General features: G+C 60.5%; 56 protein-coding genes and 3 tRNA genes (2 of these 59 only partly in view). 47 read left to right on the plus strand and 12 right to left on the minus strand.

Features of this window, described 5'->3' with window-relative positions; all coding sequences use genetic code 11:
• A protein-coding gene (locus tag H9L06_RS08345) for an NAD(P)-dependent alcohol dehydrogenase (RefSeq protein WP_187554758.1) crosses the window boundary here: on the plus strand, positions 1-961 show its 3' portion. The gene continues 83 nt to the left of window position 1, outside the view; the window shows 961 of its 1,044 coding nt (coding positions 84-1,044); the start codon falls outside the window, past its left edge; the stop codon is at positions 959-961.
• Between the two features lie 121 nt (positions 962-1,082).
• Here H9L06_RS08345 and H9L06_RS08350 read toward each other — a convergent pair whose 3' ends face one another.
• The 3 genes from H9L06_RS08350 to H9L06_RS08360 all read right to left on the minus strand — a co-directional run bounded on the left by H9L06_RS08350 (position 1,083) and on the right by H9L06_RS08360 (position 3,856).
• Complete coding sequence (locus H9L06_RS08350) at positions 1,083-2,204, minus strand: LPXTG cell wall anchor domain-containing protein (protein ID WP_187554759.1); 1,122 nt, start codon at positions 2,202-2,204, stop codon at positions 1,083-1,085.
• A gap of 84 nt (positions 2,205-2,288) precedes the next feature.
• Positions 2,289-3,275: a hypothetical protein gene (locus H9L06_RS08355; RefSeq protein WP_187554760.1), complete on the minus strand. Its 987-nt coding sequence runs from the start codon at positions 3,273-3,275 to the stop codon at positions 2,289-2,291.
• Positions 3,276-3,364: 89 nt separating this feature from the next.
• Positions 3,365-3,856: a hypothetical protein gene (locus tag H9L06_RS08360; protein ID WP_246454327.1), complete on the minus strand. Its 492-nt coding sequence runs from the start codon at positions 3,854-3,856 to the stop codon at positions 3,365-3,367.
• A gap of 201 nt (positions 3,857-4,057) precedes the next feature.
• On the opposite strand from H9L06_RS08360, the gene H9L06_RS08365 reads away from it, so the two are divergent.
• Together H9L06_RS08365 and H9L06_RS08370 are read left to right on the plus strand one after the other, a co-directional pair.
• Positions 4,058-4,129, plus strand: a tRNA-Thr gene (locus H9L06_RS08365).
• Between the two features lie 34 nt (positions 4,130-4,163).
• Positions 4,164-4,237, plus strand: a tRNA-Met gene (locus tag H9L06_RS08370).
• Positions 4,238-4,296: 59 nt separating this feature from the next.
• Here H9L06_RS08370 and H9L06_RS08375 read toward each other — a convergent pair.
• The gene (locus tag H9L06_RS08375) at positions 4,297-5,691 is read right to left on the minus strand and encodes an MFS transporter (protein ID WP_246454329.1); all 1,395 of its coding nucleotides are present in this window, start codon (positions 5,689-5,691) and stop codon (positions 4,297-4,299) included.
• A 343-nt stretch (positions 5,692-6,034) separates the two neighbouring features.
• Between H9L06_RS08375 and H9L06_RS08380 the strand changes: the two genes are divergently transcribed.
• The 8 genes from H9L06_RS08380 (at position 6,035) to H9L06_RS08415 (ending at position 13,161) form a co-directional block, all read left to right on the plus strand.
• Complete coding sequence (locus H9L06_RS08380) at positions 6,035-6,643, plus strand: cupin domain-containing protein (RefSeq protein WP_246454330.1); 609 nt, start codon at positions 6,035-6,037, stop codon at positions 6,641-6,643.
• Positions 6,644-6,694: 51 nt separating this feature from the next.
• Positions 6,695-7,813: an ABC transporter substrate-binding protein gene (locus H9L06_RS08385; protein WP_187554761.1), complete on the plus strand. Its 1,119-nt coding sequence runs from the start codon at positions 6,695-6,697 to the stop codon at positions 7,811-7,813.
• Positions 7,814-7,819: 6 nt separating this feature from the next.
• Positions 7,820-8,701 carry an ABC transporter permease gene (locus H9L06_RS08390; RefSeq protein WP_187554762.1) on the plus strand — a complete coding sequence of 294 codons (882 nt, stop codon included), beginning with the start codon at positions 7,820-7,822 and terminating at the stop codon, positions 8,699-8,701.
• Entirely contained in the window at positions 8,701-9,498 is a 798-nt protein-coding gene (locus H9L06_RS08395) for an ABC transporter permease (RefSeq protein WP_187554763.1), read from the plus strand. Before H9L06_RS08390 ends, H9L06_RS08395 begins: the two co-directional genes overlap by 1 nt.
• Positions 9,491-10,501 (plus strand): ABC transporter ATP-binding protein, encoded by a 1,011-nt coding sequence (locus H9L06_RS08400; protein WP_187554764.1) that lies wholly within the window; start codon positions 9,491-9,493, stop codon positions 10,499-10,501. The genes H9L06_RS08395 and H9L06_RS08400 overlap by 8 nt, the downstream gene beginning before the upstream one ends.
• Positions 10,502-10,549: 48 nt before the next feature.
• The gene (locus tag H9L06_RS08405; RefSeq protein WP_187554765.1) at positions 10,550-11,920 is read left to right on the plus strand and encodes an NAD(P)/FAD-dependent oxidoreductase; all 1,371 of its coding nucleotides are present in this window, start codon (positions 10,550-10,552) and stop codon (positions 11,918-11,920) included.
• 45 nt (positions 11,921-11,965) lie between these two features.
• Entirely contained in the window at positions 11,966-12,319 is a 354-nt protein-coding gene (locus tag H9L06_RS08410) for a cupin domain-containing protein (RefSeq protein ID WP_187554766.1), read from the plus strand.
• 77 nt (positions 12,320-12,396) lie between these two features.
• Positions 12,397-13,161, plus strand: a complete 765-nt coding sequence (locus H9L06_RS08415) for an SDR family NAD(P)-dependent oxidoreductase (RefSeq protein WP_187554767.1) — start codon at positions 12,397-12,399, stop codon at positions 13,159-13,161.
• Between the two features lie 104 nt (positions 13,162-13,265).
• Here H9L06_RS08415 and H9L06_RS08420 read toward each other — a convergent pair whose 3' ends face one another.
• Positions 13,266-14,705 carry a dicarboxylate/amino acid:cation symporter gene (locus tag H9L06_RS08420; protein WP_187554768.1) on the minus strand — a complete coding sequence of 480 codons (1,440 nt, stop codon included), beginning with the start codon at positions 14,703-14,705 and terminating at the stop codon, positions 13,266-13,268.
• Positions 14,706-14,945: 240 nt separating this feature from the next.
• Here H9L06_RS08420 and H9L06_RS08425 point away from each other — a divergent pair, with 240 nt between their 5' ends.
• The 8 genes from H9L06_RS08425 (at position 14,946) to H9L06_RS08460 (ending at position 20,499) form a co-directional block, all read left to right on the plus strand.
• Positions 14,946-16,457, plus strand: a complete 1,512-nt coding sequence (locus H9L06_RS08425) for a hypothetical protein (protein WP_187554769.1) — start codon at positions 14,946-14,948, stop codon at positions 16,455-16,457.
• Positions 16,458-16,462: 5 nt separating this feature from the next.
• The gene (locus H9L06_RS08430; RefSeq protein WP_187554770.1) at positions 16,463-16,720 is read left to right on the plus strand and encodes a hypothetical protein; all 258 of its coding nucleotides are present in this window, start codon (positions 16,463-16,465) and stop codon (positions 16,718-16,720) included.
• A 134-nt stretch (positions 16,721-16,854) separates the two neighbouring features.
• Positions 16,855-17,343 carry a YajQ family cyclic di-GMP-binding protein gene (locus tag H9L06_RS08435; RefSeq protein WP_187554771.1) on the plus strand — a complete coding sequence of 163 codons (489 nt, stop codon included), beginning with the start codon at positions 16,855-16,857 and terminating at the stop codon, positions 17,341-17,343.
• Positions 17,343-17,759, plus strand: coding sequence for a DUF3151 domain-containing protein (locus tag H9L06_RS08440; RefSeq protein WP_187554772.1), 417 nt, complete (start codon positions 17,343-17,345; stop codon positions 17,757-17,759). Before H9L06_RS08435 ends, H9L06_RS08440 begins: the two co-directional genes overlap by 1 nt.
• A 52-nt stretch (positions 17,760-17,811) precedes the next feature.
• Complete coding sequence (locus H9L06_RS08445; protein ID WP_187554773.1) at positions 17,812-19,098, plus strand: adenylosuccinate synthase; 1,287 nt, start codon at positions 17,812-17,814, stop codon at positions 19,096-19,098.
• 17 nt (positions 19,099-19,115) lie between these two features.
• Entirely contained in the window at positions 19,116-19,415 is a 300-nt protein-coding gene (locus H9L06_RS08450) for a chorismate mutase (protein WP_187554774.1), read from the plus strand.
• A gap of 50 nt (positions 19,416-19,465) precedes the next feature.
• A complete protein-coding gene (locus H9L06_RS08455; protein ID WP_187554775.1) occupies positions 19,466-20,026 on the plus strand; it encodes an amino acid synthesis family protein in 561 nt (186 codons plus the stop codon).
• A 74-nt stretch (positions 20,027-20,100) separates the two neighbouring features.
• A complete protein-coding gene (locus tag H9L06_RS08460; protein WP_187554776.1) occupies positions 20,101-20,499 on the plus strand; it encodes a hypothetical protein in 399 nt (132 codons plus the stop codon).
• A gap of 10 nt (positions 20,500-20,509) precedes the next feature.
• Here the strand turns inward: H9L06_RS08460 and H9L06_RS08465 are convergent, their stop codons facing one another.
• Positions 20,510-21,541: an alcohol dehydrogenase catalytic domain-containing protein gene (locus H9L06_RS08465; protein WP_187554777.1), complete on the minus strand. Its 1,032-nt coding sequence runs from the start codon at positions 21,539-21,541 to the stop codon at positions 20,510-20,512.
• Complete coding sequence (locus tag H9L06_RS08470; RefSeq protein WP_187554778.1) at positions 21,538-21,939, minus strand: VOC family protein; 402 nt, start codon at positions 21,937-21,939, stop codon at positions 21,538-21,540. The genes H9L06_RS08465 and H9L06_RS08470 overlap by 4 nt, the downstream gene beginning before the upstream one ends.
• Before the next feature lie 146 nt (positions 21,940-22,085).
• Here H9L06_RS08470 and pldA point away from each other — a divergent pair, with 146 nt between their 5' ends.
• The 15 genes from pldA (at position 22,086) to H9L06_RS08540 (ending at position 35,973) form a co-directional block, all read left to right on the plus strand.
• Positions 22,086-22,907: a 4-pyridoxolactonase gene (pldA, locus tag H9L06_RS08475; protein WP_246454332.1), complete on the plus strand. Its 822-nt coding sequence runs from the start codon at positions 22,086-22,088 to the stop codon at positions 22,905-22,907.
• 66 nt (positions 22,908-22,973) lie between these two features.
• Positions 22,974-23,708: a pyridoxal 4-dehydrogenase, SDR-type gene (gene pldH, locus H9L06_RS08480; RefSeq protein ID WP_187554779.1), complete on the plus strand. Its 735-nt coding sequence runs from the start codon at positions 22,974-22,976 to the stop codon at positions 23,706-23,708.
• Positions 23,709-23,847: 139 nt separating this feature from the next.
• A complete protein-coding gene (locus H9L06_RS08485) occupies positions 23,848-24,975 on the plus strand; it encodes an FAD-dependent oxidoreductase (RefSeq protein WP_187554780.1) in 1,128 nt (375 codons plus the stop codon).
• Positions 24,968-25,567 carry an amino acid synthesis family protein gene (locus H9L06_RS08490; RefSeq protein ID WP_187554781.1) on the plus strand — a complete coding sequence of 200 codons (600 nt, stop codon included), beginning with the start codon at positions 24,968-24,970 and terminating at the stop codon, positions 25,565-25,567. The genes H9L06_RS08485 and H9L06_RS08490 overlap by 8 nt, the downstream gene beginning before the upstream one ends.
• Positions 25,568-25,613: 46 nt before the next feature.
• On the plus strand, positions 25,614-26,357 hold the full coding sequence (locus H9L06_RS08495; RefSeq protein WP_187554782.1) for a class II aldolase/adducin family protein: 744 nt from the start codon (positions 25,614-25,616) through the stop codon (positions 26,355-26,357).
• A gap of 36 nt (positions 26,358-26,393) precedes the next feature.
• On the plus strand, positions 26,394-27,071 hold the full coding sequence (locus H9L06_RS08500) for a 3-hydroxyacyl-CoA dehydrogenase family protein (RefSeq protein WP_223165181.1): 678 nt from the start codon (positions 26,394-26,396) through the stop codon (positions 27,069-27,071).
• Positions 26,975-27,337, plus strand: coding sequence for a 3-hydroxyacyl-CoA dehydrogenase family protein (locus tag H9L06_RS11615; protein WP_223165182.1), 363 nt, complete (start codon positions 26,975-26,977; stop codon positions 27,335-27,337). Before H9L06_RS08500 ends, H9L06_RS11615 begins: the two co-directional genes overlap by 97 nt.
• A 9-nt stretch (positions 27,338-27,346) precedes the next feature.
• The gene (locus H9L06_RS08505; RefSeq protein WP_187554783.1) at positions 27,347-28,216 is read left to right on the plus strand and encodes an alpha/beta fold hydrolase; all 870 of its coding nucleotides are present in this window, start codon (positions 27,347-27,349) and stop codon (positions 28,214-28,216) included.
• A 2-nt stretch (positions 28,217-28,218) separates the two neighbouring features.
• Complete coding sequence (locus H9L06_RS08510; RefSeq protein ID WP_187554784.1) at positions 28,219-28,662, plus strand: YbhB/YbcL family Raf kinase inhibitor-like protein; 444 nt, start codon at positions 28,219-28,221, stop codon at positions 28,660-28,662.
• 149 nt (positions 28,663-28,811) lie between these two features.
• Positions 28,812-29,492, plus strand: a complete 681-nt coding sequence (locus H9L06_RS08515; RefSeq protein ID WP_246454334.1) for an IclR family transcriptional regulator — start codon at positions 28,812-28,814, stop codon at positions 29,490-29,492.
• A gap of 272 nt (positions 29,493-29,764) precedes the next feature.
• Positions 29,765-30,865 carry a putative B6 ABC transporter substrate-binding protein gene (locus tag H9L06_RS08520; RefSeq protein ID WP_187554786.1) on the plus strand — a complete coding sequence of 367 codons (1,101 nt, stop codon included), beginning with the start codon at positions 29,765-29,767 and terminating at the stop codon, positions 30,863-30,865.
• Positions 30,866-30,949: 84 nt separating this feature from the next.
• Positions 30,950-32,608 carry a putative B6 ABC transporter ATP-binding protein gene (locus tag H9L06_RS08525; RefSeq protein ID WP_187554787.1) on the plus strand — a complete coding sequence of 553 codons (1,659 nt, stop codon included), beginning with the start codon at positions 30,950-30,952 and terminating at the stop codon, positions 32,606-32,608.
• 13 nt (positions 32,609-32,621) lie between these two features.
• On the plus strand, positions 32,622-33,770 hold the full coding sequence (locus H9L06_RS08530; RefSeq protein ID WP_187554788.1) for a putative B6 ABC transporter permease subunit 2: 1,149 nt from the start codon (positions 32,622-32,624) through the stop codon (positions 33,768-33,770).
• A gap of 11 nt (positions 33,771-33,781) precedes the next feature.
• Positions 33,782-34,717 (plus strand): ABC transporter permease, encoded by a 936-nt coding sequence (locus H9L06_RS08535; protein WP_187554789.1) that lies wholly within the window; start codon positions 33,782-33,784, stop codon positions 34,715-34,717.
• 92 nt (positions 34,718-34,809) lie between these two features.
• Complete coding sequence (locus tag H9L06_RS08540; RefSeq protein ID WP_187554790.1) at positions 34,810-35,973, plus strand: pyridoxal-phosphate-dependent aminotransferase family protein; 1,164 nt, start codon at positions 34,810-34,812, stop codon at positions 35,971-35,973.
• Between the two features lie 227 nt (positions 35,974-36,200).
• Here the strand turns inward: H9L06_RS08540 and H9L06_RS08545 are convergent, their stop codons facing one another.
• The 3 genes from H9L06_RS08545 to H9L06_RS08555 are packed head-to-tail and all read right to left on the minus strand — an operon-like array spanning position 36,201 to position 38,913.
• A complete protein-coding gene (locus H9L06_RS08545) occupies positions 36,201-37,241 on the minus strand; it encodes an ABC transporter substrate-binding protein (RefSeq protein ID WP_187554791.1) in 1,041 nt (346 codons plus the stop codon).
• Positions 37,242-37,282: 41 nt separating this feature from the next.
• Positions 37,283-38,119: an ABC transporter permease gene (locus H9L06_RS08550; protein WP_187554792.1), complete on the minus strand. Its 837-nt coding sequence runs from the start codon at positions 38,117-38,119 to the stop codon at positions 37,283-37,285.
• Positions 38,116-38,913: an ABC transporter ATP-binding protein gene (locus tag H9L06_RS08555; RefSeq protein ID WP_223165183.1), complete on the minus strand. Its 798-nt coding sequence runs from the start codon at positions 38,911-38,913 to the stop codon at positions 38,116-38,118. The genes H9L06_RS08550 and H9L06_RS08555 overlap by 4 nt, the downstream gene beginning before the upstream one ends.
• A gap of 184 nt (positions 38,914-39,097) precedes the next feature.
• Between H9L06_RS08555 and H9L06_RS08560 the strand changes: the two genes are divergently transcribed.
• Positions 39,098-40,231, plus strand: coding sequence for an Rv2578c family radical SAM protein (locus H9L06_RS08560; protein ID WP_187554793.1), 1,134 nt, complete (start codon positions 39,098-39,100; stop codon positions 40,229-40,231).
• 49 nt (positions 40,232-40,280) lie between these two features.
• Here the strand turns inward: H9L06_RS08560 and H9L06_RS08565 are convergent, their stop codons facing one another.
• Together H9L06_RS08565 and H9L06_RS08570 are read right to left on the minus strand one after the other, a co-directional pair.
• Complete coding sequence (locus H9L06_RS08565) at positions 40,281-41,225, minus strand: 3-methyladenine DNA glycosylase (RefSeq protein WP_246454336.1); 945 nt, start codon at positions 41,223-41,225, stop codon at positions 40,281-40,283.
• Between the two features lie 8 nt (positions 41,226-41,233).
• Positions 41,234-41,605 (minus strand): RNA-binding S4 domain-containing protein, encoded by a 372-nt coding sequence (locus tag H9L06_RS08570; RefSeq protein WP_187554794.1) that lies wholly within the window; start codon positions 41,603-41,605, stop codon positions 41,234-41,236.
• A 55-nt stretch (positions 41,606-41,660) separates the two neighbouring features.
• On the opposite strand from H9L06_RS08570, the gene H9L06_RS08575 reads away from it, so the two are divergent.
• From H9L06_RS08575 to H9L06_RS08625, 12 genes are all read left to right on the plus strand, one after another.
• On the plus strand, positions 41,661-42,290 hold the full coding sequence (locus H9L06_RS08575) for a YigZ family protein (protein ID WP_187554795.1): 630 nt from the start codon (positions 41,661-41,663) through the stop codon (positions 42,288-42,290).
• Positions 42,291-42,355: 65 nt separating this feature from the next.
• A complete protein-coding gene (locus H9L06_RS08580; RefSeq protein ID WP_187554796.1) occupies positions 42,356-43,543 on the plus strand; it encodes a DNA polymerase III subunit delta' in 1,188 nt (395 codons plus the stop codon).
• 11 nt (positions 43,544-43,554) lie between these two features.
• Positions 43,555-43,863: a hypothetical protein gene (locus H9L06_RS11795; RefSeq protein WP_246454338.1), complete on the plus strand. Its 309-nt coding sequence runs from the start codon at positions 43,555-43,557 to the stop codon at positions 43,861-43,863.
• Positions 43,860-45,188 (plus strand): alpha/beta hydrolase, encoded by a 1,329-nt coding sequence (locus H9L06_RS08585; RefSeq protein ID WP_246454339.1) that lies wholly within the window; start codon positions 43,860-43,862, stop codon positions 45,186-45,188. The genes H9L06_RS11795 and H9L06_RS08585 overlap by 4 nt, the downstream gene beginning before the upstream one ends.
• Before the next feature lie 67 nt (positions 45,189-45,255).
• Positions 45,256-45,327: transfer RNA gene (locus tag H9L06_RS08590), tRNA-Thr, on the plus strand.
• Positions 45,328-45,449: 122 nt separating this feature from the next.
• The gene (gene rplK / locus H9L06_RS08595) at positions 45,450-45,878 is read left to right on the plus strand and encodes a 50S ribosomal protein L11 (RefSeq protein WP_187554797.1); all 429 of its coding nucleotides are present in this window, start codon (positions 45,450-45,452) and stop codon (positions 45,876-45,878) included.
• Between the two features lie 12 nt (positions 45,879-45,890).
• Entirely contained in the window at positions 45,891-46,580 is a 690-nt protein-coding gene (rplA, locus tag H9L06_RS08600; RefSeq protein ID WP_187554798.1) for a 50S ribosomal protein L1, read from the plus strand.
• 160 nt (positions 46,581-46,740) lie between these two features.
• Positions 46,741-47,895 carry a serine/threonine-protein kinase gene (locus H9L06_RS08605; protein WP_343069237.1) on the plus strand — a complete coding sequence of 385 codons (1,155 nt, stop codon included), beginning with the start codon at positions 46,741-46,743 and terminating at the stop codon, positions 47,893-47,895.
• A complete protein-coding gene (locus H9L06_RS08610; protein WP_246454341.1) occupies positions 47,892-53,960 on the plus strand; it encodes an Ig-like domain-containing protein in 6,069 nt (2,022 codons plus the stop codon). The genes H9L06_RS08605 and H9L06_RS08610 overlap by 4 nt, the downstream gene beginning before the upstream one ends.
• A 57-nt stretch (positions 53,961-54,017) precedes the next feature.
• Positions 54,018-55,019, plus strand: a complete 1,002-nt coding sequence (locus tag H9L06_RS08615) for an AAA family ATPase (RefSeq protein WP_187554799.1) — start codon at positions 54,018-54,020, stop codon at positions 55,017-55,019.
• Complete coding sequence (locus H9L06_RS08620) at positions 55,016-56,380, plus strand: DUF58 domain-containing protein (RefSeq protein WP_187554800.1); 1,365 nt, start codon at positions 55,016-55,018, stop codon at positions 56,378-56,380. The genes H9L06_RS08615 and H9L06_RS08620 overlap by 4 nt, the downstream gene beginning before the upstream one ends.
• Positions 56,377-57,671: the 5' portion of a transglutaminase domain-containing protein gene (locus H9L06_RS08625; RefSeq protein ID WP_187554801.1), read on the plus strand. The gene runs 1,237 nt beyond the window's last position; only the first 1,295 of its 2,532 coding nucleotides appear in the window; the start codon lies at positions 56,377-56,379; its stop codon lies off the right edge, out of view. Before H9L06_RS08620 ends, H9L06_RS08625 begins: the two co-directional genes overlap by 4 nt.

Below are 57,671 nucleotides of genomic sequence, written 5' to 3' on the forward strand. Positions count from 1 at the left end.
CGGTGCCGAAGAGGTCGCATTAAAAACAATTGCGGTTCCGAAGCCGAAATCCGATGAAGTGATTGTTCGCGCTCGAGCAACGGGTCTGAACGCGGCGGACGCGCGGCTGATGCGCGGCACCCCGGCACTCCTTCGACTCGGGTTTGGAATCACTCGGCCGAAGCAGCCTGTTCGCGGCATCGACATCGCCGGAACGATTGTGGCCCTCGGGAGCAAGGCGTCGGAGAGCTCTTCGGGCTTCAACGTTGGAGACGAGGTAGTTGCCGAGACTCCTGGCGGGGGACTCGCGCTCTTTGTTGCTGTGCCGGTGAGGCGACTTGTACATCGGCCCGAGGCAGTTTCAGTGGATCATGCCGCCGCACTTCCGATCGCCGGCGGTACCGCAGTGCAGGCGCTCGAGCTCGCGCGGGTTGGCTCTGGAAGTCGTGTACTCGTCATTGGCGCCTCGGGAGGCGTTGGCACGTACGCCGTTCAACTCGCGCGGATTGTGGGTGCCGAGGTCTCGGCCCTGTGTGGTGAACGCTCGAGGGTCCTGGTTGAGGAACTCGGTGCGATCCGCACGCATGACTACCGGCAGACCAGCCTCGCCGAGCTGCCGCAATCGAGTTTCGACGCGATTATCGACATCGCTGGCACTGCCCCGCTCCCAGAACTCCGTGGCCTCCTTGCGCCGGGTGGCACCCTCGTCATGGTCGCTGGTGAGGGTGGATCGGTCCTCGGCCCAATCCCACGAATCCTACGCGCGGTGACCATGCGCAAACCGGAGGGTCGCAGGATCCGCCCGCTTGCAGCGGTCGCGAAGCCTGAAATTCTTGAGCGGTTACTCGCGTTCGCCGCCGAGGGCCAACTTCGGCCCGTGATCGAACACACCTACTCGTTCACCGAGGGTCGAGACGCGCTCACCCGAATCGACTCTGGCCGAACCGTCGGTAAGCTCGTCGTTCGTGGGCTGCCGTTGTGAGTGCGGCGCGGAGCGCATGGGGGTAGGTGGGTGCCCCAGAGCTGTGTCCGGAGCACCCCTCCGCGCCGCACGGTCTTGGCTGCTATGCCGCTTGATTAACCGGTTCCGCTAAGCGGATTAGCTACGCAGTTCGGCGACGTAGCAGCAGGAGCGCCCCAGCAGTGATGAGCGCGAGGGCCGCAAGACCGAACAGCATGCCGCTCGATCCACCGGTCTCGGCGAGCGACCCTTCGTTCATCGATGCCGACTGCGATCCATCGGTACTCAATGCCGCTGGCACCATGGCCGCACCGGCCATTGGTCCGGGATTTGCGGCCGGTGGTGCGTCGGTTCCGGGGTCGGTGCCGCCTGGGTTCGTGCCTGGATCGGTACCGTCACCGGGGTTGTTGTTTCCGGGGTCGGTGCCGCCAGGGTTTGTTCCTGGATCAGTTCCGTCGCCCGGAGTCGTTCCTGGGTCAGTTCCTCCGATCAGACCCGGGAGGTTTACGCCGATCGATATTGGCAGCGAAAGCGCTGCGTCTACCGGCAGGATCCCGAGGGGATCAGTCGAAGCCAACACATCGACCAGCGCATCGACGTTGGTCGACCCGAGCGGATCGATTGATCCGTCGAGGTCAATCACGGCTGCGAGATCGGTGCCGCTGCCGTCGGTGCCGAGCAGGCCGGTATCGAGCAGATCCGTTCCGAGCAGGTCACCTCCGAGCAGCCCGGTCGACACGTCAGCGATGACCGTGGCGTCGGCATCGACTAGAGCGCCGTCAGAGCTTCCTCCGAGAAGTGCACCGAGATCGGCTCCCAGATCCACGTCCGCGTCGACGACAACATCAGTGCCCTGATCGGCTGGTGCCGCCGGTGATTCCGTGGGTGCCTCGCCAAGGAGCCCGCCGTCTCCGAGCGCGACATCGAGATTGACGTCGACATCAGCAGTTACTGGTGCTGGTGCTGGTGCTGGTGCTGGTGCGGGAGCAGGAGCCGGAGCAGGTGCTGGCGCGGGGGCGGGTACCGGTGCTGGCGCGGGGGCGGGCGTGCTCGATCCACCGAGAATATTGACCGTGGTGTCACCGAGGCTCACCGACGCATCGAGCGGAAGCTCGACCGGGACCTCGAGGATTGTGCCCGAGAGGCCCGAGAGCAGCCCGCTCTCAGCCTCGACCTCTACCGCGTTTGCGGCAGTTGAGCCGAAGAACGTGACGCCCCCGGCTATTGCAACGCCCCAGAGGGCGCGCTTGACGAACGTATGCATGATTGTTTCTCCTAAAAGAGTGCCTTGAAAATGTGGTGCGCCGAGGCGCTACGTCGCCGCGAACGAAGCGCGGCTCAAGGCAGGTCAGTCAGGAGAAATATCGGTATCGAATACGGGTGGAGTGGGCAGGCTGGTGCCCTGCGCGCTCACGGTGGCGCCGTGTGGATCAAGTATCTGAGCCGTGTCGCCAGTCAGGCAGGCGAGAGCGCCGCCAGCGCCTGCGCCCGAACCTGCGGAGGATGAACTCGACCCAGGAGATCCTGGCGGTGAAGCTGGAGGAGTGCCGGGTGCGTTGTCGGAAGACAGGGGAGTGCTGCCGGGCAAAAGTGCTGAGGCTGCGCTCGATCCTTCTGTGTAAACGTCGGCTGCGTACCACTCGTCGTCGCCGGTGAGCGCTGAGCGTGGCGAGCTTGAATTCGTGGCCTCAGGCGCTGCCAAAGCCTTCGTAGCTGAGTCTGCGGGGTTGAGCGGCTCAAGAAGATCCACCACTCCCGGAACTGGCACGAGCGGCACCTCGCCGTCGGAATCGACGTCAGGTAGCGAGACCCCGGGGATCGAGACCTCGGGAAGTCCGTCGAGCAAATCGACGACCGGGTTGGTCACCATGTCCACAGGGGTGCTCGTGAGATCCTCGAGGACCGGGGTCACCGTGTCGTTCACGGCTCCCGTGACGCCGGTGACTGTGTCAGTGACCCCATTGACGGTGCCGGTAACGGTCGATCCGACTGCGGGCCCCACGACGGGAACGTAGCTTACCGCATCAGCGACCGGGGTGACCGTCTGTGTGACTGTCTGCGTAACAGCGCCGACGGTGTCATTCACCGTCGGGAGCACCTGATCCACCGGAACGGCGGCAGTTACCGGCGCAACCACCGTGCTCACGGTCTTGTCGACGGCGTCGGTGGTGTCGGAGATGACTTCGGTGAGGTCACCGAGCAGGCCAGCGGGGCGCTCCGCAGCGTTCGCATGAGACGCGCCGAAGAACAGGCTGAGCGTGAACCAGAGCGCCGAAACTCCAACGGCAGCAAGCACGACAAAGAGGGCTCGACGCGCAAAGCTTATGTTGCTCACGTCGCAACTCACCTCCCCGCAGTCGTTCGCAAGAGCGACAGGTGCAATTGACCGGGAGTCTACGCGCGAAACAGTGAGATGTCTATCAATTAAGCAAGAGGGTGCGGCACCATGCCGCTGCCCTCGCCGCTGTCGGTGTCGAACAGCTCGTCCTCTTCGGGGCGTGGATCGCGACCGTTCGCAATCGCAAAGCCGAGCGCGATGAACGCGAGCGTGAACGAAACAATGCCGAGTGGATTGCACAGTGCGATCGACATCTCGGTTGAGAAGGCAGACCCCGCCGCGAGGCTCACAATCGATATGAGTTCGTCGCCGACCCGATCTGGAACCGTGAAGCCAAACCCAATCGCGCAGACCCACGAGAGGATGAGCGCAACCCACACCGCGCGGCCTGTGCGACGGCCGCGGCGCTGCGTGATGGCCATGCGGTGTCCGATCCACCACGAAAGCACTGCGTACGTGAGGCCAATCGCAGGAACGTACCACCAAGTGAGGTCGCCACCGATACCGAAAAGCCATCGACCGAGTGACATCCAAGTTGCCAGAACGACTCCGACGAGGGTCACTACGAGGCTTTTCACGGCTGTGCTCCTAACAACGCGATTCTGTTGCCATTCGACGCAACTGTACCAAGGCCCTGCGGGGAGAATGCGGTGAAGAAGCGGGCTCAATGCGAGGGTGTGGATCGGGGCTCCCGAAGTGATTGAAATATGACGCACCTCGATTCGCATTTGATGCTGTGTGGTGGTACGCTCTAACGGTTGTCACGGCAGTGTGACCGCGCCCCGATAGCTCAGTGGTAGAGCACTTCCATGGTAAGGAAGGGGTCGCCAGTTCAATCCTGGCTCGGGGCTCTGACTCTCTGGCTCACCTAGTGTGGGCCAGTTTGGCTGAGTAGCTCAGCTGGTTAGAGCGCACGACTCATAATCGTGAGGTCGCGGGATCGAGCCCCGCCTCAGCTACAGAGAGTCAGCAGAAAAACCCCCCGATCAGGCGGGGTTTTTTTGTTCCTTGAGGCGCGTCAGTCCCGTGCGTCGCCCATTCGCACGCCCGGGATCAAGCTGAGCCCAAGCACCGCTAAGGCGACAAGAAAGACTGCCGGGAACCCAGAGCCGGCTATTTGGAAAGAGAGGGCCGCGAGACCGGCCACCGCGACGGCGACCGCGGATCCGGTGGAATCGGCGACTGAGAGCGCTGAGGAGTTGAAGCCCTCGTTTGTCGGGGTCGAGTAGGCGAGGGTCAGTACCGTCAGTCGTGGGTAGACCAGTCCCATGCCACCCCCAGCGATGCCCCACCCAATCACCACAAGCCAGGGCCAATAATTCGAGACGGCCACAAAGAGCAGTGCGAGGATTCCCGCGAGGAGGAGCGAGGCGCTGATCGCGACGATCACGGTACTGCCGAGTTGGTCACCGTATTTACCCTGGGCGAAGGAGGCCAGCGACCAGGAAAGTGCGGCCGTAGTGAGCGCGAGCCCCGCGATCACCGGACTGAATGCGAAGTTCTCCATGAGTAGCTTGGGCACGAATGCTTCGGCGGCGAGAAAGGCTCCAGCGACGAGACCGCGCATGAGGATCACGCTCGGCAGGCCGGCGCGTGCGCTGAGTGTTCCCGAGGGGAGGAGGGGCCTAATTGCAATGCCGATGATCGCAATGCAGACCAGGGCGATTGGCCAGCCGACAGCGCGCGGCGCTTCCGCCGCAAAGCCAGTTCCGACGGCGGCCCCTGCCACGACAGTTGCGAGTAGGAGTCGAAGTGCGACCGTGCGGCTACGGTGAGCACCGGGCGCATTCGGATCGCCCTCCACGTCAGAGGTCCGCAGAGAGATCCCCCGTAGTTGCATGACAACGAGGAGGGCCGCGAGCGCAGTGAGAATTGCTACGCCGAGGAACACCCATCTCCAGTGTAGGAACTGCGCCACCGCCCCAGCGAGTGCGGGGCCAACCATCGAGGGCACCACCCAAGCGGCCGCGAACGCGGCGAAGATCTTTCCGTGTAGCGCACGGGGATATACCCGCGCGATAACGACGTAGAGCGACACAATCTGCCCGCCCACTCCGAGCCCCTGAATCAGGCGGCCAACGATGAACGTGTACATGTCGGACGCTGCGCCCGAGACTACGAGGCCAATCATGAAGAGAAGTACTGCAGCGTAAAGCGGGCCTCTCGGACCGGTGCGGTCGCTCCACACCCCTGCAGCAACCATTCCAATTACCCCGGTCGCAAGCGTGCCGGAGAAGGCGACCGCGAAGAGGGCGTCCCCGTCGAGATCCATACTGACGATGGGCATCACTGTGGTCACTGCCATCGCCTCAATGGCGGCGAGGAAGATGAGAGCCACGGAGCCGACCGTGATACCGAGCCGAGCGCGATCCCAGATCGTTGCCGCGGGAGTGACGCCTATTTGGATGGGCAATGTTCCACCTTGAAACTTGATCTCGACCAGCTCGCTCGCGACGGCCACCTGTGGGAGGGGGAATCGCCGAGTGTGTCTCCTGGCAAAACTATGATCAGCATACTCTCTGCGGGTACTTCTTCGGCACAAGCCGTCAGCTCAAGTGCACGTGCCTCATCAGGGCGAATGTGGCCCCGCCTCAGCTGCAGAGAGCTACGAAAAGGCCCCCGGTGTTGCCGGGGATTCTCCGTTCATAGGCGGTGACTGGCGTTTTGCGATTCTGGACGCTAGTATCTTCCATACTGAACATTGTTGTTCAGTGATGTGAATGAAGACGTTCAGTTAAATTAAAGGCTTGTGAGCAGTGGCGCAATATTTTAGTACCGGGATTCCCACTCAGGTGGACGATGTTCCCGAGCACCTTGGGGCCCGCGTTTCAGAGCTCCGCAAGGCTCGTGGACTCAGCCTCCGCGCTCTCGCGAACGCCGCTGGCGTCAGCTCCAGCTTTCTAAGCCAACTCGAGAACGGCCACACGAATGCGAGCGTCTCCTCGCTCCGCAAGGTCGCCGCAGCGCTGCATCTTTCACCCGCGCAATTGCTCGATTCGAGCGAAGCACACACCGCTGGCGTGCTCCGCGCACATGAGCGCCCGACACTTCCGCTCGAGGGCGGCGAAAAGTTCGTGCTCTCCCTCCCTCCGCTTCGCAACCTTGAGGTCTACGCAGGTGTGTTCGCACCCGGTGCGAGCACTGGCCAGAGCCACTACGTGCACGGCAACTCACAAGAGATTTTCGTCGTCACCCAGGGCAGCATCGTGCTCGAACTCGGCGACGAGACCTACACGCTTCACAAGGGTGACTCGATTGAGCACCTGAGCAGCGTGCCGCACCGCGCGTACAACCCGTTTGACGAAACCGCTGAGGTGATGTGGATCAACAGCCCACCCACCCCAGAAGAAACCACCGACTTATAGCCCCTAGTCAACTCATTGAGTTCGACGATTCAGATTCAAAGGAGATCAGATATGAAGAAGTCCACATTGCGACGTGGCCTTGGCGCCCTCGCCATGCTCGGAGCAGGAAGTTTGCTCATTGGCTGCAGTGCCGCGGCCGCTCCGGTAGAGGTTGACCTCGGATCGGGACCAGCTGTTGCTGGCGAGGTCAAGGCTGGCGCGCTCGACGGCGTCACCCTTACGTTCAGTTCGTGGGGCGGCATCTACCAGGATGCACAGATCGAGTCCCTGCAGCCATTTGTTGAGGACTCGGGCGCGAAGCTTCTGAGCGACGGCCCAACCGAGTACTCGAAGATCAAGGCGCAGGTCGAGAGCGGCAACGTGACCTGGGATGTTGTCGACACGGACATCATCTGGGCCGACAAGATGTGTGGGGAAGATGGTCTACTCATGGACATCGACCTCGATATCGTCGACGTTTCGAACATCCCGAACCAGAGCCTTGTCGGTGACTGCTACGTGCCAGCGATGCAGTACGGCTACACGATCATGTACGACGCTGACGCATACCCAACAGCACCCACCGGCTGGGCTGACTTCTTCGACACCGACAAGTTCCCGGGCAAGCGCGCTATCGCAGGTTTTGAGGACATCGGTCCTGGCATCTACGAGGGTGCACTGCTCGCTGACGGTGTCTCACCAGACAACCTGTACCCGCTCGATATGGATCGCGCGTATGAGCGGATCGACGAGATCCGCGACGACATCATCTTCTGGAAGACCGGTGCAGAGTCGCAGCAGATGGTCGAGTCCGGTGAGGCCGAAATGGTGCTTCTCTGGTCGGGTCGCGGCTTTGGTGCCGTAGAAAACGGCGCGAACTACAAGCCGATCTGGAACCAGGCGCTCGTCGTGGCCGATGCGCTTGCCGTGCCGAAGAACGCCAAGAACCCTGATGCAGCAATGGCACTCATTAACTACGCTCTCGGCGCGCAGTCGCAGGAGATCATGGCGCTTGGCAGCTCGTACTCGCCGGTGCACAAGGATGCGGCACCAGAGTTCTCCGAGCTTGGGCTCGAGTACGTCATCACCGACCCTGAGATTGCTTCTCAGATGGTGGCAACCGACCAGGGCTGGTGGGCTGAGAACTATGACGCCGAGCTCGAGCGCTGGATGACCTGGCTGCAGGGATAGTCCTCTATGACCACCACGAATCTCCCGATTGGGCGCGCAGACCGCAAGGGTTCGCGCGCCCAATCGCGGGCGTTGCTTCTGCTTCTGCCCGCCTACGCGCTCCTTATCGGAGTGTTCGCGTTCCCGGTGCTCGAAAGTGTCTGGCGAAGCTTCACCGACCCTGAGCTTGGGCTCGCGAACTACGAGTGGGTGTTCTCCAACGAGAACAACCTCACCGTGATCGGTCGCACGTTCGGCAATGCGCTGCTTGCGATGGTGATCTGCCTGCTGCTCGCGTATCCGTATGCCTACCTCATGACGATTGTTGGCAAGCGCGCGCGAATGGTACTCGTGGTGATCGCTCTGATCCCGTTCTGGACCTCACTCATGATCCGCACATTTGCGTGGATCGTGCTGCTCCAAGACAGCGGTGTCATTAACTCGCTCCTCCAGTTGATCGGGCTTGAGCCGTTGCAACTGATCCGCACCAACACCGGTGTGCTCATTGGCCTGAGCCAGGTACTCATGCCTTTCATGGTGCTCCCGCTCTACGCGGTCATGAGCGGGATCGACCACCGCTTGGTCACCGCCGCACGCTCGCTTGGTGCCCGCCCTTCGGTCGCCTTCTTCAAAGTCTTCCTTCCGCTTTCACTCCCGGGTGTCGCCGCGGGCGGACTTCTCGTCTTCATTCAGGCGCTCGGCTTCTATGTCACACCGGCGCTGCTCGGCTCGCCGTCTGACAGCATGCTTGCGCAGGCAATCTATGCGCAGGTGAGCGGCCTGCTTCAGTGGGGTCGCGGCGGTGCGCTTGGCGTGATCTTGCTCGTGTGTACCCTGCTCGTGCTCGGGCTCATTGGCCTCGTCTCAAAGTTCGCGAGTCGTCGCGGGCTGGGAATCAAGGTGTTCTGATGCTGAAAACTCATCCGTCAACGAAGATCGTGCTGTGGGCGATCGCCGCGATCGTCTCGGTGTGGCTCGTCGCCCCGACTCTGATCGTGATCCCACTGAGCTTCACCGACAAGGCCTCCCTGGTGTTCCCGCCGACCGGCTGGTCACTGCGCTGGTACGAGTCATTCTTCATGAACCCGCAGTGGACGACTGCGCTCGGAAATTCGCTTCTCATTGGTCTGCTCGTTGCGATCCTCGCCACCGTGCTTGGGCTTCTCGCAGCGATGGGACTTCGGAACCTTGTAAACAAGAAGCTCGCCGGTGCGCTCACCTTCGGCCTCCTTGCCCCGATGGTGGTTCCCGGTATCGTGCTCGCGATCGGTGTCTACTCCGTGTTTCTGCAGGCCGGGCTACTCGGAACACTTCTCGGATTCGTCTTTGCGCACACGGTGCTTGCGCTTCCGTTCACTGTGGTGGCGATCACCGCCGGTTTCGCGAACTTCGACGAGCGGCTCGAGCTCGCCGCACAGAGTCTCGGGGCAACACCAATCGTGACGTTCTTCAAGGTCACGCTTCCGAACATCGTGCCCGGAATGGTCTCGGGTGCCCTGTTCGCGTTCGTGACCTCGTTCGATGAAGTTATGGTGTCTCTCTTCATTAAGAGCCCGTATCTCGAGACGCTCCCAGTGCTCATGTACGCGAGTGTGACCCGCGACACTGATCCAACGCTCGCTGCGGCAGCGACCGTTATTCTCATTCTCACCACGGCCATCGTTATCGGTGCGCTCGTGTTCACCGGAAGGAAGAAGCGTGGCTGATTCGACGCGCGGTGCAGGAATTCGTCTCGATGGCGTCTCCAAGCACTATCCAAAATCCATCGCCCTCGACAACGTCAGTCTCGACGTCAAAGCTGGCGAGTTCATGACGTTTCTTGGGCCATCGGGTTCAGGTAAGACGACGACGCTCAACCTCATTGCCGGGTTCACCGAGCTCACCACGGGCAGCGTAACCATCGATGGCAAGCTCATGGACAACGTGCCGGTGCACAAGCGTGAGCTCGGCATCGTGTTCCAGCACTACGCGTTGTTCCCGCACCTGACGGTGCTCGACAACGTCACGTTTCCGCTTGGTCGCCGACGGGTTCCGAAGGCAAAGGCGAAGGAGCTCGCACTCGCGGCGCTCGCGACCGCGGGGCTCAAGGGATACGAAGATCGGTTCCCGAAGGAACTCTCTGGCGGCCAGCAGCAGCGCGTCGCACTCGCACGCGCGCTCGTTTTTGAGCCTCGCGTCCTCCTCCTCGACGAACCGCTTGGCGCGCTCGACAAGAAGCTGCGCGAGCAGCTGCAGCTTGAGCTTCGACGAGTTCACCAGGAGGTCGGCCGCACCTTTGTGTTCGTGACGCACGATCAGGAAGAAGCGCTCACGCTCTCCGACCGCATCGCGGTATTCAATGAGGGGCGGATCGAGCAGGTGGGTACCGCCCAAGACCTGTACGAGCGCCCGGCATCGCGCTTCGTAGCCGAGTTCATCGGTGAATCGACAGTCATCGAGAATGCTGACAACTCAACGGTCACCGTAGTGCGGCCGGAACGTGGTGAGTTGTACGCTGATGAAAACCAGGTGCCCGCGGGGCAGCCAGCGATTCGCGTGCACGTGCGCCAGGCGATTTACCTTGGATCCGGTTGGAAGTTCGAGATCGTGCTTCCGGGCGGTGAAGTTGGGGTTGTGCGAAGCAACTCGCAGCTCAACTGGCTCTCAGGTGACAACAGCACTGCGGTGCTCAGCTGGAACCCAGCGCTCGCACCCTCCCTCGCGGCGTAACCACCGCGATCCACACCTCGACTCTCACTCTCTTCAGAAAGAACCAACATGATTAATGGCAACGTGTCTCACTGGTGGCAACAGGTGGGCGTGCCTGCTCCTCGCCCGGAGCTTCCCGGCAATATCACCGCAGATGTCGCCATCGTCGGCGCCGGTTACACCGGCCTGTGGACCGCCTACTACCTCAAGAAGGCGAAGCCGGAACTGCGCGTGGTCATCGTTGAACAGCGGCACGTCGGGTACGGCGCGTCGGGTCGCAACGGTGGGTGGCTTACCAACTCGATCACCGGTGGTCGCGAGCAGTACGTGAAGACCCACGGCCGCGATGCGGCTGAGCGTTTTCAGCGCACCATGAACGAGACGGTCGACGAGGTCATCCGCGTTGCCGAGGCCGAGGGGATCGACGCTGACATTAAGAAGGGCGGCGAGTTCAACGTTGCCTACACTCCCGCGCAGGAGTCTCGGGTGCGAGCATTTGCGGCGGCCGAGCAGGCGTGGAAGTACACCGATCTCGAGCTGCTCGAGAAGGATGTGGCGCAGGCCAAGATCAATGTGACCGACACGCACGCTGCTGTGTGGCACCCGCACGCTGCCCGCGTGCAGCCCGCGAAGCTCGCCCAGGGACTCGCTGAGACGGTCGAGCGACTCGGCGTTGAGATCTATGAGAACACCCGCGTGGTTGAGATTGAGCCGCGCAGACTTCGCACCACCCACGGCACCGTTTCAGCGGACTACGTTGTGCGCGCAACCGAGGGCTTCACCGCAAACCTCAAGGGTCTGCACCGCCTCTGGCTGCCGATGAACTCGTCGCTCATTGCGACCGAGCCACTCGACGCCGCTGTTTGGGACGAGCTGAACTGGAACCAGGGCGAGGTGCTCGGCGACTTCGCACATGTATATATGTATGCGCAGCGCACGGCCGACGATCGCATCGCCATCGGGGGTCGCGGTGTGCCCTACAAGTTTGGTTCGAAGACCGACACCGACGGGCAGACCGCTGAGTCGACCGTCACGACGCTCAGCGAGATTCTGCACCGCTTCTTCCCGGCGACCCGTGGCGCTGCGATCGATCACGTGTGGTCTGGTGTGCTCGGCGTTCCGCGCGACTGGGCGGCAACGGTTGGCCTCGATCCACAAACTGGCATCGCCTGGGGCGGTGGCTACGTCGGCACCGGCGTGACCACGACGAACCTCGCTGGCCGCACGATCACTGACCTGATTCTCGGCAACGACTCTGAGATCACCTCGCTGCCATGGGTGAACCACAAAGTGCGCAAGTGGGAGCCGGAGCCCCTCCGTTGGATTGCAACGCAGGGCCTCTACGCGGCATATGGCATGGCGGATCGCGCAGAGCTGTCAGGCCGCAAGACCACATCGCCGATCGCGCACATCGCCGACGTCATCACTGGCCGCGGCTAGTTCGATCCACACACTTCACACTCGAGGCAAACAAGGAGCACAACAGTGAATGCCATACCTACTTACGCAGACCACGCAACCGATCGCGCCGAGATCGGCACACATGCACCCAAGCCAACGGCGGTGACCGAGGGGCTGACCGAGACCTCGACGACTATTTGGGAGGCGGGCAAGATCACGACCGGCCTGTGGGAGTGCACCGCCGGCACGTTCACGGCAACGCGCGAGGGCTACACCGAGATCTGCACGATTCTTTCGGGCAAGGTCACCCTCGAGGTTGAGGGCCAGGAGCCAGAGGACTTCGGCCCCGGCGACGTTATGGTCATGCCGTCGGGTTGGGTCGGAATCTGGCACAATCACGAGCCGGTTCGCAAGCACTACACCATCATTCTCGACTAGTTCGTGAGCATCGAAGGCGGTGCGGTTGCCATGTTGATTGGCGGCCGCACCGTTTTTCTAACAGTTAGAATCGGGCAATGGTAGAGACCGCTCTCATTACCGGCGCGAGTTCGGGGCTCGGCGCCGAGTACGCGAGGCAGCTCGCGGCTCAAGGAAACGCGCTCGTGCTCGTCGCGCGAGACACCGAGGCGCTGGAGGCGCTCGCGACCGTGTTGCGCGAGTCGCACGGCGTTCATGTCGAGGTGCTCGCGTGCGATTTGCTCGATCCGCAGGGTGTGGATCGGGTCACCGCGAGGCTCAGCGATGCTGCGCAGCCCGTCGACCTGCTCATCAACAATGCTGGCTTCGGTCTTGCACTCGATTTCGAATCGAACGATGTCGAAGATGAGGCGAGGCATGTGCGGATCCACAATGAAGTGCCGATGCGACTCACGCACGCGGCTCTTCAAGGAATGCTCGAGCGAGGGCGTGGACAGATTGTGAACGTCGCCTCGGTCGCCGCGTTCATTCCGCGCAGCACGTATTCAGCGGCGAAGCAGTGGCTCGTGCTGTTTTCACGCTGGGCAAATGCTCGGTACCGGTCGCGCGGAGTGACCGTGACGGCCGTGTGCCCTGGCTTCACGCACACGAACTTTCACGAACGGCTCGGTCTGCCTCCGGGGCAAGAGGGGGTTCCTCGGTGGATGTGGTTGAGCGCCAAGTCAGTCGTCGCTGAGTCGCTTCGCGATGTGGATCGCGGCAAAGCCGTTTCCGTGCCGTCGCTGAGGTACAAGCTCATCGTGCTGCTCACAAAGGTGCTGCCGCAGGGGTTCCTAGCTCGCGTGGGCGAGCGGGGGCGCTAGCCCTGCTCACTCACCATTAACGCCAAATCCGAGTGCGAGTTTGCGCCTAAGCGTTATCGCTTGGCAGCAAACTCGCACTCGGATTTGCCTGGGTTGAGAGTGGATCAGCGCTCCGCTGGCTCAGGCGCCGATTCGGACTCGAGTCTGGTTTCGACGTTGTCAGCAACGTCGGTGTTGTCGAACGCGAGGCCCTTGCGAGGAGCGTTGTAGAGCTCTTCGTCGAGGATTCCCTCGCGCTTCGCCACGATCGTTGGCACGAGTGCCTGGCCGGCAACATTGAGTGCGGTGCGACCCATGTCGACGATCGGATCCACTGCGAGCAACAGGCCAACTCCCTCAAGCGGCAGCCCAAGCGTCGAAAGCGTCAGCGTGAGCATCACAGTGGCACCGGTCGTGCCGGCCGTTGCGGCAGATCCCACCACCGAGACGATCACGATGAGCAGGTACTGCACTAGCGTGAGCTCAATGCCGAAGAACTGCGCGATGAAGATGGCAGCGATCGCGGGGTAGAGCGATGCGCACCCGTCCATCTTCGTCGTTGCGCCGAGTGGCACCGCGAACGAGGCGTAGCCGCGCGGCACGCCAAGGTTGCGCTCGGTCACGCGCTCGGTGAGCGGCAGCGTGCCGATCGATGAGCGGCTCACGAACCCGAGTTGCACCGCGGGCCAGACTCCCGAGAAGTATTGGCGGATCGAAAGACCGTGCGCCTTCACGAGCACCGGATACACAATGAAGAGCACGATGGCGAGGCCGAGGTAGAGCACGCCAACGAAGGCCGTGAGGGTGCCCATCTTGTCCCAGCCGTACGACACGATTGCGTTGCCGATAAGGCCGAGCGTGCCGATTGGGGCGATGCGAATGATCCACCACAAAATCTTCTGAATGATCGCGAGCGCAGACTCAGTGAGCGTGATGAAGGGTTCTGCCTTCTTGCCGATCTTCAACGCGGCGATGCCGACCGCTGCCGAGACGACGATGACCTGCAGTACGTTGAAGTTTGCTGACGCGCTGAGCGCGCCTGTCTCGAGATCGACGCCTCCGCCCACACCTAGGCCGAGGAAGTTCGACGGCACAAGCCCGATAAGGAAGTTCCACCACGAGCCGACTCGTGAGGGGTCCTGCGTCTGCAGCTCGGAACCTGAGGCCGCGTCGCCCGGGCGGAGGATCACGCTGAGCGCGATGCCGATCGACACCGCTATGAGTGCGGTGATGGCGAACCAAAGCAGCGTCTGGCCAGCGAGGCGCGCTGCGTTCGTGACCTTGCGAAGCCCGACGATGCTCGACACAATCGCGGTGAAGATGAGAGGAACGACGGCGGCCTTTAACAGAGTGACGTAGCTCGAACCAATGACGCTGAGCGTCGCGTGCAGGCCGTTGGGGTTGCCTTCGGCATCTGCGCCGATGTTGCGGGCGATCGAGCCGAGTACGAGGCCGAGCACGAGACCGGCGATGATCTGCCAGCCGAACGAGGTCATCCACTTGGGGAGACGAGGTTTGCTGCTGGGCGCTTCTGGTGCCTTGGCCTGTGATGTCGCTTGCGACATGAGGTTCCTTTCAGAGGGGTGGGTCGAGACTACCGCCTGCGCGGCACGAGGATTTACTCTACCAATACATTCACTTTGCTTATGTCATCTATTGCTCTATGTGACATGTGGGTGACGACTTTGGTTCGAAAACCGCAGCGATCGGGTCAGTTTCGGCAAAACATGATTCTGGCGCCTCAGTGCTATTACGTTGGCGCGGAGGGGTTTGAGTGATTTCGTGAAGTGATTGAGTGAGGCCTCGTGGTGTTTGTGCGCGTGAACCCTGCATCGTTCGCGTCTGACGCCGCGCAAGTGGGGGCGGTCGCCTCTTCGATTCTCACCGCGACCACGACCGCCGCATCGGCATTGTTGCCATGTGTCGGTATGGCGGGCATTGACCCAATGGCTGAGGAGTTCGCGCTCGGCACGAAGCAGGACGGCGGGTACGATCTATCCGCTACGTCGATGCTTCAAGCCGGGGTGACGCTTGCGAAGCTCGTCGCCCAGTTCGAGGGCCGCGTGCTGGGTCTTGCGACGGCGTATCGGGCGATGGAGCTCGTCGGGGCCGGTGGTGGATCAAACTCGTACGCGACCATGACGCCGACGCAGGTCACTGCGGTCGCGCCGTCTGTAGGAACTGCGCTGGGTGATGAGCAGCGTGGGACTCTGCAGGGCGAGATCCTGGAATGGGTGGAAAACTTCCTGAAAGACACGGCGGGGATTGTGATCCCAACCGCGGACACCGGGAAAATCACGCAGGCCGCTGGTGTGTGGGATGCATACGAGCAGCAGCTCGTTTCTGCGAAAGCGTCGTTGGATGCTGCGCTCCCGCTCACCCTCGCCTCCGAGTTCCCGCAGCAAGCAGATGTTGCTGCGGTACATCAGAAGCTGTCGAGCCTCATTGGGGATCTCGCAGGCGACGCCCGCTCTTTGAGTGACGGGTGTGCGGGCTTCGCAAAAAACGTGGAAGACATCCGGACTGAGCTCCTTGAAATGCTCGGGGAGTTAGCGGTGGAGATCGCCGTCGATCTCGGACTCGGCGTGTTCTTATCACTTATCTCCTTTGGCGCTGGCGCTGTCGCAGCAGCCGGGAAGGCCGCGGTCACGGTTGCGAGGTGGGTGCCAAGACTTCTTGCGGTGATCAACAAACTGAAAACTCTCATTCAGTTGGGGAAGCGGACCATGGGGGTGATGCGTCGGGCGTCAATCGAGGCGTTGGAATCGATGGTGTCTGGCACGGCCGCGAACGCGACAGCGTCGGCCGCGTTTGGGAACTTCTCTTGGGAGGACGTCGGTGGGGCTGCGGTGTCGTCCGCGATCGGGGGCGCGATCGCTGGCCCGTTCTCACATATCGGCAGCAGTATTACTTCCCGGGGTGCGAGGGTCACGACCCGTGCGACCGTTGACGGGGTTACCGGTGGGGTGGGTGGTGTCGCGGGTGAGTTTGCTGCATCCCAGGTGACGGGGCAGGAGTTCAACCTGTTGATGTCGGCGCTCACCGGGGCCGCGGGTGGTGCCGTAGGTGGCGGTGCGACATCAATCAAGAGCCCGTCGGTCAGCCCGAGCGCTTCCGTGACTCCGAACGTTTCGGCGACCCCGAACGCATCGCTCACAAATATCTCTGGCGCCTCACCGGCTGGTGCTGGCGGCACACCCGCGGCGACAACAACGGCAGGCGGTTCTTCATCGACTGGCAGCACCGCGACAAACACCGGTGAGCCCAGCAGTGGCAACCCAAATGGTGGAGCCCCTGTTCCTGGCGGAGGCAGGTGAAAGTAATGGATCAATCACAAGCAGCGACTGTTATCGAGACAGAAGGCCTTAGTGAGTATGCGTATTTTGGGCAACCAAATGGCGGAACAACTAACAAAGTTTGTATATTTGCTCATGATGGGAAATGGGTAACAGTCTCAACCGATGAGCGTGCCGTTGCTATAGAGACGACAATCCGTGAATTTGAAACTGAACATCTCGCGCTCACTGACTTTATTGATGCTCTTCGTGTGATGAAGACATACCAAGACTTCTCACGGTAAGTTCAATTGGCTCGACTCCACGGCGTGCAGCTAGATGCTTGAAAGTTAGAGAGTGTTTGAGCGGAGGTGCTCGACGTTCGGACCTGCCCAAGTGCGGCTACGCAACCCCGACGGGTTTCGCGTACGCTGGGCGTATGGCTGATTCTTCATTTGACGTAGTGAGCAAGGTCGACTCGATGGAGGTCGAGAACGCGGTCAACCAGGCGCGCAAGGAGGTCGAGCAGCGCTACGACTTCAAGGGTGTGGGTGCCGATATTTCGCACTCGGGCGAGGCGATCCTCATCAAGGCGAACTCGGAAGAGCGCGCGAAGGCGGTGCTCGACGTGCTGCAGTCGAAGTTCATCAAGCGTGGCATGTCGCTGAAGACGCTCGACACTGGAGAACCCTTCGCAAGCGGCAAGGAATACCGCATCGAGTCGAAGCTCAAGGAGGGCATCGATCAGGCGACCGCCAAGAAGCTGAACAAGCTCATCCGCGACGAGGCGCCCAAGGGTGTGAAGAGCCAGATTCAGGGCGACGAACTGCGCGTCTCCTCAAAGAGCCGCGATGACCTGCAGGAGACCATTGCGCTGCTCAAGGGCGCAGACGTTGATGTTGCCCTCCAGTTCGTGAACTTCCGCTAATGGTCGGCGCGAACCTTCTCGGCCCCGAGCCCACGCTCCTCGCCGCAGATTCAGCGGTCGTCGATGCGCTCGCCGCGGGGCAAGATCCAGCACTGATTGCGCGCGAGCACCCCGCATCGCCACTCGTATGGGCAACGCTCGCAGACGAAGCTCACTCCGATGGTCGTGAGATCGAGGCCTACGCGTTCGCGCGTGTTGGCTACCACCGTGGTCTCGACGCGCTGCGCAAGTCGGGCTGGCGTGGGGCAGGCCCGGTGCCGTGGTCGCACGAGCCGAACCGCGGTGTGCTGCGGGCCCTGCATGCGCTGCGCCGATCCGCCGCCGCGATCGGGGAGGCCGATGAGGTGGATCGCCTCACCGAGTTCTTGAACGGGGCCGACCCGACCGCAATCGCCGCCATCGAAACCACCGAGTAAGCGGTTCGATAGGATAGGTCGGTATCTGTCTAAGCGCTAGGGAGGGGCTGAGATGCCCGCTGTACTCATTACCGGTGCCCAATGGGGCGACGAGGGCAAGGGTCGCGCGACCGACCTGCTCGGGAGCCGTGTCGACTATGTCGTAAAGTTCAACGGCGGTAACAACGCCGGTCACACGGTGGTCGTGGGTGATGAGAAGTATGCGCTGCACTTGCTTCCTTCAGGAATTCTCACGCCGGGTGTCACGCCGATTATTTCGAATGGCGTCGTGATTGATCTTGCGGTGCTCAAGCATGAGCTCGACGCATTGAGCGAACGCGGTGTCGATGTATCGAAGCTCAAGGTGAGCGCGAACGCGCATGTGATCACCGAGTACCACCGCACCCTCGACAAGGTCACCGAACGCTTCCTCGGCAAGCGTCAGATCGGCACGACGGGGCGCGGTATCGGCCCCGCATACGCTGACAAGATCAACCGCGTCGGCATCCGCATTCAAGACATTTTCGATGAGACAATTCTTCGCCAGAAGGTCGAAGCGGCGCTTGACTTCAAGAACCAGGTACTCGTCAAGATCTACAACCGTCGCGCGATTTCGCCCGATGAGGTCGTCGAAGATCTGCTCGGCTACCGTGAGCTGCTCGAACCCATGGTGTGCGACACCGGGCTCATGCTGCACGAGGCTATGGGCGAGGGCAAGACCGTGCTGTTCGAGGCCGGTCAGGCGACCATGCTCGACATTGACCATGGCACGTACCCGTTCGTCACATCGTCGAATGCGACCGCGGGTGGCGCATCAACCGGCTCAGGGCTACCCCCGCACAAGATTGATCGCGTGATCTCAGTCGTCAAGGCGTATACGACTCGCGTCGGCGCTGGACCGTTCCCGACCGAGCTTTTCGATGAGATGGGCGAGCACCTCGCAAAGGTCGGCCACGAGTACGGCACCACCACGGGGCGTCTGCGGCGCTGTGGTTGGTACGACGCGCCGATCGCGCGCTATGCCGCCCGCATCAATGGCGTCACCGACTTCGTGCTCACGAAGCTCGACGTGCTCTCGGGTATCAAGTCGATTCCTGTCTGCGTCGCCTACGACGTAAACGGAGTGCGCCATGACGAGATGCCGGTGAACCAGAGCGACTTCCACCACGCGAAGCCTATCTACGAAGAGTTCCCTGGCTGGGACGAAGACATCTCTGGCGCCCGCACCTTCGAAGAGCTGCCGAAGAACGCGCAAGATTACATCCTCGCGCTTGAGGCAATGAGTGGATCGCGGATCTCGGCAATTGGGGTCGGTCCCGAGCGCGAACAGGTTGTGGTGCGCCATGACCTGCTCAACTGACCTGAAGGGGAGTGTGCGTGTCTGAGATAAGCCCAGAGGAGCAGCTCGCGACCCTTCGGTCGAGCATCGACAACATTGATGCTGCGCTCGTGCACATGCTCGCCGAGCGGTTCCGCTGCACGCAGGCGGTCGGTCGGCTGAAGGCCGAGCACGACATGCCGCCGTCGGATCCTGCTCGTGAGGCCCGCCAGACCGCGAGGCTGCGCGCGCTCGCCGAAGACGCGCACCTCGACCCAGAGTTCGCCGAGAAGTGGTTTAACTTCGTTGTGGCTGAGGTGATCCAGCACCACAATCACCTCGCTGGGCGAGGCGAGTGATGGATAGATTTGTGCGGACGCAGAAGTCCGTATAAGGGAGGGATAGCAGCATGACCGTACAGTTTCGCAAGCTCACGACAATCGTTGAGGAAGTCGCGCTTGAGGGTGGCAAAGAGGTCTCGCCAGCAGCGCGCATTGCAATTGTCGCGGCGGTGATTGCGAATCCGTGGGCGGATCAAGGGTTTGTCGAGGATCTGGGCCCTGGAATCGCGGAGGTCGCCTCGGACCTGGGTGCCTTGCTTGCCCCTCGAGTCGCAGAAGCGTTGGGAGCGCCGATTGAGGCATACGGAAAGGCAGCAATCGTCGGTCTCGGTGGTGAGATTGAGCACGGTTCTGCGCTAATTCATACACTGAGTTTCGGGAACCACTTCCGCAACGTTGCTAGCGCGACGACGTTACTCCCAGCAGTGGAGAAGCGAGGTCCAGCTGGAATCGTGTTTGATATTCCGCTCAAGCACATTACCGACGCGACAATTCGATCACACCATCAAACTATCGAGGTGCGGATCTCGGATGCCCCCCACTCGAACGAGATTGTGGTGGCTCTTGCCGGTGCAGCGCAGGGTCGACCACAACAGCGACTCGCTGCATTTAACCCTGACGAAAAGTAGTTTTCAACGTTCTCGTGCCTGTATTTAAGATATATTGATACTCTCGTATCGGTTGATGATAGAGGGGCCAACTCGTGGAACGACGGAACGCACACCGCATCGCGGGTAGCCTTGCTGGTATTGCGCTCGCTATCGCACCGTTCGCCCTGGCAGGATGCGCGGCTGAAACGACGCTGACGGATTCAGACGTGAACGTCATTTCCCAGCTCACTGCGATCGCGCCGAAGGACTCGGAGATTGACGGTACGGTCACCGATGTCGAGTGCTGGCAGCCTTCCGAGAACATGCTCGACGAGGAGCAGTTTCGCGTGTTGTGCCGAGTGCACTATGACCAAACCGACGAAAAACGGTATCGCGACATGATTTGTATCGGTGATGTGAACGCGAACCCGGTCACAGAGTACTGCTACCGCTGGGCCTATTACACCGATATGCCCGAGTTTGCGGACAAACCCGGGCATTCGGCGGCGTAAGGTCAGAACATCAGTAGGTGAGTGCGACCTTTGTGAACTCCTTGTTGTCAAACTTCGTGTACGCCTCGACAGCATCATCTGCCGGGAGGACATGCGTGAGAACGCGGCCAGGCTTAAGTTCGCCACGGCGAATCGCCTCGAGGAGGAGTTCTCTGGTCTTGAAAGGGTTACCAATGTTGAACTTGAGGGTGAGTTCCTTTTCGAACATCACCCCGTTGTCGAGGGGGAAGTCGTTCTCGAAGTGAGCGCCAATAACTGAGATGATTCCCTGTGGACGCGCGAGGTGGAGCGCATCCTTGAGTGCGGGAATGCTCCCCGATGCCTCAATGACACAATCCGCTCCCACGCCATCGGTGAGCGTATCGATATAGTCGCGGGCTTCCTGCGGGGTGATCGCGGTCGCCCCTAGCTCTGTCGCAAGTTCGCGCCGAGCATCGACACCGTCGACGACGACGACTCTTGCCCCGCGGCTGAGAGCAACGATGACAGCCATGAGGCCTACCGGCCCAGCGCCCTGTACGACGAGAAGGTCTCCTTCTGTGACGCCAGCATTGTCAACTCCCGCGTACCCGGTCGGAAGTATGTCCGCGAGGAAGAGGGCGTCTTCGGATGAAACCTCTTCTGGGAGCGCGAGCAGCGAGCGTGCGGCGTTTGGTACCCGGACGTACTCGGCCTGACCGCCATCGAGTTTGGGGTACACGCCGGAGTAGCCGAACAGGCTTCGGGTGGTGCACTGGGTCCAGCGCTCTGCCGCACACTCCGAGCAGGTGCCACAGCTTGTCATGCTCGTATTCACTACGCGGTCGCCGACGGAGATCCCGTCGACTTCTGAGCCCACCTCAACGACTTCGCCAACGAATTCATGGCCCGGGATCATGCCGAACTCAAATCCCGGGGTGTGCCCGTGGAAAGGAAGGAGGTCTGCGCCGCATACTGCCGAGTGCGACACCTTCACAATCGCGTCAGTCGGAAACTGAACGGTCGGAGTATCGACCTCCTCGACAGAAATTTGTTCCGGGCCTGAGAGTATTACCGCTTTCATGCGAGCTCCTCAATTTCGATTAGGTTGTGCTCTGGGTCTTCGCAGAAGAAGCGTGCGCCACCCCAAGGGGGACGGAACGTCTCTGAGCGCATGGTGACTCCCCGAGACTCCAGCTCGGCGCGGGCAGCGTCGCAGCTGTCAACTTCCAAGACCATGCAGGTCGACCGAGCGTCCCTGTTCGTGTCGAGGCTGAAAGTGAATTCGGGAATGTCGTCGCCGCGAGTTCCGTCTTCGGTAAGTGAAAGGCGCATGCCTTCCTTGACGAGAATGGCATACGGTGGATCTTCAAACATGGTTGTGAGTTCGAAATCGAATCCCTCCACATAGAACTTGGCAAGAGCGGATACGTCTTTGGCGGTAATTATGAATCCCGCTCGTGTTGTGAGATATGCCGTCATCATGGACTCCTTTGAACAGTGATGTCACTCACATTATTGTGGGTTTTTATCAATACACGCAATGTGAATATCAACATATGAATGAATTTTGAAAGATCAACTTGACTCCACCTCATTAATTCTCATATTCTGATACCCAGATCACGATGAGTGATAGCGGGTCTTTATGGAAGATTCGCGTGCCGGGTCTCAATGAGGAGGAACGTATGGCCGACCCCAAGGTATATCTGCTTGACGGAGGAACGCTCGTCATCGATGCGTCACAAGTGCACTGGCATCACGATCTCGGTCAAGAGGTTCGTTTTCCTGTGTACAGCGTGCTTGTCGACATCGACGGTGGGCCGCTGGTGATGTTCGACACTGGATTCGACCTGGACCACGTGAACAAGGTGCTTCCGTTCGAGAAGCCGCTGCAGACGCCTGAGCAGACCATCCCGGCACAGTTGGCGCTGTGTGGTTACAAGCCAGAAGACGTGGACATTGTCATCAACTCGCACTTCCATTTTGACCACGTAGGTGGAAATAAATACCTGACCAACGCGCAGGTGCTGGTGCATAAGGACGAACTCCGGCACGCACTGGTTCCCGAACCGTTTGAGCGCCTCGGTTACTCCGATCTCTCGTTCGACTTCGATAAGTCAAAGTACAAGTTCATCTCTGGTGAGTACGAGATCGCTCCGGGCGTGACGCTCATTGAGACCCCCGGGCATACTGTCGCGCACTACTCAATGCTCGTGGAACTCGAGAACTCGCCATCGATGCTCTTTGCGGGTGACGCAGCGTATACCCACAAGTCAATCGAGACTGAAGCGGTACAGGGCTTCCACCTCGATCCGACGGGCTCGGTGGACTCGCTCCGTAAACTCGCATACGTGAGCCGCACCCGTGGGGCAGATATCTACCCGTCGCACGAGATGGAACCGTTCCTGACTTGGAAGAAGGCTCCCGAGTACTACGGCGGCAACTAGACCTCACAACATTGGCGCATTGGCGCCAAATACTCACGTACATCTGGCTAAGGAGCGAGAATACACATGGCAACACATGATAAGCGCGTCGCAATCGTAACGGGATCGGCGCAGGGCATCGGAGAGGCAATCGCGCGTCGGATTGCGGCGAACGACGTCACTCTGGTTATTGCAGACGTGAATGCGGAAAAGGGGCAGGCGGTAGCCGACAGCCTTGGGGGACTGTTCGTTCAGACTGACGTCAGCAACCCGGAGCAGGTGCAGAACCTCGTCGATTCCACGGTGGAGAAGTACGGTCGCATCGACATCCTCGTGAATGATGCCGCAATCGTGCCGTTCATTGCTTGGGAAGACCTCACGTTCGAGGAGTGGCGCCGCGTGCTGTCGGTGAATGTTGACGGACTGTTCTTGGTCACCAAGGCGGTCACAAAGGTGATGGCGGAAGCCGGATACGGTCGCGTCGTTAATATTGCGTCGAATACCTTTGTAGCCGGAACGCCGAACTGCAACCACTACGTGACCGGCAAGGGGGCGACCGTTGGTTTTACGCGCTCACTCGCGAGCGAAGTTGGTAAGGATGGGATCACTGTGAATGCGGTGGCGCCTGGACTCACTGAAAGTGAAGGCGTTAAGGCCGGACCCCACAACGATGGCTTCGGTTATGTTGTGCCGATGCAGGCATTTGACCGCAAGGGTCAGCCTGAGGACATTGCGCCAGCAGTGGCGTTCTTGACCACCGAAGAGGCGGGCTGGGTAACCGGCCAGCTGCTCGTCGTCGACGGCGGACACACTCGAAATTAAACGAGGCCGGTGTGGTGCCTTGAGGTGCACCACACCGGCGCTCGGCACTTTTGTGCCAGAAATACTATTTATTAAACTGTGAAACTCGTATATTGATATGTGAGTTGAGCATCGGTCTTATGCGCGAAGGGAAAAGACCATGAAAGAAAAAAACGGACTCAAAGCGGAAGTGGCAGGGGCCGGTTTTGCCGGGCTCGTCGCTGCGACCACGCTTGCTCAGCAGGGCTGGGATGTTACGCTGCACGAACGCGGCGAAGAAATGCGTCCACTCGGAGCAGGCATCGTGTTGTGGAACAACAGTCTCCAAGTACTCAAGGCAATCGATGCGTATGACACGCTGCTCCCGCACACCATGGTGCCGCCGTACTACGAGACGCGGATCCACAATGAATCGGTGTCGAAGGAAGACTTCGACGGACTTCCCTGGCGCACAATGACCCGTCGCGCACTGCACGAGGCGCTAGCAGATGCCGCTATCCAGTCGGGTGTAAAGATACTTGTTAACTCTGAGGTCGTTGCTGCCGACCCAGCAGGAAGTCTGACCCTCGCCTCGGGTGAGGTGCGCCACGCTGACCTCATCGTTGGAGCAGACGGGGTTACTTCGCAGGTACGTGACTCCATCGGTTTTGAGCAGGAGCGCACTCGTTCGAAGGATGGCGTTACACGCCTCATCGTTCCTCGCTGCAAGGAGGAGCTCGGCGGTGGCGATGAATGGGATAACGTCATCGACTTCTGGAACTTTGAGCCCCGCGTGCTGCGCGTACTCTACGTCCCCTGCAATGAGGACGAACTGTACATTGCGCTGATGGCCCCGATCGAAGACGAAGAAGGTTCAGCGATTCCGGTCAACTACGACGTGTGGGTAGAGAGCCACCCGTACCTCGCACCGGTCCTCCGCGAAGCAGCGAAGATCACCGAAGGCAGGTATGACGGTTACCAGACCAACGTACTGAAGAACTGGTCGAACGGGCGGGTAGCGCTCGTGGGTGACTCCGCACATGCAATGTGCCCGGCGCTTGCACAGGGCGCTGGCACCGCAATGACGAATGCGTACACCATGGCCATGGCCGTTTCTGCTCGTCCCGAGAATCTCCCCGAAACGCTCGTTGCATGGGAAGCAGAAGAACGCGGTATCACCGATCGTTGCCAGGCAAAGTCCGCATGGTACGCAGAGACCCGCAACATGTCCAAGGGCAACCAGTTCACACCAGAGGTCCTTGAGACCGCAGCATACGATCCGACGGAGAAGCACGTAAACCATGTCTGAAAACTATTCACTTGATGACTACGAGATCCGCTCGTGGCACACGCAAACCGTTGAGGTCACAGAACTCGCCGGTCGCAAGCTCGATGACCCACTCGTGAAGGCTGCAGTGGCTGTGGTCATTCGCAACCCATTCGCAAGTCAGCCTTTCCAAGAGGATCTCAGTGCGCTCACCGCACCAAGTGGTGTTCTCGCGCATGAGCTGGGCACTCGCGCGAAGGCATTGCTCGGAGGCCGGGAGGTTGAGGGGTACGGTAAGGGTGGTATTGCTGGAACTGCTGGGGAACAGGAGCACGTCGTCGCATGTGTTACCACCATTTTTGGCAATGGTTTCCGTGACGCAATCGGGGGAGGAGCGGCGTGGATCTCTTCGTTCACAAAAGTAGCCTCGGCCGGAACCTCGATCGATATCCCTCTCGCGTTTAAGGATGAAGTCTTTGTTCGCGACTACTACGACGGCATCACCTTGCATATTGACGAAGGTCCGAAGCCTGATGAGCTTGTCATCTGTGTCGCCGTCTCGAGCGGCCCGCGCGCCCAAGCCCGTGTCGGTGGAATCACCAAGGAAGAGGCGCTGGCAAAGCTGGCCAAGTAGCCACTGCCCCGCCTGAAACTGCGAACAAGAAACTAGGAGTAAACACATGCGTGAGCCGTTCAACCCATCGCCTGAAATTCGGGCGACACTGAATGACCTTGCTCGAGTCCACCGTATTCTCGAGATTGAGGGACACGGTGACATGTCGATGGGTCACATGTCCTACCGCGATCCTGAGGGACGTGGAATGTGGCTGAAGCGTGGCCACCTCGCACTTTCTGAGGTGCAGGCGGAGGACTTCCTGCTTGTCACCCTCGATGGAGAGGTGCTGCAGGGCGAGGGTTTCCGTCACTTGGAGTGGCCCCTGCACGCTGAGATTTTCAAGGCTCGGCCTGACGTCAACTTCGTTGGACACTCACACGCTCACTACGCGACAGTATTCGGGGCTGGTCAGAATGAACTCGCGCCGGTTAACAACCACGGTGCGTGGTTCGCGGAGCATGGTGTGCCGCGCTTCGACGAAACCAGCCACATCATCACGACGGTGGATCTCGGTATCGCTGTGGCGCGCGACCTTGGCGCTGCTGAAGCAATTCTTCTCGCAAACCACGGAATCGCCTTCACAGGTGGCGACGTGCGTGAACTGCTGCTCTGTGGCATCTTCCTGGAGTGGTCATCGAAGTTCCAGATCGACCTTGAGAGTTCGGGAGCGAAGTTCGCAATTCCTGATCACGCAGAGAGCATTGAGAAGCACGGGCGCATCTACCCCGAGCCGGCGAAAGAGAACTACTGGAAGTATTTCAACCGCCTGCTTGATATTTCCGAGGGCCGCGAGCCCCAGGCGATCTAACACATCGCGAACTAGCTAATTCGAAGGAGAATGCACATGTCAACACCACGCAACATTACGGTCCTGGGTTCAGGCATCATGGGCCCCGGCATCGCTGCGGTTTTCGCACGCAGTGGCGCGGATGTCACCATCTACGACGTTGTTCAGGACGCACTTGATCGTGCTGCAGAGGGTGTCAAGGTCGCAGAAGGCGTTCTTGACAAACTCGATGCAGCACGGGGTGACCGACAGGGCGAGCTCTCATTTACGACGAGCATCGAAGAAGCGCTCGCGAAAGCAGAGTACGTTCTCGAGGCTGTCCCAGAGCGAGAGGACCTCAAAAAGCAGGTTATTGCTCAGGTCGAGTCACTCGTAGGCCCTGAGGTCATCATTGCTTCGAACACCTCGGGGATCCCGATCACGAAGCTCGCTGAAGACATGAAGCACCCCGAGCGCTTTGTGGGCATGCACTGGTCGAACCCTCCTCACGTGATCCCCTCATCGAGGTGGTTCCGGGCGAGCAAACCAGCGATGCAACTCGTGATGCTGTCGTTGCGCTCGCCAACTCCTTCGGATACGAGGCTGTACTTGAGGGCGAGGTTCCTGGCTTTGTTGAGAACCGCATCCTGTACGCGATTATGCGTGAAAGCCTCGCGCTCGTCGACGAAGGCATCATCTCGAAGGAAGACATGGACATTTGTGTGCGGTGGGGCATTGGCTTCAAGCTCGCCGTAGTCGGCCCGATGCGTCTTCTCGATATGGCTGGCCTCGACACCTACAACAATGTTGCGAGCTACCTCAATCGTGACCTCTCGAAGACGGACGGAGTTCCCCAAGTGATCACCGACAACATTGAAGCGCAGACCTTCGGCTTCAAGTCAGGTAAGGGCCTGTTCGAGTACGGTGAGGGCGATGTCGCGGCGAAGCGAGCGCAGATCGTGTCGCAACTCATCCAGGTGCGCAACGCAATGCCCAAGCCACTGAGCAGTGACCAGGTGTAACGGTTCACAATGACTGAAGCGAAAGTTTCTCAGCAGGTCGTTCGCACTGTCGATGTTGGCGGTGCGAACGGCCCGCAGCGGATAGTATACGCAGAGAGCGGCCACGGCGAGGACACGGTGTTCCTTTTTCATGGAGTTACCGCGAATCACCGGGTTTGGGCACCTATCCAAGCCGAGCTGTCCCGGCGTTTCCGGGTTATCGCGGTGGATCAGCGTGGCCACGGACGCAGCGATAAGCCTGCCGCGGGGTATGGCGCTGCCGACTACAGTGACGACGTTCGAGGTCTTGTTGCTCAACTGGGAGGGCCAGGCAGGAATGTCTTGGTCGGACACTCGCTGGGTTCTCGGAACTCAATTGTGACTGCGGCCAGGTACCCGGAGATTATCGACGGCATTGTTGCCATTGACTTCAATCCCTTCATCGAGACTGAAGTGTTTGACACGCTCGCGGCGAGGGTCGGTGGTGGAGACCAGCGTTTTGCCACAACTGCTGAGGTCGAAACCTATCTCCAGCAGCGCTACAAGAAGATGCCGAAAGATGCAGTCGAGCGTCGCGCGGAATATGGGTATGAGGAGCGCGACGGTGTGCTCGTACCGCTTGCTGACCCAGAAGCGATGAGGCAGACAGTTGAAGGGCTACGTGAAGACCTCACGGAGACTTACAAGCGCATTGCGGTTCCTGCGGTTGTGATTCGCGGTGCCGAGAGTGTGCTGGTGACTGAGCAGGCATTTGAGCGTTCGCGAGAAGTGCGACCTGATCTCACATACGAGGTCGTTGAACACGCGGATCATTACGTACCAGAAGAACAACCAGAAGCTGTGGCACGCATCGTCAGTGACTTTATTGATCGACTCGAACCACGTAAAGAAAAGGAATAACCATGGGACTGAACATTCAAGATCTTGCCATTTCTAGCCCGGACATCGCGTCACTTGGTGCAATCGATGATGCGTTTGCTGCGGAGACAGGGAATCAAGTTCCGCGTTTGGAAATCAGCGGGGTACCCGCTGAGGCTGTCGAGCTAGCGGTCATTCTGCACGACCCAGACGCACCCCTTCCACAGGGTTTCACACACTGGACCGTTTACGGGATTGATCCACAGAGTGCAGATGTGACATCGGGACGCGTTGGGCCGAACGGCATTGGGGAGGCCTCTTACTCCGGACCTCAGCCGCCGCACGGTCACGGCCAGCACCACTACTACTTTTGGGTCTACGCATTGAGCCGTAAGGTTGAAGGGGAGCCAAGCCGCGAAGAGTTCCTTGCAAACTATGCAGACGCGATAGTAGAGCAGAATCGACTGGTAGGTACTTATCAGCGGTAAGCTCTCGCAAATATAACGAGTAGCGTAGTCTGCAATCATCTCTACCTATACGAAACGGGTTTACTGTGCAAACAAGCCGGGCGAAAGGCGTCGATAGCGCGAGGCGGGTACTTCAGATCCTCTTGAGCTTCTCTGAATCCTCACCTGAAGTGACCGTTGAGAGCATTTCGACCCAATTCGGCATCTCGGTACCGAGCGCATATAGGTATATCTCGTTGCTTCGTGAGCTCTACCTCATCGAGGAAACGGGAAGGGGTGCGTATTCGCTGACTCCACAGATGTTCCGACTTGCATCTGTTGCCGAATCGTCGATCGACATTGGAAATCTCGGAATGCCCGTCGTTAACCGACTTGTCGGGGAGACACACGAGACGGTGCTCATTCTGCGGAGGATCGGCGATTCGGCAGTGTGCGTTGCCTCATCGCAACCAGATAAGCAGGCGACGATCTCGTTCCTGCAGGGGCATCTCATGCCTCTGCACCGCGGTGCCGGGTCGAAGGTGTTACTTGCTGCGACACAAATTGAGGAACAGCGTAAGTACCTCGCGCATCTCGAGGAGCGACTTGGCCCAGACTGGGGGGAAGAGCTGAAGAGTGAGCTTTCGGCGATACGTAAGCAGCATTTTGCGATCTCCTCCGCTGAGGTCGATGAGGGCATTTATGCGGTTGCTGCGCCGATTGTCGTGGAGGGGCGCACCGTCGCTGCGCTATCGATTGCCGGACTGGAGTTCCGGCTATCGGAAGAGCGTCGGGGTGAGTTGCTGCAAAAGGTGAGAGAAGGCGCACGCGAAATCAGCGACATGATGAGCATCCCGCAGGTCGTCGCGTAGCTCGCGCTGCAACTTCTACACAGTCATCCACGGTAGTGGTGGATAGACCGTGTTAATTCGCGCTGCCCGTCCGCGGATGCGTGGACAAGTGGACGGGCAAGCACAAATCAAGGCGACAACTCGCGTAACGCTGTGGTCTCAACCCACAAATTCCCTTGACAGCCTTGGGTTCTTATAGTTTCATATAGTCACATTACATGGTGATAATTTCTGGTGTAATGATGCGCTTATCGCGCACGTAACTCAACGATGAGTAGGAAAGAGGACAACAGGTGTTCTTTAATCATGGTAAAAAGCGGGCACTCCGCACCGGCTTGGTAGCCGCAACTGTCGTCGGCCTGATCCTTACAGCAGGATGCTCGGGTCGCGGTGACACTGGCGGTGGATCAGGCGATGGCGGCGGTGAAGAAGCAGCAGGTCAAACAGTCTCGCAGTTCGCAATCGTCACCCCTGAAAAGGAATCCGATTACGGTTGGAACCAGCAGGGTATCTGGGCTGCCCAAGCAGCAGCCGAGGAACTAGGAATCGACCTCGACGACAACTCGAACGTTGGGTACGACAATACCGAGACGATTCTCACCCAGGTTGCTGAGGGCGGAAATGACCTCATCATTGCGCACGCGAGCGGCTTTAACACTGCAGGCCACCGAGTGGGAATGACCACAGGCGTGCCAACACTCGTCGTCGACTTCGATAAGAACGAGCCCGGCAAGGTTGCCACGATCATTACCCAGGCACAGGAGGGTGCATATCTCGCGGGCGTCGCTGCAGCGAACAAGACTGAGACGAACACGGTCGGAATAGTCGCCTCGGCTGAGGACCTCAACTGGTTCCTGATGTCCGGAGGCTTCGCGCAGGGCGTGTACAGCGTTGATCCATCGATCAACGTCGTGATTGCCTACGTTGGTCCGGCCGGATACGGTGACTCGGCAGGTGGAACGAACGTGATGAATCAGGTCATCGCGGCGGGAGCCGATGTCATCATGGGTATGGGTGACGGAGCGACGATGGGTTACCTCCAGGCCATCGAGAGCGCCTCGACTGACTACCCCCTGTCGTACATCGCAACGATCGGTGACGTTACCGAGATCGTAGAAGATCCTGCACTTGTGCTCACGTCAGTGCTCTGGAACTTCAAGGATTCGTACGTGCAAGCGATCAAGGATGTTGAAGCTGGCACGTTCGGTACAGAGACCTATGAGCTCACTGTAGCCAACGGCGGACTGACGCTCCAAGAAACCGACAACCTCACCGGTGACATCGCCGCAGCTGTTGAGGCTGCCCAGGCGGGCATCGCTGACGGCAGCATCACCATTGAGCGCGCGACTGATAAGGACGCCGTTCAAGCAATCATCGACGCAAAGGGCAAGTAACCCATTGCGAAGTGTGCGCCCGGATAACGTACGTCCGGGCGCACACTCCCGTCACCACTCAAGCCCCTATGAGAAAGGACAGCGATGTCCAGCACGCACGCCTCACCTGCACTCGCTTCGGAAGTTGATCGCGACATCGTGATTCGACTCACCGATATCACCAAGCGTTTTCCCGGAATCGTGGCGAATGACGCCATATCGCTCGACGTGCGACGCGGCGAGGTCCACTGCCTCCTGGGTGAGAACGGTGCAGGAAAGTCGACGCTCATCAGCATCCTTGCCGGGCTGCAGCAGCCCGATGAGGGAAGCATTGAGATGAACGGTGTGCCGACGGTGCTGAGTTCTCCAGCGGTGTCAATTGCCCAGGGCATTGGTGTGGTGTACCAGCACTCCGCGCTCATCCCGACACTCACTGTGCTCGAGAACCTTATGCTCAGTGACGAGAGCAATTTCTGGCTCGATAAAACCAGCGCAGCAGCGCGACTCGCCGAGTTGAGCGAGCTCCTCGGCGCTGAGATCGATCCGCACATGCTCGCCGGAGACTTGGGTCTCGGGCAGCAGCAACAAGTGGAGATTGCAAAGGCAATGTGGAAGGGCTCCGAGGTGCTCATCCTTGATGAGCCCACCTCGATGCTCACTCCTCAGGCGATCGACAGTCTCGTTGAGAGCGTGAACCGCCTCAAAGCAGAGGGACTCGCCGTCATTTTCATTTCTCACAAACTTCACGAAGCCTACGCGATCGGTGATGCGGTCACGATTCTCCGCGCGGGCTACGTGGCCGGACGCATCGCACCCGAAGAAATGCACGCGATGACAGAAGAACAGGCGAAAGATCGCATCCTTGAGGCGATGTTTGGATCGAACCCCGAGACGATCTCAGCCGAACAGGCCGAGGCAGCGGGGGCAGCAGAAGTGGAGCGGCGTGGCAGCGTCGCAGCTGATGCTCAGACCGTGCTTGAAATTGCGGGCCTCACGACCACTTCTGAGTCGGGAGAGGTTGCGATTTCCGACGTCAGCCTCGCTATCCGCGCCGGTGAGATTCTCGGGATCGCAGGTATCGACGGCCACGGGCAGCGCCACCTCGCAGAAACGATCGCGGGCCAGCGGACGCCGGCTTCAGGCAGCGTGTCGCTCGATGGTACGGATGTCACGAAGTACAAGGTGAAGGCACGTCAGAATCTTGGCGTACGCTACGTCACCGATGATCGACTGCACGAGGGAATTGTCGGAAATCTGAGCGTTGCGCTTAATCTCGTGCTCAAGAAAATCGGTGAATCACCGTTTTGGCGCCTGGGTCGCATGGACCGCGATGCAGTGATGCGCGAGGCCGATGATCAGATTGCGGAGTACGAGATTCGGACCCCGTCGAAGCACACAAGAGCGGGGACGCTTTCGGGCGGCAACATTCAAAAGATTCTGCTCGCACGTGAACTCTCTCACGATCCGCGAGTAGTGATCTTCCACAAACCCACTTACGGTCTTGACCTCAAGACCGTGTATCGAGTGCGTGAAACGGTGCGTGACTTCGCACGCCAGGGCGGGGCAGTGCTTCTCATTTCGACCGACCTTGATGAGCTTGCGGAGCTATCAGACCGCGTTGCCGTCGTATCAAATGGACGGATCATCGGCGAGGTTGTCAACGATGGCGATCATGTGACCGAGCGGATCGGCGAAATGATGGTCGGCATGAAGACGACCGCTCACTCGAATTCTCCGGAAGATTCGGAGCAGGAACATGTCTAAGGAATCGCAATCAATGACGGCCTCTACCCCCACACTTGAAGACGCGGGACCAGAAACTCGCGCGATTGAAGCAACACGTAGACCACAGTCCACCAAGCTGTCCCAGGGACTCGAGGTTGTGATTCGTACGATCACGCCAGTCGTTCTCGCGCTCGTCGTCGGTGGGCTCATCATCTGGGTGATGGGTGTCAATCCGCTCGACTTCTATGGCGACATCTTCTACCTTGGAATTGCCGGAACAGGCTGGCAGAAGACCCTCACCGCAATGGCACCTCTGCTCATTATTGGGCTGGGACTGATCATCGCGTTTCGGGCACAACTCTGGAACCTTGGATACAACGGTGCGTATCTCATCGCAGCGGCGGTGGTGGCCGGCACAGCGCCAGACATTCTTGCCACGCTCCCGTTCGCTGTAGCAATCGTTCTCCTGTTTGCGATTGCAGTTGTTATTGGCGTCGTGCTCGGCTTCCTGCCCGCCTGGCTGAAAGCAAAGTACGGCACAAATGAAATCATTACCAGCTTGATGGTGTCATTCATTGCCATCAGTGGTGCGAACATCCTGGTGAAGGGGCCCTTCCAAGATGTCGAAGTGACCGTCCCTCAGACACGAGTGCTCGACCTCAACCTGATGCTTCCATACATTCCTGGCACGCGGGTGCATGTGGGTTTTGTCATCGCAATCATCTTGGTGCTGGTGTTTCACTACATACTCACAAAGTCGTCGTTCGGGCTGAAGGTCGATATCTTGGGGGCGAGCCCGAAGGCAGCAACGCACGCCGGACTCGATGCAAGAAAGCTCATCATCACGGTATTTCTGCTCTCGAGCGGAATGATTGCGTTTGCCGGAGCGATCGACATGCTTGGCTTGTGGGGCTACATGCGCACGAACTGGAACCCCGTATATGGTGACAAGGTTTTGCCGTTCGTGTTCCTCGCACGTCTGAACCCGCTTGGATCGATTCCGCTCATCGCGTTCTATGCGATCCTCGCAACTGGCGGCACCATCGCTGCGCAGCAAGCTGGTCTGTCCGTCGATTTCCTTCTCATTATTGTTGCGCTCATCCTGTTCTTCATGACGGTTATCGAATACCTCGGCAACCGTAAAGATCTTGGAAAGAGCTACCTGCCTGCCGGTCTGTTCAAGTCCGCCAAGAAGCACTAAGGACGAGCATCATGATCGATTTTTTTAGCGAAACATTTCTTACCGCGTTTATCGTCGCCGTGCTGGCGAGCGCGATTCCACTGCTGCTCGCCTCAATCGGTGAGACCGTTGGCGAGCAGTCCGGTGTGCTCAACATCGGTATGGAAGGTCTCATGCTCGTCGGTGGCTACTTCGGTTTCGTGGGAACCCTCGTGAGCGGAAGCTTCTGGGTTGGTTTTCTCAGTGGAGCGGCTGCAGGCATCGCACTGTCGATGGTCATGATGGTGCTCTGTGTTTGGTTAGGTCTGAATCAGATCGTCGTCGGTATCGGTATTGGACTAGCCGGTGCAGGTGTGAGCAGTGTGCTCTACGACTTCCAGTTCGCGGAGTCGAAGCCACGACTCGGGCTCGATACTCCTTGGACAATTCCTTTCCTCTCTGACCTTCCCGTCGTCGGGAAGGGCCTTTTTGCGCAGCCCGGAATGTTCTATGTCTCGCTCATAATCTTGGTGCTGACATCGATCTGGCTGTACAAGACGACACCAGGATTGCGCCTTCGTTCAGCTGGTCAGAAACCAGCTTCGCTGGATGCCGCCGGCGGCAGCGTCATGCGCACTCGATCACTTGCGGTGCTCTTTGGTGGAGCTATGTCAGGACTGGGTGGTGCATACCTCGCCCTAATCTCCGCGGGCACCTTCACTCCGGGCATGACGAACGGCGTGGGCTTCCTTGCGATCGTTGTCGCAATGCTCGCCCGTGGACGCTTCACCTGGGTACTGCTGATCTCGATCGTCTACGGTCTCTTCGTCGCTATGGGCACGGTACTTCAGCTCACCACTCTGAACATTCCAAATGACGTCGTTCACATGATGCCGTTTGTGGCCGTGATGATTGTGCTGACGTTCTTTGCTCGACGATCCGCGCTTCCTCCTGCGCTTGCGACTGCGTATGTGCGAGGTGCACGGTGAATCCAACTCCTATGGTTCATACGCTCCGCGGAATTGAGCCCGATTGAGTTGTTCCAGCCTCGGCCAATAACAACTCAACGTAAGGATGCATCATGAATCACAGTACTGAAGTATTTACACTGTCGGCCGGACCAACGATGGCCACACACCGAACACTCGCGGCCCTCGGGCAACCGATCATGTACCACTACGATCCGGTGTTCCTAGAAACGTTCGGGCGCACGCAACGCAAGGCTGCAGAAGTGTTCAAGACGAAGAACGACATGCTCCTCATGCAGGGTGAGGCTATCGTTGCGCTTGAGGGTGCTGCGCGGTCACTTACGAAGCCCGGCATGAAGGTGCTCAACCTAGTGCAGGGTGTATTCGGCAAAGGCATGGGGTACTGGCTGGAAAGCTTCGGCGCCGAGCTCCATGAAATCGAAGTAGCGTACAACGATGCTGTTTCTCCCGAAGCCGTTGAGAAGTATCTGCAGGAAAACCCTGGCATCGGTCTGATCACGATGGTCCATTCCGAGACACCCTCGGGTACTCTTACTGATTGCGCGGCGATCGGCCCGATCGCGAAGCGTTACGGCGCGCTCACGCTTGTCGACGCGGTTTCGTCGATCGGTGGTCTCGAGTTCGAGACCGATGAGTGGCAGCTTGACATTGTTGTCACCGGCGCGCAGAAGTGCCTCGCGGGCCCTCCCGGGATCGGTATGGTCTCGGTGAGCCCTGCTGCATGGGAACAGATTGAGAGCAACCCCAACTCCCCACGTGCATCGTACGTGTCATTGCTTGACTGGAAGGAGAAGTGGCTTGAGGGTGGCGCCTTCCCATTCACGCCGTCGGTCTCAGACGTGCATGGCCTCGAATCAGTGCTTGACCAGGTGCTCGAAGAGGGGCTCGACAACGCAATTGTGCGCCACACGAATGCCGCATCGGCTACTCGTGCAGGTGCCCAAGCCATGGGCCTTGAGCTGTGGGCTGCGAGTGAATCGATCGCTGCAAATTGCGTGACTTCGGTACGCGTGCCGGGCGATCTGGAACACCTGGATATTCGTGCCCACGTTCGCGCGAAGTACGGTGTCATGCTCTCGAGCGGCCAGGGCGCGGGCAACCTCATGCGCCTCGCGCATATGGGGCCGAGCGCAAATGCTATGTACCCGATCGTGGGACTCACCGCACTCGGGCAAGGTCTCCGCGACCTAGGTGCCCAGGTCGATCTTGGTGCAGGAATTGAAGCAGCCATGAGCGTCATTGCTCAGAACAACTAGCTCCAGCTAACGAAAGCGGCCTCATTAGATGAGGCCGCTTTTGCGTTTCAGCAACCATGATGTCAAGAAGCTTGATGAGGGGCTCCTCGCGCAGGTATGGATCTTGGTGGATCCTCAATGCAAACAGGCAAGGTGAGGGGAACACACGGCGGATAAGCTGAGTAATCCACGCGTAAAAAACTGCTTCCCCAGACCGTAAGCCGGGCCGGGGAAGCAGTTTTAATTGGTTACTGCGCTGCTTTCTGGAACGAGATATCGAATACTGACGAAGCTTCAGGTGCGGTCTCAATGACGCCCTGGTTAGCGAGTACGTCGATCGTGTTCTGCCAGACGTCCTCGTGCATGGTGCCGAGGCCTTCTGACGCGGTAGCGTCGCTCTCAAATGTGAAGTCGATGTCTGCCTGCAGCTGCTCGATGAAGATGCTCTCCTTGCCGGCCAGCTCAGCAGACGACGCCGCAAGAATCGTTGCTGCTTCTTCTGGGTTGTCGATCGTCCACTGGAATGCCTTGAGGTATGCGCGGGTGAATCGCTCAACGAGGTCAGGGTTGTCATCAATGAGCGCCTGGCTCGTGAACATACCTGATCCGTAGACGTCGTAGCCGTTCTCGGATCCCAGCATGATGCTCAAGCTGCCCGGGCCGCCAGCCTTTGCCTCAAGCTCAGGCACCTCGGCGTCGATGTAGCAAATGATTGCATCAACGTTGCCGGTGAGCAGGTAGCTCTCGTACGGAGGGGTCACGGTGAGTTCGTTGACCTTGCCTTCGATACCGTTTGCCGCGAGGAGTGCTTGCCAGAAGATGTAGGTGGACCCTGCAGGGTGTACGCCAACATTGAGTCCAATGAGATCTTCAGCGGTGTTGAGTTCGTGATTCTCAGCGAGGGAGCACATGCCGAGTGGGCTCGACTGGTTTACAGCTGCGAGAGCTGTAACTTCAACACCCTGTGAACGGGCGGTTGCGAGCGTTGGGAGGTCACCAAAGCCGAAGTCGGCCTTGCCGGTGCCAACGATTCTCATGGCATCAGGCGATCCCGTGCCCTTGATGATGTCATCGACGACGATGCCCTCTTCTTCGAAGAAACCCTGGTCCTGTCCGACGAAGAACATCGCGTGATTTCCGCGTGGAACGTAGTCGAGCTGAACTGTGACATGGTCGAGCTCTACCGCAGCCTCGCCGTCTCCTTCTGACGAGCCGTTTGAGCTGCAACCCGTGAGGATCAGTGCAGCTGCGCTGGCAAGTGCCAGTGCGGGGAGGATTCTCTTTTTCACGATGAACTCCTTTGTTGTGTGATTGTGAGATGACAGAGTAGTTAGTTTGCGGGTTGGATCTTGATATGCGGGTAGAACTTTGCGGCGAGTAACTCAAGCGCACTAATTGCGTAGTAGAGCACAAGCCCAAGAATTGAAATTGCGGTGAGTGCCGCAAACATCAGTGGGGTATCCAACTGTGTCGAAGCGAACTGGATGAGGTATCCAAGCCCTGCTGAGGCGCCCGAGAACTCCGCGACAACCGCACCGATTACACAGAGCGTGATAGCGATTCGAAGCCCAGCGAACAGGTTGGGGAGTGACGTCGGAAACTGAACACGCCAAAGAAATTGATTGCGTGTGGAGCCGATGGAATTCGTGAGTGCCTTGAGATCAGGATCGAATCCTTTGAGTCCAACGATCATATTGAGCGTAATCGGGAAGAACGCAATAACAACAATGAGCCAAAGCTTCGGAGTCAGGCCGTACCCAAACCACAGAATGAAAATTGGGGCAAGAGCTACCTTGGGCACAACTTGGAAGAGCACAATGAGCGGGTACACCGCGCGCTCGATCCAGTTGAAGCGCACGACGACGATCGCGAGACTCACGCCAATGGCGATACTCACCAGGAAGCCGTAGAGAATTTCTTGGGTCGTCACCCATGTGCCATCGAGCAGTAGGGGAGCGGCCGTAAACATTTCGGCGATGATCGCACTCGGCTTGGCGATCACAAACTCTGAGACGTTGAAAACCACGACGATTGCTTCCCACAGAATGAGAACAATCGCGGCTACGACGATGGGAGGCCAGAGCGCAGAGACTTGGGTGCGGAACCAGTTATTGCGTACTGGTCTGGCGCTGCGCGTGATGATCGCGACGGTATCGGTGGAGGTCATGCCGCGCTCCTTCCTGCCTCGACATTGAGGTCTAGTTGTTCACGAAGGATGTCTTCGTAGGCAATAAATTCGGCTGTGGTGCTTGACCTGCCGTCACGCGGGCGGGGGAGATCGATGCCTTGGGAGAGTGTGATTCTTCCCGGGTTCGCACCCATCATGTGGACGGTGTCAGAGAGGAAGACCGCTTCGGAAATGGAGTGTGTGACGAAGACAACAGTCTTGCCGGTGGTCTGCCAGAGCTCTTGGAGGAGCGTGTTCATCTGGTCTCTGGTAATCGCATCAAGCGCACCGAAAGGCTCATCCATGTACAGGATTGCAGGGTCGAGTGCGAGTGCACGCGCGATTGAGACTCGCTGGGCCATGCCTCCAGAGAGTTCATGCGGGAGTTTGTTTGCGGCCTGACCGAGGCCGACGATCTCGAGAGCTTCCATTGCGCGGCGGCGGGCTTCCACTCGAGAGACTTTCTCTTTGCTTAACTCGATGAGAAATGCAGCATTGTCGAGCGCTGTCTTCCAGGGGAGGAGCGCGGCCTTCTGCTGGACGAGGCCGATCTTGCCCTTCTTGACCGCAGTCATAACGTCGTCATCGCCGATGCGTACGCTGCCGGTACTCGGAGCCTGTAGCCCTCCAAGGATCTTCAGCAGGGTGCTCTTGCCGCACCCAGAGGGGCCGAGCAGCGAGACGAACCCGCCTGACGGGATCTCGATATTCAGCTCGCTGAGTACCTCATGTTGTACGCCCTGTCGTGTGAACGTCATTCCAATGGAATGGGCCGAAATACTGTCCTGTGCCACGGAAGCTCCTTTGCCTCTAGCTGATAGCTACTTCCGGAAGTGTATTCAAAGTTCTTGATATATGGAAGTTCAGAATCACACTTTGATAAGAATGTGCCCATGTTTGGAGGTTATGCACATATCAGACCCAGCCAACTGACATGCCTGGCTTGTGATTTATTCGAACATATGTTCGAATACTTGCATGAGGTGGAATGAGCAGCGAGTTACGCAGGGTGCGGCTCAACTTGACCAGGCGTTTGAGCCGTCGGCGCTCCCTGGGCTTGAGCTGGCCGAAGTGGCGGCGCTTCCCGGGCACCTTCGCACGGTACGTACGCCGGAGTTCGCTGGCGCGGTGTTCCACGAGGTGCTTGCGAAGAGTGCATTGAACAAGGTGCCGCAGGGCTCGTCGATGCCATTCTCCTGGACCATCAATCCGTACCGTGGCTGCTCCCATGCGTGTGTGTACTGTTTCGCTCGCGGCTCCCATCGATACCTCGACTTCGACACGGGCAAAGACTTCGATTCGCAGATTGTGGTGAAGGTGAATGTCGCTGAGGTGCTCGGGCGCGAGCTCGCGAAGCCATCGTGGCAGCGTGAAACCGTAGCGCTCGGCACGAACACCGACCCCTACCAGCGTGCGGAGGGCCGGTACAAGCTCATGCCCGGCATCATCGAGCAGCTTGCGCGCAGCCGAACACCGTTCTCAATTCTTACGAAGGGCACGCTGCTGCGGCGCGATCTTCCCGCTCTCGTCGACGCGGCGGATCGGGTGCGGGTGCACCTTGCAATGTCGATTGCGGTTGGTGATCCAGAACTGCAGCAATCAATTGAGCCCGGAACCCCGACGACGAAGGCAAGGCTCGACACGATTGCCGCTGCACGCGATGCTGGTTTCGAACCCGATGTGTTCGTCATGCCGGTGCTGCCGCACCTCACTGACTCGCCCGCACACCTGAACGCGCTCCTCCGCGACATTCGAGACGCGGGTGCGCGATCGGTGCAGTACGGTGCGCTGCACCTCAGGTCACACGTGAAGCCGTGGTTCTTCGCCTGGCTTGAGCGGGAACACCCAGAGCTCCTGCCGCAGTACCGCAAGCTTTACCCTGGTGCTTCGAGCAAGGCGACGCAGGCGTACCGCATAGATCTCGCGGCGCGGATCCGCCCCCTCATACGCCGTTATGGCCTCGAGCCGCAGCGCGGATCGGGTCGCAGTCGTGACCCCTACCCACCAATGGGTTCGGCAACGACCACGGCAGGCCAAGCCGCGCCCATGCTCAATTTATTCGAGACGCCCTCGATCGAAGCCCCCGGTGCTCCTGCGCCGACACTCTTTTGAACCTGGCGCGACCTAGGTGTCCACGGGAATGGAGCCGATTCGCGACTGATCAGGCCTCGCCCGCGGCAACCCGAGCAACCGCGATCGCATCAAGCACCCGCGCCCGAAGCGCATTCCCGCGCTCAGCAAATCCGCGCTGGCGCCGCACATACTCGCGCTTGCCCTCGGGGGTCTCGATCGCAATCGGCTCGAGCGGAACTCCTGCGTGGTCGGTGAACCCGCTCACGTCATAGGGTGAGGCTTGCATGTCTACGACGCGAATATCACGGGCGAGCTCGAACGCGTCAAGCAACAGCTCGCCAGGAATGATCGGGCCGAGCTTGCCAGCCCACTTGTACACATCCATGCCTGCGTGCAGGCAGGCAGACTGCTCGGTGTCTCGCTGGTTCTCGCGGGTGGGCGCCAGTTTATTCAAGGGCCCCGCCGCAGGAGTAAAGAAACGGTACGCGTCAAAGTGGCTGCACGAGATCGGGTTCGACTCGACGACCGCGTCGGTGGCCTCGTGGCCAATGCGCAGCGGCAGACGAGTGTGGCGGATCTGCTCCGGCGTCAACCGATACACCATTGCCCATTCGTGCAACCCAAAGCACCCGAACTGTGGCGTGCGTTCGAGCGTCGACGAGAGTAGCTCCTCTATATATGAGACGGTCGCGCCGCGCTTCGCAAAGTAGGCGTCGAGGTCAACAGAGGCGGATCCGCCATCGACGCGGTAGTAGCGCCACGTCTCGCGATCCACCGCGCCTTCGAGCGAGGCACCAACGCCCGGATGCCACTTGCGCAGCTCGCCCGGAGAGATCGTGTAGTAGGTCCAGAGAAAGTCTTCGATCGGGTGCGTCTCGCCGCGCGAGCGGCGGGCACGGTGAGTTGCAGAAAGAGCGTCTGCGCGTGCCTGGTGCTCGGCCTCACGTGCGCGCCAATCTGCCGCCTCGAGCACGGCAGATGTGCTGCGCTCAAGCGTTGCGTTGCCCGAACCGGGGCCCGTGCTGCGACTCACCCTGACGCTCACTCCGTGTCCCGCCCGCGCAGCCGATCAATCTCGCGCCGCTCGCGCTTCGTCGGGCGACCAGCGCCGCGATCGCGAATGATGTCTGCGGGCCGCTCGACGCGGGGCAGGGGCGGCGGCGTGAGATCTTCGAAGTACTTGGCAGCTTCGGCGGCGCTGCCGCGGCGAATCGCGAGGCCAGTCACCCTATATATACGGTCGAAGCCGTGCAAACGAACGCGTACCTCATCGCCGACGCGCACCGGTTGCGATGCCTTCGCGGCGACGTCATTGATGCGCACGTGTCCGGCCCGGCACGCAGCCGTCGCCTGACTGCGGGTCTTCGCGAGCCTCGCGGCCCACACCCAACTGTCGATGCGCACTGATTCCACGGTTCGATCGTACGCGAGCATGCTTGAAAGCTCGCCACCATGCCACGATAGATGAGTGGCTGAGGAATACGAAACGATCGCGTCTCGCGTTGACACCGAGATTGAGATCTCGCGGTCGCGGTTTCTCACCCGCCTCGAGCGCGTCGATAGTGAAGAGACCGCGCGTGAGGTCATCGCGGGGGTGCGGAGTGAGTATCCGCGGGCGAGGCACCACTGCTCTGCGTTCGTGATTGGCCCCGATGGTCGCGTTCAGCGATCGAACGACGACGGAGAGCCGAGCGGAACCGCGGGCGCGCCGATGCTCGACGCGTTAGTGTCTGCTGGCCTGAGCGACGTGGTCGCCGTCGTGACCAGGTACTTCGGTGGGGTGCTGCTCGGGGCGGGTGGCCTCACGCGCGCCTACCGATCCGCCGTCGCTGGCGCGGTGCTCGAAGCGAGGCGGGTGAGGCGCGGCATGCGACGCGAGGTCGCGGTGCGATCAAGTTACGAGGTCGCCGCGCAAATTGAAGCAGAGGCGAGGCGTCGCCGCTACGCAGTTGGCGACGCCGACTACACCGACACTGTGCTGCAGAGATTCGCGGTGGCAGAGTCGGAGATCGATCCACTGCGCGCGCTCGCCGCAGAACTCAGCGCGGGCGGCGCCGATGTGCAGACGGGCGAGGCGAGGTTCGTCGATCTCGCATAGTTGGGGGCTGTCTTGCGGTGTGGATCGCAAGGCTTGATGTCAGTCGCAGGCGGTAGCCTTGCGACATGAACTTTTGGTCCGAGATCGTGGGGCAGCCGCAAGCCGTTGAGGTGCTCGAGCGCGCGGCAGCACCGGGGGGAACACCGGCTCACGCTTGGCTCATCACGGGCCCTCCGGGCTCGGGGCGTTCGAACCTCGCATATCGGTTTGCTGCGGCGCTTATTGCGCGCAGTGAGGCAGATCGCGACCGGGTGTACGCGCAGGTTCGTGCAGCGACGCACCCTGACTTTGCGCAGCTCACGACGCAGGCGGCAGTCATCACCATCGGTGCAGGCCGCGACATTGTGACGACCGCGCACTACTCGCCGAGTGAGGGTAGGTACCGCGTCATTGTTGTTGAAGACGCAGATCGCATGGCCGAGCGCACGTCGAATGTGCTTCTGAAAGCGATCGAGGAGCCGCCCGAGCGCACAATTTGGGTGCTCTGCGCCCCGAGCGAGGCCGACCTGCTGCCAACGATTCGCTCGCGTGCTCGTTCACTCAGGCTCGTCACCCCGAGTGCCGCCGACGTGGCGAGGCTGCTCGTTGAGCGCGATGGTATCGACCCTGCGCTCGCTGAGCGAGCGGCCCGACTCGCACAGAGTCACATCGGCATGGCGAAGCGACTTGCGAGCGATCCCGAGGCGATGGATCGGCGGTCGAACACGATCAATGGGGCCCTCGGCGCGCGCACGCTCGGTGACGCGATGGCGGTTGCCGCTTCGCTCATCTCGATCGCGCAGGCAGACGCCGACGCGCTGACCGAACAGCTTGACTCGAGCGAGCGCGAAGCCGCGATGCGAAACCTCGGAATCGCTCCTGGTGCTGCGATTCCTCCGAAGCTTCGCTCACAGATGAAGGCGCTCGAGGAGGACCAGGGCAGGCGTCGCAAGCGCAGCCTGAGAGACGGCGTCGATCGCATCCTGACCGATCTGCTTTCGCTCTACCGAGATGTGCTGCTCACAAGCCTTGGCGCCATTGGTGAGGGTGGCGGCAGTGCCGGTGGTGGTAGCACTGCGAACCTGATCAATGAGGAAGCGGGGGAGGCGATCCGCGAACTCGGCGATCGTTGGAGCCCAGAGCAGGCGCTCGCCGTTGTGTCTGCGGTCGAAGAAGCACGGGTGAGGCTCGCGAGCCAGATCACTCCCGGTCTCGTGCTCGAGGCGCTGTTTGCCCGCATCGTCATGGCCGACAGCGGGGTGCTCGAATCCTAGAAGAGAACCCGATGAGTGAGGGCGACGACGAGCCTATGCGCCGACCGCTGCGCTGGCTCATCCCTATCGCGGCGATAGTGATCGTCGTGGGGCTTGTCGTGTCCCTCACAGGGGTGTGGCGTGCATTCCAGCCTGCCCCGACGCTCACCCCGCTCACTGAACTCCAACTCGAACTCCCTGACGAGGTGCCGACTGGCGGCAACTTCGGCGATCAGAGCCCGCGGTGGGAAGACTGCGGAAACGGCAAGGTATGCGCTGACGTGCGCGCCCCGCTGAACTGGGGGAGCCAGATTCGGGCACGATCCGACTGCGACTCGTGAAGCAAGCAGCGACTGGCGGCGACCCGATCGGCACCCTCTTTGTGAACCCGGGTGGTCCGGGAGCCTCGGGTGCGAACTACGTGCGTAACAACATCGACGGCGCGGTCGGCACGGCGCTGCAGCGAGACTACGACGTGATCGGGTGGGACCCGCGAGGCGTGGGCGCCTCAAGTGCGGTGAACTGCTTCGACGACGCTGAGATGGACGAGTTCTTGTTCGGTATCGACGATGATTCCGTCGATCTCGAGCGTGGCAGTGCCGAGTGGATCGCGGCGGCGACCGAAGAGTCCACCGCATTTGGCGCCGCCTGTCAGGAAAACACTGGGCCACTCCTGGGGTATGTCGACACGAACTCAACGGTGCGCGATCTCGATATGCTCCGCGAAATTGCTGGCGACGAGCAGCTACATTATCTTGGCTATTCCTACGGCACGTTCATCGGCGCGAGATACGCGGAGACTTACCCCGAACGGGTCGGGCGCATGGTACTCGACGGGGTACTCTCGCCGTCTGCGACGCTCGCTGATGTGGTGCGAGAGCAGACTCGCGGCTTTGAAAGCGCGCTGCGAAGCTACGCAGCTTGGTGTCTGTCTGGCGAAGACTGCCCGCTCAGCGGGTCGGTAGTTGGTGGATCGGCGACAGGCAAATCAGCCTCGGTCGAGGCGGCAGTTGATGCGGCGATGACCCGCATTCGGTCCGTGCTCGAAGCCGTCGATGACGAGCCGATCCGCGCTACGGACGGGAGGCTCCTGGGTTCATCAACTCTGCTCACCGCGATCATCACCCCGCTGTACTCGCAGTCGAACTGGGGCTACCTAAACACGCTGTTCGCGAGTGTTGCCGAGGGTGACGCAGACTTCGCGTTCGCGCTTGCGGATTCGTACTATGGGCGAGTTGATGGCACCTACGAGGACAATTCAACGGTCGCATTTTCGGCAATCAACTGTCTGGACTATCCGCGAGACGCCGATCCAGAACGAATGAAACGCGAGGCCGCAGAGCTTGAGCAACTCGCCCCCACGATAGGCAAATTTCAGGGGTACGGCGACCTGAGCTGTGCGGGCTGGCCCTACCCGGGCGTTGAGTCGCGCGACAAAGTTACGGCGCGTGGTTCAGATCCAATTCTGGTTTTGGGAACAACCGGTGACCCCGCGACCCCGTATCAATGGGCAGTCGATCTCGCTGAGAACCTTGAGAACGGAGTGCTCGTAAGTCTCGAGGGCGAGGGGCACACTGCCTACGGCAAGAACTCGTGCGTGGATCGGGTAGTTGAGTCCTACCTGCTCGACGGCACCACTCCCGAAAACGGTCTTGTCTGCAGGTGATGCAAGGTGAAATTCACCCGGAACACGTGGTAGAGTTATCGTTTGTGTGCGATCCCAATCGCGCCACGCCGACTTAGCTCAGGGGTAGAGCAGTTCCCTCGTAAAGAACAGGTCTCGGGTTCAAATCCCGAAGTCGGCTCGGGTAGATCATGCAGTGCATGAGAAGCCGGAGCCCTTGTGGCTCACACTACCGCGCGCCGGATCGGCCGACGAGGCGGGAGAGCGGGCGCAACCGCGCACGTTCGAGGAAAGGAAACAATCATGGCAAAAGCCAAGAAGGTTACCGGTCTGATCAAGCTTCAGATCGCAGCCGGCGCCGCGAACCCGGCACCCCCCGTGGGTCCTGCCCTGGGTCAGCACGGCGTTAACATCATGGAATTCTGCAAGGCGTACAACGCGGCTACAGAATCCCAGCGCGGCAACATCGTCCCCGTCGAGATCACGGTTTACGAAGACCGCTCATTCGACTTTGTCTTGAAGACCCCACCGGCAGCTGAGCTTCTCAAGAAGGCAGCTGGCGTACAGAAGGGCTCGGGCACCCCGCACACCGTTAAGGTTGCGAAGGTCACCGCAGAGCAGGTTCGCCAGATCGCCGAGCAGAAGCAGGCCGATCTCAATGCGAACGACGTCGACGCGGCAGCGAAGATCATCGCGGGCACCGCTCGCTCCATGGGCATCACGGTCGAGTAAGGGGAGACGCAAATGGCACAGAAGTCAAAGGCGTACCGCGCCGCTGCCGAGAAGATTCAGGCAGACAAGTTTTACACTCCCGCTGAGGCAGTAGCCCTCGCGAAGCAGACGGGATCCACAAAGACTGACTCAACCGTTGAGGTTGCAGTGAAGCTCAGCGTTGACCCCCGCAAGGCAGACCAGATGGTTCGCGGCACCGTGAACCTCCCACACGGCACGGGCAAGACCGCTCGCGTCATCGTGTTCGCAAACGGCGCTGCTGCTGAAGCAGCCCTCGCAGCGGGTGCTGACGAGGTCGGCGGCGACGAGCTCATCGAGAAGGTGGCCGCTGGCTACACCGACTTCGATTCAGCAGTCGCAACCCCCGAGCTCATGGGCAAGGTCGGTCGTCTCGGTAAGGTACTCGGCCCCCGCGGTCTTATGCCAAACCCGAAGACCGGCACCGTCACCATGGACACGGCAAAGGCTGTTTCTGACATCAAGGGCGGCAAGATCGAGTTCCGCGTTGACAAGCACGCTAACGTGCACTTCATTGTGGGCAAGGCTTCGTTCTCGGAAGAGCAGCTGAACGATAACATCACCTCGGTGCTCGACGAGCTCGTTCGCCTGAAGCCTGCTTCGGCGAAGGGTAAGTACGTCACCAAGGGTGCCGTCTCGACCACTTTCGGCCCGGGCATTCCGCTCGACGTTTCAGGTCTGTAAGACACTTACGGCGACGGCCCCTTCTGCACACGCAGTAGGGGCCGTCGGCTTATCCACAAGCCCTGAGAATTTGGCCCGCGTTCACTGTCACCACTTAGGATGGAGACCATGCCTGTAGTTGCCCTGTTCGTCATCGCGCGACCCAGTCTCGTCTGCCGAGATGATGGCTGAACGGCAGCAGCAGAGCCCTCCACGAGTACCAGGGTTTGACTATGTGCGCCCGCTGGGTTCCGGCGGTTTCGCGCAGGTGTACCACTATGAGCAAGACATGCCGCGACGGGTCGTTGCAGTCAAGGTCTTGAGCGCGGGCAGCGGCACGCAAGAGACCGAACGGCTTCGAGAGGTCTTCGAGGGTGAAGCCGACGTGATGGCGAGGCTTTCAAGCCACCCCTCTATCGTCACTATTTACCAGGCGAGCATTTCGCTCGATGGCGCACCGTACATCGCTATGGAGTATTGCCCCGCATCGATGGGGTCGTTGACCAAGGGCAGACCAGCGGCGCTCGCTGATGTGCTCGACGCGGGCGTGCGCATTGCGGGCGCACTCGAAACCGCGCACCGGGCAGGCGTGCTTCACAGAGACATCAAGCCTTCGAACGTGCTGCTCACCACCATCGGCAAGCCGGTGCTCGCAGACTTCGGCATTGCCTACGTGACGAAGCGAGGCCAGGTTGAAGAGGCCGAGGTCGCGATGTCGATTCCGTGGTCTGCGCCCGAGGTCTTGCAGATGCGCGTGAGCGGATCAGTGCCGAGCGAGGTGTGGTCGCTCGGCGCAACACTGTACTCATTTGCTGCCGGGCACTCACCATTCGAGCTGCCTGACCGCCGTCAAAACTCCAGGTCGAAGCTCACCGAACGCATTAACAAGGCCGTGTATCCACCGATCAAGGGTGCGCAGGGTTACGAAGCGTTCGACCGCGTGCTTGCGCGTGCGCTGAGCAAGAACCCCGAAGACCGATTTACCTCGATGGCCGAATTCGGGGAGGCGCTGCAGCAGCTGCAGCGCGGGTACGGGTTCGATGTGACACCGCTCGAGATCGTTGCAGAGGCATGGTTGCCCCGCACCGAATCGGTAGCTGCGGGCACGAGAGGCCCCGTGATTTCGAGCGTCGGTCGAAAGACTCGTGCTGATGCAAGGGCAGAGGCTCGTGGCGATCAGTTCGCGCAGCTTCGCGGTACCGACAAAGACGGTTTGATTCTCGATCGCAAAGGCACTTCGCCTCTTCGCGCAGGTCTCATCGGCGCCGGAATCGCTATTGCAGGCATCGCCGCGGTGGGCGCTGTGATTTGGGCACTGATTGGAGCGACCCCGTGAGTGCGTCTATAGACGAACGGCGGTCTCAGGCGAAACGTCGCTGGGCCAAAGCTCGCGGCTGGATCGCGGGTGGCGCGGTCACGGCACTCGTCGTCACTATCGCCATTATTTCGAGTGGCTTCGACGCGCAAGAGGTCGAGCGCAAGGAACCCAATGTTTGGGTCACTCGAGAAGCTGGTCAATACGCGCGTGTAAACACCGAGACCGGCGAGATCGATACGGTTCGCAAGGTCGTGGAACCGAGCGGTGTGCTCCAAATTGGTTCTGAGAGCGTGGTGCTTGCGAATGGTAACGGCAACGCGTGGCCAGTAAACGCGGCAAAGCCCGAAGACTTTGTCGAGTCGGCGGGATCGGCGGGTGCCGCACCCGAGAATGAGTCGGATGCGACTGCCGAGACCGTCAGCCAGTCTTCTGAGGCGACAGAGGCTGTGCGTATGCCAGATGGCACGCGCGACGTGATCACCGCCGGAAATTCGGTGCTTCTTCGCACCGAAGACGGGGCAGTGTTCGTTGGCACAATTGCCGAGACCGGTGCAGTGGGCGGCAACCCCGACCTGGCCTGGCGACTCCAGGCGATGGAACAAATTGATCCACTCGCTGATGAGGCGGCCGAGGCACGAGCTGCGGCAGAAGCGGAGTCAGAGGCAACCGACACCGAAGCAGCAGAGACCGAAGTGCTCGGCTTTCGGGCGTCAGCAATTGCGCTCGCCCCGAACGGCATCGCGGCAATGTACTCGGCGACCGATGGCACGATCTGGCGGTACGACACGGTGCGCAGCGAGTTCGTGGGCGACGCGATCGAAGTACCCGAGGCCGCTGCGCAGCTTGAATCAGCGCAGCTCGCACTCGTGGCGGGCGACTGGGTACTGCTTGACGGAGAAACCGGCGCACTCTGGCGCGAGGGCGGCGAATCAGTCACACTCGAACTCGAGGGAGCTGGCGTATTGCAAGCGAGTGGCGAGGGCGATGGGCCCGGAGCCGGTGGGGGCAGCGCTGCGTTAGTTGCAGATATCTCTGGCCTGTGGCGAGTTTCGCAGCAGGGCAACGCCGAGCGCATCGCCGAGGCAGAGGGCACGCCCTCGCAGCCTCGCTCGGTTGGCGGCGTTCGTTTTGCAGCGTGGATCGGGCAGAGCGATGGAACACTCTGGAGTTCCGAAAGCGACACTCGTGTGCTCGAGTTCGACGCTTCGGCCACCGACCTTGGTGAGGTCAACCCAGTGGTTTACACCAATGGTGATCGTGCGGTGCTCGGCGAGACACGCACGGGAATGCTGTGGACACTGCCGGAGGGCAACCTCATTCCGCTCTCACAGTGGACAATCTCGGACCCGCCGAAAGAAGACCAGGGAACCGTCGTTGTCGAAGAGGTGACGACCGAGGTAGCCCCGACCGCTGTAAACGACGAGTTTGGTGTGCGAGCGGGAGAGCCCGCTCCGCTCCCCGTGCTCCTCAACGACTTCGACGCGAATAAACGCGACGTGCTCACGATCGTGCCTGACTCGCTCGGCGAGAACGCGTTGCCAGAAGAGTTTGGCGTCATTGAGCTTGCTCCTGATGGACAATCGCTCATGATCCGCCCGAATGCAGACGCGAGTGGCACTGCAAGTTTTACCTATCGCCTGACTGACGGTGGGCTCACATCGGCCCCCGCAACCGTTACCGTTTCGGCCGTAGATGAAGAGCGGAACACCGCACCAGCATGGTGCCCGGTTGACGGTTGCCAGCGAACTTGGGCAGTGCCACCACTCACGCCGGGCGGCACGCTCGTCTATCCGATTCTTGAGGGGTGGGTCGACCCCGAGGGCGACCCCATGTTGCTCACCGCGGTCGAGACGCTGAGGCCAGAAGATCCCGCAACCGCCCTCGTGACCGCCGACGGTCGCCTCGCCGTTCGCCACACTGATGTGAACGCTGGTGCTTCCGAGGTCATGCTTCGGCTCACCGTGCGTGACGGCAAGAGTGCTGAGCACAAGCGTGACCTGCAGATTTCGGTGCAACCGGGGGCCGCTGCCGAGTTCTCGCCGATGGCGAGCACGATTGAGGTTGGTTCGCCAACGAGACTCACTCCGCTCGATCGTGTGGCCGGTGGATCGGGGTCGTTCCAACTCGTCGACGTGAACTTGCAGAGCGGCACGGATCGAGTGAAGGCAAACGCGAAGACCTCGAACAACAGCATCGAGGTCACGGCTTCAGCCGCGGGTGAGGCGATGCTTTCGGTTGGGCTCCGCGACACGGTCACAGGTGCCGAATTCTCCGGGCTCATTCGCGTAACCGCGAATCCAAGCTCTGCGCCACTCACTCTTCCGCCGCTCAGGGCATTCGTCAGACCGCTCTCGGATACGACGGTTGAGATTCTCGACGCAATTCCTGGCTCATCATCGAGGGCGCTATCGGTGCAGTCGGCGACCGTGGTTGACGGTGAACTTCGGGCCGACGTGATCGAGCATGCGAGGGTGCGCGTCGCCGGAAGCACGAGCGACGGTGCGGCCGGCCGTATTGGTTCGATCGATGTGACGGTGGCCGAGGGATCGGTAGGCGCTCAGGGCCGATTGACCGTGTTCCAGGTTGACGAGAACAGCGCCGCGGGCGCCATCGCGGTCGCAGACTCAGCGACGGTTCGTGCGGGGTCCGTCGTCGATATTCGAGTGCTCGACAACGACGTTGCGGCTCCCGGTGAGCGACTCATTTTGCACCCACAGGTGACGGGATCGGGAACGAGCGGCGAGCTCGCATTCGCGTCTGGAAGCACCCTGCGCTACCTCGCGCCAAAGCAACCGGGCACGTACCGACTTAGCTACACAACCTACGGTGCGTCGAACCCCGCCGCTGGCGACGTGGGTACGGTCACGGTAACCGTACTCCCGAGTGGTGCGAACCAAGATCCACAACCGGCGACGGTGACCACTCGCGTTGCCGCGGGCGAACAGAGCCAGGTGCAGGTGCCGCTCTCTGGCGTCGACCCAGACGGCGACCGGGTGCGGCTCATTGGAGTCAACCCCATTGATACGCCACAACTCTCTGCGAGCATTGCCGCGTCGGGCACCGCGATTGCGGTAGCGGCATCTCCACAGGCAGAACCAGGGCTCACGACCGTCAATTACACCGTGCGCGACGGTCAGGGTGGATCGGCAGAGGGCCAGCTCCGCATCATCGTGACAGCCGCGAACAATGACGCCGGAGCACCGATCGCCTCGAGCGATTACGTGCGCATCGCTGTGGGAGCAGAAGAACCCGTCGTCGTACGCCCGCTCGATAACGACATTGACCCGGCGAATGGTCAACTTGAGATTCTCGAGATTGTGCCGAATGTTCCGGGAGGTCAGGCTCACCCGGACTATGCGCGACTGCTCGACCGGCTTGACATCTCGAAGCTGAAGCGCGGTCTCATCTCGATCACCCCGGGCGATGAGCTCGGAACGGTGTCGTACCGATACACGGTGCAGTCGTCAGAGACGTCGAGCACCGCAGACGGCCTGCTACTCGTGCAGACCTCTGAACGCGTGGGGGCGCAGGCGCCTACCGTGACTGACACCGTGCTCAATGTGCGCGAGCGCTCCGAGCTCTCGGCAGGCGGAGTTGACGTCATCACAGACAAGATTCGGTGGAGCGCGGGAGACCCCGCTGCACTCGACCTTTCTCTGTGGGGCGGCAACAACGACGGGTACCGCGTGAGCGGCAACAACATTGTGGGCGAATACAACCCCAATGGTGACCTAGTCGCGTTCAAGCTTGCTGGAATCGATGCGTCGGGTGCAGAGGTCACCAGTTACGGGTTCCTCATCATTCCACCTCTCGATGAGCTTCGAGTCACCCTCAAACCTGGGCTCTCCCCACTGTCGGTCGACGAGAACAAATCGGTGTCAGCAAAGGTTCGCTCACTGCTCGATCTCACGCAGTCAGACCGAGTCGAAGTTTCGCAAGAACGTTTCCCGGTCGGTCGATCGAACGCGACGTGTGAGGCAGTTTCCGCTGAAGAGATCCGGTACACCGCCGGGGCAGAAGGGCCGTGGGAGGACACGTGCCTCATCAGTGTTCGACTCGTTGGCCAGAAGAACTGGACCCAACTCCCGGTCGCAGTGATAGTCGTGCCCCGAGCACCGGTTGTTCAACTCGGCGCACTCACGCGCACGGTTGCCCCCGGCACCTCAGAGACCATTGACCTTCTCGACATGGTCAACTGGCAGGGCAACCGTGAGGGCGATGTATCGAAGCTCGCATTCTCGGTCACAGGCGGTGGATCGCTCTTCGAGCGCAGCCAGTCAGGCTCGAGTCTCACCGTCACCGCTCGCGCGGATGGAGTGCCTGGCAGCCAAGACGGCCTCACGGTTTCGGTGACGGGTGAGGGGCAGTCGCAGGCACCGCTCACGCTGCGCATTGGCGAGGCTCCGAAGGATCAGCCGCGAGGCGGCACCGTGAATCTCACCTGTACTGTCGGCTCAAGCTGTGGCACAGACGTTATCGGTGCGCCAGGGGAGTACGATCCGTTCGCTGGGAAGACAGGTGGTGGGCTCACGCTCGACACCGTGAATTCGACCGGGTGCTCATATGGCACGGTGTCGAAGGCGAGCGACCGCGGCGTAACGGTCGCCTGGCCAGACAACCGCGGACCGGGCGGCAAGTGCACCGTCGGATACACGGTGCGCGATGCCCAAGATCGCGTAGGCTCGGGCAGCATCGAGTTCGACGCTCAGGGCGTACCTCGCGCACCCGCGAGCCTGACTCCGCAGAGCTACAGCGGCAACAGCATCACCTTCGTCGTAGAACTTGGCGCGGCGCAGAGCGCCCACCCGTCGCTGACCGGAGTCGAAGTGACCGGCGCAGGATCGAGTACGTGTAGTCCCGCGGGTCCAGCGAGCTATCAGTGCGTTGTGTCGGGACTTGAGAATGGATCGCAGCACCAGTTCGTTGCTAGAGCGATCAACGCCGTTGGCAAGTCGGATCCGTCGTCTCCCGCGACCGCCTGGGCGTATAAGACCCCGAATCCGCCCACGATTTCGAACCTGCGGTCAGTTCCAGGCAACGAAGTGACGCAGTCTCAGGGCGTTATTGAGTTCGACCTCGCTGGCGAACATGATGTCGCGGGATACCGAGTCTCGGTTGGCGGGGTTACGCAAGAATTCTCTGGTCGAAACGTACATGGCAAGTTGACGGTGCCAATTGGCGGCCAGAACTTTTCAGTCGTTTCGCTGAGCAAGCATCAGCCACCAAAGGGTCTTCCAGGTGAAGGCCGTGCGGCAAACGAGACCGTAAACGTTGCAGGTAAGCCTGTCGCGGGATCGCTCATAATCGAATCGCCAGATCGCAACACGCTCACCGCGCAAATGTCTGGAGCCAACAGCAGTTTCAGTACCAATGAGCTGCGATACAGCTATCAGATCAAGCGCAACGGGTTCCCCGACGCCTGCCCAACGGACTACAACTCCTACGGAATGGCCAAGGTCACATTCAGCGAATTGAGGAACTACAATCAGCACAACATTCGCGCGTGTGTACATAACGGCTACGGCTTCGATGAGGTCTCGGGATTCGGTTATCCAGGCCTCACCGGTGGTGGCACAGTGCCGGTACCGAGCGGCCAGCTTTCATTCTCGATCGGCACTGCAGCACCAACCCCTCCGGTAACTCAGGGAAGCTATCTTGTAACCTCCGAGGCGTCCCCGGTTGCCGATGAGGGTGCTGTGCTTCAGTATGAAACGGGGGGCGTGATTTCAAGCTCCTTCACGCACTCTCAAGACAGTGCGGCCGATATTCGAGTGCGGCAGTGTTTTGATACCAGTGACGAGACCAGCTGTTCTGCATGGCACACTCTTACGTGGACAGGCGCTCCCACGGTTGTCAGTGCTCAACTCACTGGCGCGTGTGTGCCCGAGGGCAATGCGGCGGTAGACGTCGTGAACATCTCGTCGGCTGCAGCACCATTCGCTTCGGTAGTAGGCAACGAAGCGACCGGTGAACTAAAGATCACCTGGGGCGGCAGCTTCAGCGCACTCGCACCACTCGTGCTGCAGGGCACCGGATGTAACCCACCGCCAGAGCCTGAACCAGAACCCGAGCCGACGCCGTAGCGCTTGGCGCGAGGCGATCCACAACTTACCCACCCACCGCAACTTGCGAAGGAAACCATGACGACCGAAACCACCACCACTCAAGAAGTGTCACAGGCGATCACTGCGGAGCAGGCGCAGTGGGTCGCGCAGGTGTTCAGCGCGAGTGCCGGAGCCATTGAGCAGGTCATTCACGGCAAGCGTCGCGTCATCGAGCTCGTGCTCGCGAGTGCGCTCGCCGGAGGGCACGTGCTGCTCGAAGATGTTCCCGGTACAGGCAAGACCGCGCTCGCCCGCGCAATCGGCCAGGTGATCCAGGGCACGTCATCGCGCATTCAGTTCACTCCCGATCTGCTGCCCGGCGATGTCACCGGCATCTCGGTGTTCGACCAGCGCGCCGGCGTCTTTGAGTTTCACGCCGGGCCAATCTTCGCGAACGTCGTGCTCGCCGACGAGATCAACCGTGCAAGTCCGAAGACGCAGTCGGCGCTGCTCGAGGTTATGGAAGAGGGGCACGTCACGGTCGACGGCAAAACCCATGACGCGGGTTCGCCGTTCCTTGTGATCGCAACGCAGAACCCAGTAGAGCAGGCGGGCACCTACCGGCTGCCCGAAGCGCAACTTGATCGCTTCATGATCAAGACGTCAATCGGCTACCCCGATGACACGGCAATGGCACGCATCCTTCAGGGGGAGCGCGGCCCGGCGACCGTCATTAAGCCTGTGGTCACGACCGAGATGATCACCCAGGCACAAGAACTCGTGCAGCGTGTGCACGTGAGCCCAATTGTCGCCGACTATGCCGTACGCATCGTTGAGGCGACCAGGCGCGCAACAGACGTGCGACTCGGCGCGAGCGTGCGTGGAGCACTCGCGCTCGTGAAGCTTGCGAGTGCTTGGGCCGCCGCGAACGCGCGGCACTACGTGATTCCAGATGACATTCGCGACCTCGCCCTCGCAACGCTCGCGCACCGAATCGTGCTCGAGCCAGAGGCAGAGTTCGACGGCGTCACCGCGATCGATGTCGTCGGGCGTATCCTCCTCGACATCCCTGTGCCGCAGGAGAATGGCACCGCGTGAACACCGAAAGCTCCTCCCGCGCCCCCGATTGGGGTACGGGTACAGGAAGCCGCACGTATGGAACGACGCGATGGGGCGATACTGGGTCGACCAGTAAAGTCAGCACGCAGCGCCGCAAGGTGCGTCGTTGGTGGCGGCGAAACCGGCGTCGGGTGCAGCGCACGTGGCGCCGATCCACACAAACGATCACACCGACCGGCTGGTTCGTGCTCGCATTCACCCTGCTCGCAATCGTGCTCGGCGCATCACTCGGATGGATCGAAGCCTGGTTTGTAGCGATCGCCGGAGTGGTGCTGCTGCTCATCGCGCTCCCGTTTCTTATCGGCAACCGTGCGTACCTCATTAGGCTCAGCATCGACCGCCTGCGCGTCGTCGTTGGCGGCGGCGTGCACCTGAGCATCGATATTGAGAACGCTGGCGTTCGCCCGGCGCTACCTGCAACCGCTGAGTTGCCGGTCGGTGATTCCCTCCGTGAGATTGCGGTGCCGTTCATTGGGGGCCGCGGCGAGGTTTCGATCCCGCTCACCATCGCAGCGGATCAGCGGGGCGTCGTCGAGGTTGGGCCCATAACGCTCGCGAGACGCGATCCACTAAGTCTTCTGCGTCGCGAGGTGACCTGGCGCGACCGGCACCTCGTGCACGTGCACCCGCAGACCGTTGCGCTTCCGCCAGGGTCGGCGGGTTTGGTGCGCGACCTCGAGGGTGCTGCAAGTCGCCGGCTTACCGATTCCGACCTGTCGTTCCATGCCGTGCGCGAATACGTGCACGGTGACGCGCTCAGGCATGTGCACTGGAAGTCGACGGCGAAAACGGGCACCCTCATGGTGCGCCAGTACGAAGAGTCGCAGACCGCGAGAACTGCGGTGCTCTTCGATGCGAACCGTGCCGAGTACGGGAGTGATGAAGAGTTTGAGCTCGGTGTGAGCGTCGCTGCATCGCTCGCACTGCAGGCGGTGCGCGAGGGCAGGGAGCGGTACATTGCTTCGGCCTGGAACCCCGGCCGCATGCGGGCGAGCATCGACGGACTCGAAGAGATACCGTCGGATACGACGCAGCAGTTGCTTGATGGCTGGGCAGAACTCGAGGCTGCCGAAGAGGCCAGGCCGATCGAAGCGCTCGCGCGTGCGCTCGCCGATTCAAGGCGACCGCTCTCAGTCGTGACCCTTGTCACGGGGTCGAACGTCGACCCGAACCGACTCCGCCGCGCGGCCGTCGCATTCCCGCCAGATGTTGCGGTCATCGCGATCCGCTGTGAACAGCTCGCCGACCCAGCCGCGCACTTCATCGACAGCACCTGGATGCTCACGATTGGGCAGCTCGGCGATCTTCCGCAACTGCAAATGCGCAGGGGCAAAGCATGAGCGCCGCACGCAAGGCGAGACCAGGCCAACCGTTTCGACCCGTACTGACTCTTGCATCGATAGCGATCACGCTGATCATCGCTGTATTCGGCGTGCTGTCTGCAATGCCGATCTACGAGACCGGCAGGTTGTGGATCGCGGCAGGGAGCAGCGCGGCACTCGCGGCTGTTCTTGTCTGGCTGGGAGCCCGTTTCCGCTGGGGCGCACTCACGCTGGTCGCGCTCGCCGTCGGGTTCGCGCTCATGCTCGTGCCTCTCGGCGTGCCGAGCGCGCTCGCGCAGGGACCGGCAGGTTGGCTCAATGGCCTCGGAGACGGCCTTGCCGCTGTAGCGCTCGGGTGGAAGCAACTGCTCACACTTTCGCTCCCAGTCGGCACGTACCAGACCGTTCTCGTGCCCTTTGTGACCGTCGTGTACGTCTCGGTTGCAGCAGCGGTCGCGCTGACGCTCAGGGGTGGTCGCTCAGTCCCCGCAGCGGCGCTGTTTATCGTGGCACCGGTGGTGTTTGGCACTGTCTTTGGGTCGTCGGCAATCAGCGAGCCGCTCTCGCTCGGGTGGATCACCGTTCGTGCCCCGCGCGAACTCGGTGTGTGGCTCGGTGCGTTTGGGTTCGCGGTTGCCTGGGTTGCCTGGTCATCTGGGCGTGAGCGACGAGCCGCCCTTAAGCGTGGCCGTCTCGCAGATGCGTCTCTGTCTACCGGCGCCGTGCAACTCCCGGGAGCGCCCACGGCGCGATCAGGCAGAAGTGCAGTGCGCCGCAACATGCTGGTTCGCGGAGGCATTGCTACGGTGACGGTGGTCGCTGCGCTTGCGTTGGCTTTTGTAGTTGCCCCGGTCGCGACCGGTGAGACCCGCACGGTTCCGCGCGACCGCATCGATCCCGAACTTGTGGTGCGTGAGGGTGTGAGCCCGCTCGCGTCGTATCGCTCGTGGAAGCGGGACGCGACGCTCAAAGAACCACTCTTCACGGTATCGAGTGAAGACGGAACGCTTCCGTCACGATTGCGCATTGCAGTGCTTGCGGGATTCGACGGCGTTGACTTCACCGTGGGCGACCCACAGCAGGTGGGCCGTTTCACGAGATTCCCGAGCGGTGGTCAGATTGACGACCCGCAGCGGGTCACCGTGCAGATCGAGGCGGGGTACTCGAAGGCTTGGGTGCCGATTGCCGCGCCGCTCGCCGCGCCACCCGTGTTCACGGGTTCGCGAGCCGCTGATCTCAGCGACAGCTTCTACCTCAACCGCGATGCTGGCAGTGCCGTTGCTGTGCCGACCGCCTCGGGCCTGCGAGA

It is taken from the genome of Leucobacter denitrificans, assembly GCF_014396385.1.
Lineage (GTDB): Bacteria > Actinomycetota > Actinomycetes > Actinomycetales > Microbacteriaceae > Leucobacter > Leucobacter denitrificans.

Coding starts and splice junctions, on each gene's coding strand:
- pldA (WP_246454332.1), top strand. CDS start 22,086: ATGAGTGATAGCGGGTCTTTATGGAAGATTCGCGTGCCGGGTCTCAAT.
- H9L06_RS08470 (WP_187554778.1), bottom strand. CDS start 21,939: ATGACGGCATATCTCACAACACGAGCGGGATTCATAATTACCGCCAAA.
- H9L06_RS08465 (WP_187554777.1), bottom strand. CDS start 21,541: ATGAAAGCGGTAATACTCTCAGGCCCGGAACAAATTTCTGTCGAGGAG.
- H9L06_RS08485 (WP_187554780.1), top strand. CDS start 23,848: ATGAAAGAAAAAAACGGACTCAAAGCGGAAGTGGCAGGGGCCGGTTTT.
- H9L06_RS08435 (WP_187554771.1), top strand. CDS start 16,855: ATGGCTGATTCTTCATTTGACGTAGTGAGCAAGGTCGACTCGATGGAG.
- H9L06_RS08560 (WP_187554793.1), top strand. CDS start 39,098: ATGAGGTGGAATGAGCAGCGAGTTACGCAGGGTGCGGCTCAACTTGAC.
- H9L06_RS08390 (WP_187554762.1), top strand. CDS start 7,820: ATGACCACCACGAATCTCCCGATTGGGCGCGCAGACCGCAAGGGTTCG.
- H9L06_RS08580 (WP_187554796.1), top strand. CDS start 42,356: ATGAACTTTTGGTCCGAGATCGTGGGGCAGCCGCAAGCCGTTGAGGTG.
- H9L06_RS11795 (WP_246454338.1), top strand. CDS start 43,555: ATGAGTGAGGGCGACGACGAGCCTATGCGCCGACCGCTGCGCTGGCTC.
- H9L06_RS08405 (WP_187554765.1), top strand. CDS start 10,550: ATGATTAATGGCAACGTGTCTCACTGGTGGCAACAGGTGGGCGTGCCT.
- H9L06_RS08530 (WP_187554788.1), top strand. CDS start 32,622: ATGACGGCCTCTACCCCCACACTTGAAGACGCGGGACCAGAAACTCGC.
- H9L06_RS08500 (WP_223165181.1), top strand. CDS start 26,394: ATGTCAACACCACGCAACATTACGGTCCTGGGTTCAGGCATCATGGGC.
- pldH (WP_187554779.1), top strand. CDS start 22,974: ATGGCAACACATGATAAGCGCGTCGCAATCGTAACGGGATCGGCGCAG.
- H9L06_RS08535 (WP_187554789.1), top strand. CDS start 33,782: ATGATCGATTTTTTTAGCGAAACATTTCTTACCGCGTTTATCGTCGCC.
- H9L06_RS08420 (WP_187554768.1), bottom strand. CDS start 14,705: ATGTCGCAAGCGACATCACAGGCCAAGGCACCAGAAGCGCCCAGCAGC.
- H9L06_RS08395 (WP_187554763.1), top strand. CDS start 8,701: ATGCTGAAAACTCATCCGTCAACGAAGATCGTGCTGTGGGCGATCGCC.
- H9L06_RS08605 (WP_343069237.1), top strand. CDS start 46,741: ATGATGGCTGAACGGCAGCAGCAGAGCCCTCCACGAGTACCAGGGTTT.
- H9L06_RS08615 (WP_187554799.1), top strand. CDS start 54,018: ATGACGACCGAAACCACCACCACTCAAGAAGTGTCACAGGCGATCACT.
- H9L06_RS08510 (WP_187554784.1), top strand. CDS start 28,219: ATGGGACTGAACATTCAAGATCTTGCCATTTCTAGCCCGGACATCGCG.
- H9L06_RS11615 (WP_223165182.1), top strand. CDS start 26,975: ATGCGTGAAAGCCTCGCGCTCGTCGACGAAGGCATCATCTCGAAGGAA.
- H9L06_RS08440 (WP_187554772.1), top strand. CDS start 17,343: ATGGTCGGCGCGAACCTTCTCGGCCCCGAGCCCACGCTCCTCGCCGCA.
- rplK (WP_187554797.1), top strand. CDS start 45,450: ATGGCAAAAGCCAAGAAGGTTACCGGTCTGATCAAGCTTCAGATCGCA.
- H9L06_RS08415 (WP_187554767.1), top strand. CDS start 12,397: ATGGTAGAGACCGCTCTCATTACCGGCGCGAGTTCGGGGCTCGGCGCC.
- H9L06_RS08430 (WP_187554770.1), top strand. CDS start 16,463: ATGGATCAATCACAAGCAGCGACTGTTATCGAGACAGAAGGCCTTAGT.
- H9L06_RS08350 (WP_187554759.1), bottom strand. CDS start 2,204: ATGCATACGTTCGTCAAGCGCGCCCTCTGGGGCGTTGCAATAGCCGGG.
- H9L06_RS08495 (WP_187554782.1), top strand. CDS start 25,614: ATGCGTGAGCCGTTCAACCCATCGCCTGAAATTCGGGCGACACTGAAT.
- H9L06_RS08445 (WP_187554773.1), top strand. CDS start 17,812: ATGCCCGCTGTACTCATTACCGGTGCCCAATGGGGCGACGAGGGCAAG.
- H9L06_RS08455 (WP_187554775.1), top strand. CDS start 19,466: ATGACCGTACAGTTTCGCAAGCTCACGACAATCGTTGAGGAAGTCGCG.
- rplA (WP_187554798.1), top strand. CDS start 45,891: ATGGCACAGAAGTCAAAGGCGTACCGCGCCGCTGCCGAGAAGATTCAG.
- H9L06_RS08385 (WP_187554761.1), top strand. CDS start 6,695: ATGAAGAAGTCCACATTGCGACGTGGCCTTGGCGCCCTCGCCATGCTC.
- H9L06_RS08490 (WP_187554781.1), top strand. CDS start 24,968: ATGTCTGAAAACTATTCACTTGATGACTACGAGATCCGCTCGTGGCAC.
- H9L06_RS08505 (WP_187554783.1), top strand. CDS start 27,347: ATGACTGAAGCGAAAGTTTCTCAGCAGGTCGTTCGCACTGTCGATGTT.
- H9L06_RS08525 (WP_187554787.1), top strand. CDS start 30,950: ATGTCCAGCACGCACGCCTCACCTGCACTCGCTTCGGAAGTTGATCGC.
- H9L06_RS08540 (WP_187554790.1), top strand. CDS start 34,810: ATGAATCACAGTACTGAAGTATTTACACTGTCGGCCGGACCAACGATG.
- H9L06_RS08550 (WP_187554792.1), bottom strand. CDS start 38,119: ATGACCTCCACCGATACCGTCGCGATCATCACGCGCAGCGCCAGACCA.